The sequence below is a fragment of the Aeromonas bestiarum genome (assembly GCF_028751155.1).
GTDB lineage: Bacteria > Pseudomonadota > Gammaproteobacteria > Enterobacterales > Aeromonadaceae > Aeromonas > Aeromonas bestiarum.
This window is the reverse complement of the sequence record NZ_CP064746.1, coordinates 3,555,580-3,611,596: the sequence shown is the minus strand read 5'-3', so window position 1 is coordinate 3,611,596 and position 56,017 is coordinate 3,555,580. Positions and strand designations below refer to the sequence as shown.

The 56,017-nt window shown below is 61.1% G+C and carries 55 protein-coding genes, 1 tRNA gene and 1 pseudogene (2 of these 57 running past the window's edge); 20 read left to right on the top strand and 37 right to left on the bottom strand.

All coding sequences use genetic code 11. From position 1 onward, the window contains the following. The 11 genes from IU367_RS16655 to IU367_RS16605 all read right to left on the bottom strand — a co-directional run. Window positions 1-90, bottom strand: partial view of a protein-glutamate methylesterase/protein-glutamine glutaminase gene (locus IU367_RS16655; protein ID WP_241279946.1) — the 5' portion only. The gene continues 972 nt to the left of window position 1, outside the view; 90 of the gene's 1,062 nt are visible here — the first part of the coding sequence; the start codon lies at window positions 88-90; its stop codon lies beyond the left edge, outside the window. Window positions 91-102: 12 nt separating this feature from the next. After that, window positions 103-573 (bottom strand): chemoreceptor glutamine deamidase CheD, encoded by a 471-nt coding sequence (gene cheD / locus IU367_RS16650; protein WP_043135062.1) that lies wholly within the window; start codon window positions 571-573, stop codon window positions 103-105. A 10-nt stretch (window positions 574-583) separates the two neighbouring features. Further along, complete coding sequence (locus tag IU367_RS16645) at window positions 584-1,387, bottom strand: CheR family methyltransferase (RefSeq protein WP_098984921.1); 804 nt, start codon at window positions 1,385-1,387, stop codon at window positions 584-586. 61 nt (window positions 1,388-1,448) lie between these two features. Beyond that, a complete protein-coding gene (locus tag IU367_RS16640; RefSeq protein WP_274452491.1) occupies window positions 1,449-3,620 on the bottom strand; it encodes a methyl-accepting chemotaxis protein in 2,172 nt (723 codons plus the stop codon). Window positions 3,621-3,692: 72 nt separating this feature from the next. Then, window positions 3,693-4,265, bottom strand: a complete 573-nt coding sequence (locus IU367_RS16635) for a chemotaxis protein CheW (protein WP_042034988.1) — start codon at window positions 4,263-4,265, stop codon at window positions 3,693-3,695. Between the two features lie 12 nt (window positions 4,266-4,277). Beyond that, window positions 4,278-6,200 carry a methyl-accepting chemotaxis protein gene (locus IU367_RS16630; RefSeq protein WP_274452490.1) on the bottom strand — a complete coding sequence of 641 codons (1,923 nt, stop codon included), beginning with the start codon at window positions 6,198-6,200 and terminating at the stop codon, window positions 4,278-4,280. A gap of 15 nt (window positions 6,201-6,215) precedes the next feature. After that, window positions 6,216-8,429 (bottom strand): chemotaxis protein CheA, encoded by a 2,214-nt coding sequence (locus IU367_RS16625; RefSeq protein ID WP_274452489.1) that lies wholly within the window; start codon window positions 8,427-8,429, stop codon window positions 6,216-6,218. A gap of 26 nt (window positions 8,430-8,455) precedes the next feature. Next, the gene (locus tag IU367_RS16620) at window positions 8,456-8,782 is read right to left on the bottom strand and encodes an STAS domain-containing protein (protein ID WP_098984917.1); all 327 of its coding nucleotides are present in this window, start codon (window positions 8,780-8,782) and stop codon (window positions 8,456-8,458) included. Window positions 8,783-8,796: 14 nt separating this feature from the next. Then, window positions 8,797-9,165 (bottom strand): response regulator, encoded by a 369-nt coding sequence (locus IU367_RS16615; protein WP_274452488.1) that lies wholly within the window; start codon window positions 9,163-9,165, stop codon window positions 8,797-8,799. A 9-nt stretch (window positions 9,166-9,174) separates the two neighbouring features. After that, entirely contained in the window at window positions 9,175-10,392 is a 1,218-nt protein-coding gene (locus IU367_RS16610; protein WP_274452487.1) for a methyl-accepting chemotaxis protein, read from the bottom strand. A 307-nt stretch (window positions 10,393-10,699) separates the two neighbouring features. Continuing rightward, window positions 10,700-11,788 carry a ketoacyl-ACP synthase III gene (locus IU367_RS16605; protein ID WP_043135054.1) on the bottom strand — a complete coding sequence of 363 codons (1,089 nt, stop codon included), beginning with the start codon at window positions 11,786-11,788 and terminating at the stop codon, window positions 10,700-10,702. A gap of 204 nt (window positions 11,789-11,992) precedes the next feature. On the opposite strand from IU367_RS16605, the gene IU367_RS16600 reads away from it, so the two are divergent. From IU367_RS16600 to IU367_RS16580, 5 genes are all read left to right on the top strand, one after another. Continuing rightward, window positions 11,993-12,934 carry a LysR family transcriptional regulator gene (locus IU367_RS16600; RefSeq protein ID WP_043554707.1) on the top strand — a complete coding sequence of 314 codons (942 nt, stop codon included), beginning with the start codon at window positions 11,993-11,995 and terminating at the stop codon, window positions 12,932-12,934. 129 nt (window positions 12,935-13,063) lie between these two features. Beyond that, entirely contained in the window at window positions 13,064-13,672 is a 609-nt protein-coding gene (locus tag IU367_RS16595; protein ID WP_241325421.1) for a LysE family translocator, read from the top strand. 190 nt (window positions 13,673-13,862) lie between these two features. Then, the gene (locus IU367_RS16590; protein ID WP_274452486.1) at window positions 13,863-15,719 is read left to right on the top strand and encodes a peptidase U32 family protein; all 1,857 of its coding nucleotides are present in this window, start codon (window positions 13,863-13,865) and stop codon (window positions 15,717-15,719) included. A gap of 223 nt (window positions 15,720-15,942) precedes the next feature. Beyond that, on the top strand, window positions 15,943-16,383 hold the full coding sequence (locus IU367_RS16585) for an ASCH domain-containing protein (protein ID WP_274452485.1): 441 nt from the start codon (window positions 15,943-15,945) through the stop codon (window positions 16,381-16,383). A gap of 39 nt (window positions 16,384-16,422) precedes the next feature. Next, a complete protein-coding gene (locus tag IU367_RS16580) occupies window positions 16,423-16,668 on the top strand; it encodes a DUF1272 domain-containing protein (protein ID WP_274452484.1) in 246 nt (81 codons plus the stop codon). 249 nt (window positions 16,669-16,917) lie between these two features. Here the strand turns inward: IU367_RS16580 and IU367_RS16575 are convergent, their stop codons facing one another. Next, window positions 16,918-17,292 (bottom strand): cupin domain-containing protein, encoded by a 375-nt coding sequence (locus tag IU367_RS16575; protein ID WP_043554711.1) that lies wholly within the window; start codon window positions 17,290-17,292, stop codon window positions 16,918-16,920. On the opposite strand from IU367_RS16575, the gene IU367_RS16570 reads away from it, so the two are divergent. Continuing rightward, on the top strand, window positions 17,291-17,545 hold the full coding sequence (locus IU367_RS16570; RefSeq protein ID WP_274452483.1) for a hypothetical protein: 255 nt from the start codon (window positions 17,291-17,293) through the stop codon (window positions 17,543-17,545). The two genes, IU367_RS16575 and IU367_RS16570, sit on opposite strands and share 2 nt — an antisense overlap. 127 nt (window positions 17,546-17,672) lie before the next feature. On the opposite strand, the gene IU367_RS16565 is transcribed toward IU367_RS16570, so the two are convergent. Continuing rightward, on the bottom strand, window positions 17,673-18,149 hold the full coding sequence (locus tag IU367_RS16565; RefSeq protein ID WP_274452482.1) for a methylated-DNA--[protein]-cysteine S-methyltransferase: 477 nt from the start codon (window positions 18,147-18,149) through the stop codon (window positions 17,673-17,675). After that, on the bottom strand, window positions 18,136-19,716 hold the full coding sequence (locus tag IU367_RS16560; protein ID WP_274452481.1) for an AlkA N-terminal domain-containing protein: 1,581 nt from the start codon (window positions 19,714-19,716) through the stop codon (window positions 18,136-18,138). The genes IU367_RS16565 and IU367_RS16560 overlap by 14 nt, the downstream gene beginning before the upstream one ends. A gap of 190 nt (window positions 19,717-19,906) precedes the next feature. Between IU367_RS16560 and IU367_RS16555 the strand changes: the two genes are divergently transcribed. Beyond that, window positions 19,907-20,308: a VOC family protein gene (locus tag IU367_RS16555; RefSeq protein ID WP_241279922.1), complete on the top strand. Its 402-nt coding sequence runs from the start codon at window positions 19,907-19,909 to the stop codon at window positions 20,306-20,308. A 76-nt stretch (window positions 20,309-20,384) separates the two neighbouring features. Here the strand turns inward: IU367_RS16555 and IU367_RS16550 are convergent, their stop codons facing one another. The 4 genes from IU367_RS16550 to IU367_RS16535 form a co-directional block, all read right to left on the bottom strand. After that, a complete protein-coding gene (locus tag IU367_RS16550) occupies window positions 20,385-21,863 on the bottom strand; it encodes a carboxypeptidase M32 (protein WP_274452480.1) in 1,479 nt (492 codons plus the stop codon). A 131-nt stretch (window positions 21,864-21,994) separates the two neighbouring features. Further along, window positions 21,995-22,576, bottom strand: coding sequence for a DNA endonuclease SmrA (smrA, locus tag IU367_RS16545; RefSeq protein WP_043554716.1), 582 nt, complete (start codon window positions 22,574-22,576; stop codon window positions 21,995-21,997). A 141-nt stretch (window positions 22,577-22,717) separates the two neighbouring features. Continuing rightward, window positions 22,718-22,903, bottom strand: coding sequence for a DUF3149 domain-containing protein (locus IU367_RS16540; RefSeq protein WP_098984905.1), 186 nt, complete (start codon window positions 22,901-22,903; stop codon window positions 22,718-22,720). A gap of 133 nt (window positions 22,904-23,036) precedes the next feature. After that, a complete protein-coding gene (locus IU367_RS16535) occupies window positions 23,037-23,927 on the bottom strand; it encodes a TraB/GumN family protein (RefSeq protein ID WP_274452479.1) in 891 nt (296 codons plus the stop codon). Window positions 23,928-24,014: 87 nt separating this feature from the next. On the opposite strand from IU367_RS16535, the gene IU367_RS16530 reads away from it, so the two are divergent. Further along, complete coding sequence (locus IU367_RS16530) at window positions 24,015-24,347, top strand: DUF1904 family protein (protein WP_043135038.1); 333 nt, start codon at window positions 24,015-24,017, stop codon at window positions 24,345-24,347. Between the two features lie 90 nt (window positions 24,348-24,437). On the opposite strand, the gene IU367_RS16525 is transcribed toward IU367_RS16530, so the two are convergent. The 7 genes from IU367_RS16525 to IU367_RS16495 form a co-directional block, all read right to left on the bottom strand. Then, a complete protein-coding gene (locus IU367_RS16525) occupies window positions 24,438-25,268 on the bottom strand; it encodes an SDR family oxidoreductase (protein WP_274452478.1) in 831 nt (276 codons plus the stop codon). Between the two features lie 114 nt (window positions 25,269-25,382). Continuing rightward, window positions 25,383-26,828, bottom strand: a complete 1,446-nt coding sequence (locus IU367_RS16520; protein WP_043554719.1) for an OprD family outer membrane porin — start codon at window positions 26,826-26,828, stop codon at window positions 25,383-25,385. A gap of 508 nt (window positions 26,829-27,336) precedes the next feature. Further along, window positions 27,337-29,274, bottom strand: a complete 1,938-nt coding sequence (locus tag IU367_RS16515) for a methyl-accepting chemotaxis protein (protein WP_274452477.1) — start codon at window positions 29,272-29,274, stop codon at window positions 27,337-27,339. Window positions 29,275-29,369: 95 nt separating this feature from the next. Continuing rightward, on the bottom strand, window positions 29,370-30,272 hold the full coding sequence (locus IU367_RS16510; RefSeq protein WP_274452476.1) for a DMT family transporter: 903 nt from the start codon (window positions 30,270-30,272) through the stop codon (window positions 29,370-29,372). 126 nt (window positions 30,273-30,398) lie between these two features. Next, window positions 30,399-31,229, bottom strand: coding sequence for a rhamnulose-1-phosphate aldolase (rhaD, locus tag IU367_RS16505; RefSeq protein WP_205619597.1), 831 nt, complete (start codon window positions 31,227-31,229; stop codon window positions 30,399-30,401). Window positions 31,230-31,446: 217 nt separating this feature from the next. Beyond that, entirely contained in the window at window positions 31,447-32,598 is a 1,152-nt protein-coding gene (locus IU367_RS16500) for an iron-containing alcohol dehydrogenase (protein WP_274452475.1), read from the bottom strand. Window positions 32,599-32,706: 108 nt separating this feature from the next. Continuing rightward, complete coding sequence (locus IU367_RS16495) at window positions 32,707-33,537, bottom strand: helix-turn-helix domain-containing protein (protein ID WP_274452474.1); 831 nt, start codon at window positions 33,535-33,537, stop codon at window positions 32,707-32,709. A 295-nt stretch (window positions 33,538-33,832) separates the two neighbouring features. Here IU367_RS16495 and rhaB point away from each other — a divergent pair, with 295 nt between their 5' ends. The 4 genes from rhaB (at window position 33,833) to rhaM (ending at window position 38,061) form a co-directional block, all read left to right on the top strand. Further along, window positions 33,833-35,317 (top strand): rhamnulokinase, encoded by a 1,485-nt coding sequence (gene rhaB, locus IU367_RS16490; protein WP_274452473.1) that lies wholly within the window; start codon window positions 33,833-33,835, stop codon window positions 35,315-35,317. Continuing rightward, the gene (locus IU367_RS16485) at window positions 35,314-36,573 is read left to right on the top strand and encodes an L-rhamnose isomerase (RefSeq protein WP_274452472.1); all 1,260 of its coding nucleotides are present in this window, start codon (window positions 35,314-35,316) and stop codon (window positions 36,571-36,573) included. The genes rhaB and IU367_RS16485 overlap by 4 nt, the downstream gene beginning before the upstream one ends. A 133-nt stretch (window positions 36,574-36,706) precedes the next feature. Then, window positions 36,707-37,735, top strand: coding sequence for an L-rhamnose/proton symporter RhaT (rhaT, locus tag IU367_RS16480; RefSeq protein ID WP_043135025.1), 1,029 nt, complete (start codon window positions 36,707-36,709; stop codon window positions 37,733-37,735). Between the two features lie 11 nt (window positions 37,736-37,746). Then, window positions 37,747-38,061, top strand: coding sequence for an L-rhamnose mutarotase (rhaM, locus tag IU367_RS16475; RefSeq protein WP_098984891.1), 315 nt, complete (start codon window positions 37,747-37,749; stop codon window positions 38,059-38,061). A gap of 74 nt (window positions 38,062-38,135) precedes the next feature. Here the strand turns inward: rhaM and IU367_RS16470 are convergent. Beyond that, window positions 38,136-38,212, bottom strand: a tRNA-Arg gene (locus IU367_RS16470). Window positions 38,213-38,262: 50 nt separating this feature from the next. Next, the gene (locus IU367_RS16465; RefSeq protein ID WP_274452470.1) at window positions 38,263-39,417 is read right to left on the bottom strand and encodes a flagellar assembly protein FlgT; all 1,155 of its coding nucleotides are present in this window, start codon (window positions 39,415-39,417) and stop codon (window positions 38,263-38,265) included. Between the two features lie 194 nt (window positions 39,418-39,611). Between IU367_RS16465 and IU367_RS16460 the strand changes: the two genes are divergently transcribed. Continuing rightward, window positions 39,612-40,232 (top strand): FlgO family outer membrane protein, encoded by a 621-nt coding sequence (locus IU367_RS16460; protein WP_043139910.1) that lies wholly within the window; start codon window positions 39,612-39,614, stop codon window positions 40,230-40,232. 15 nt (window positions 40,233-40,247) lie between these two features. Next, a complete protein-coding gene (locus IU367_RS16455) occupies window positions 40,248-40,679 on the top strand; it encodes an LPP20 family lipoprotein (RefSeq protein WP_043139908.1) in 432 nt (143 codons plus the stop codon). A 78-nt stretch (window positions 40,680-40,757) separates the two neighbouring features. Here IU367_RS16455 and IU367_RS16450 read toward each other — a convergent pair. Continuing rightward, a pseudogene (locus IU367_RS16450) lies at window positions 40,758-41,864 on the bottom strand (IS3 family transposase). A 120-nt stretch (window positions 41,865-41,984) separates the two neighbouring features. Continuing rightward, entirely contained in the window at window positions 41,985-42,869 is an 885-nt protein-coding gene (locus tag IU367_RS16445; RefSeq protein WP_274452469.1) for a LysR family transcriptional regulator, read from the bottom strand. Between the two features lie 109 nt (window positions 42,870-42,978). On the opposite strand from IU367_RS16445, the gene budA reads away from it, so the two are divergent. Together budA and alsS are read left to right on the top strand one after the other, a co-directional pair. Continuing rightward, entirely contained in the window at window positions 42,979-43,758 is a 780-nt protein-coding gene (gene budA / locus IU367_RS16440) for an acetolactate decarboxylase (RefSeq protein WP_274452467.1), read from the top strand. Window positions 43,759-43,785: 27 nt separating this feature from the next. Next, window positions 43,786-45,456, top strand: a complete 1,671-nt coding sequence (gene alsS / locus IU367_RS16435) for an acetolactate synthase AlsS (RefSeq protein WP_274452465.1) — start codon at window positions 43,786-43,788, stop codon at window positions 45,454-45,456. A gap of 100 nt (window positions 45,457-45,556) precedes the next feature. On the opposite strand, the gene IU367_RS16430 is transcribed toward alsS, so the two are convergent. Together IU367_RS16430 and IU367_RS16425 are read right to left on the bottom strand one after the other, a co-directional pair. Next, on the bottom strand, window positions 45,557-46,132 hold the full coding sequence (locus IU367_RS16430) for a DJ-1 family glyoxalase III (RefSeq protein ID WP_274452464.1): 576 nt from the start codon (window positions 46,130-46,132) through the stop codon (window positions 45,557-45,559). Between the two features lie 35 nt (window positions 46,133-46,167). Continuing rightward, window positions 46,168-47,100 (bottom strand): ketopantoate reductase family protein, encoded by a 933-nt coding sequence (locus tag IU367_RS16425; RefSeq protein WP_274452463.1) that lies wholly within the window; start codon window positions 47,098-47,100, stop codon window positions 46,168-46,170. Window positions 47,101-47,301: 201 nt separating this feature from the next. On the opposite strand from IU367_RS16425, the gene IU367_RS16420 reads away from it, so the two are divergent. After that, window positions 47,302-47,784: a YajQ family cyclic di-GMP-binding protein gene (locus tag IU367_RS16420; protein ID WP_005311958.1), complete on the top strand. Its 483-nt coding sequence runs from the start codon at window positions 47,302-47,304 to the stop codon at window positions 47,782-47,784. A gap of 132 nt (window positions 47,785-47,916) precedes the next feature. Here the strand turns inward: IU367_RS16420 and IU367_RS16415 are convergent, their stop codons facing one another. From IU367_RS16415 to IU367_RS16390, 6 genes are all read right to left on the bottom strand, one after another. After that, on the bottom strand, window positions 47,917-48,759 hold the full coding sequence (locus IU367_RS16415; protein ID WP_043134423.1) for a nucleoside-specific channel-forming Tsx family protein: 843 nt from the start codon (window positions 48,757-48,759) through the stop codon (window positions 47,917-47,919). A gap of 156 nt (window positions 48,760-48,915) precedes the next feature. Then, window positions 48,916-50,295 (bottom strand): AmpG family muropeptide MFS transporter, encoded by a 1,380-nt coding sequence (locus IU367_RS16410; protein ID WP_274452462.1) that lies wholly within the window; start codon window positions 50,293-50,295, stop codon window positions 48,916-48,918. An 85-nt stretch (window positions 50,296-50,380) separates the two neighbouring features. Continuing rightward, a complete protein-coding gene (locus IU367_RS16405; RefSeq protein WP_274452461.1) occupies window positions 50,381-50,710 on the bottom strand; it encodes a hypothetical protein in 330 nt (109 codons plus the stop codon). A 116-nt stretch (window positions 50,711-50,826) separates the two neighbouring features. Beyond that, window positions 50,827-51,378 carry a peptidylprolyl isomerase gene (locus IU367_RS16400; protein WP_042867155.1) on the bottom strand — a complete coding sequence of 184 codons (552 nt, stop codon included), beginning with the start codon at window positions 51,376-51,378 and terminating at the stop codon, window positions 50,827-50,829. Between the two features lie 14 nt (window positions 51,379-51,392). Beyond that, window positions 51,393-51,965, bottom strand: a complete 573-nt coding sequence (locus IU367_RS16395; protein ID WP_043134428.1) for a YajG family lipoprotein — start codon at window positions 51,963-51,965, stop codon at window positions 51,393-51,395. A gap of 24 nt (window positions 51,966-51,989) precedes the next feature. After that, a complete protein-coding gene (locus IU367_RS16390) occupies window positions 51,990-53,132 on the bottom strand; it encodes a methyltransferase (protein ID WP_274452460.1) in 1,143 nt (380 codons plus the stop codon). A 206-nt stretch (window positions 53,133-53,338) separates the two neighbouring features. On the opposite strand from IU367_RS16390, the gene IU367_RS16385 reads away from it, so the two are divergent. From IU367_RS16385 to IU367_RS16375, 3 genes are all read left to right on the top strand, one after another. Continuing rightward, the gene (locus tag IU367_RS16385) at window positions 53,339-53,647 is read left to right on the top strand and encodes a BolA family protein (RefSeq protein WP_042867323.1); all 309 of its coding nucleotides are present in this window, start codon (window positions 53,339-53,341) and stop codon (window positions 53,645-53,647) included. Window positions 53,648-54,087: 440 nt separating this feature from the next. Then, window positions 54,088-55,431: a Na(+)-translocating NADH-quinone reductase subunit A gene (locus IU367_RS16380; protein WP_098984782.1), complete on the top strand. Its 1,344-nt coding sequence runs from the start codon at window positions 54,088-54,090 to the stop codon at window positions 55,429-55,431. Between the two features lie 3 nt (window positions 55,432-55,434). Continuing rightward, window positions 55,435-56,017, top strand: partial view of an NADH:ubiquinone reductase (Na(+)-transporting) subunit B gene (locus IU367_RS16375; protein WP_043554758.1) — the start only. The gene runs 647 nt beyond the window's last position; 583 of the gene's 1,230 nt are visible here — the first part of the coding sequence; its start codon is at window positions 55,435-55,437; its stop codon lies off the right edge, out of view.

Below are 56,017 nucleotides of genomic sequence, written 5' to 3'. Positions count from 1 at the left end.
CTTGATATCAGGCTCCTGTTCCAGAATGGCCTGCAATACCTGCCTGACCACGGCGGAGTCATCCACCAGCATGACCTTGATCTGTTTCATAGCCCAGTTCCCTTAACGATGCGGCAGCCGGTGATGGCGTACCCAGACATTGCCGTTGGCCAGTTCAAAAATCAGGCTTCTGTGTCCTGCGTGTCCGAGATGATGAGCCTTGATCGACAACCCCAGGTGCTGCGTCAGTTGCCAGGCCGCCTTGATATTTTTAATGGCCACATTCATGGTGTTGAGTGTCTGCTGTTCGATAAACATGTTGCCGCCGCCGAACAACTTGACCTCGTATTCGTGAATGGGGGCGGGGTACTTGCTTATTTCATTGATAAACAACTGGATTGCCTCATCCGCATAGCGGCCATCCAGCCCGTCATCGTTGTGGCCACGGCTGGGCAGCATGTAGTGGCACATGCCACCCCGTTTCTGCTCAGGGTGCCACATGGTAATGGCCACGCAGGAGCCCAGATGGGTGCGGATGATGGTATCGTCCTGACCAAAAAAGAACTCTCCTGGTTGCAGCACTATCTCTTTCATCTTGAAACCCTCAGGGTTTCAGGTAGATGGAGGGCGACACCAGTTGCAAACCGTGGGGCAGACCGTTCAGGCTCTCCGCATGGCTGACGATGAGGTAGCCTCCCTTCTTCAAGCGTGGCACCAGGCGCTGCAGCACCTGCCCCTTGGTTTCCCGATTGAAATAGATCATCACATTGCGGATCAGAATGATGTCGAACATGCCGATGTCGGGCAGCTCCTGATTCAGGTTGATGTGATGAAATTGCACCTTGTCCCTGAGTTTGCGATCGATGATGAAGGTCCCCTCCTGAAAGCCGACGCCCTTCAGGCAGTACTTCATCAGGAAGGAGAGTGGAATATTATGGGCCCGCTCGATGGGATATTGCCCCGATCTGGCCTGCTCCAGCACCCGGGTCGAGATATCCGAGGCGATCACCTCCCAATTGCCCTGGCTCAGCGTGTCGGCCAGCGTCATGGCCAGGCTGTAAGGCTCTTCGCCAGACGAGCTGGCCGCGCTCCAGATGCGCACCGCCCGCTCTTTTGGCAGCCGTGCCAGCACCTTCTCGCTGAGAAATTCGAAGTGCTTTGGTTCCCGGAAAAAGTAGGTCTCGTTGGTGGTGAGCAGATCCAGCGCGATCTGCAGCTCTGGCCCCCGGTTGTTCATGATCAGGCTGAAATAGTCGCCATAGCTCTCCAGTTCGTAGTGACAGAGCCGTTTTGACAGCCGGCTGGCAACCAGCGCCTTCTTCGCCGGTGACAGATCTATGCCCGCCGTTTGGTGGATCCAGCGTTGAAACTGCGTAAATTCATCATCATGCAACTGGGTCTGATACACGGACGGACTCCCTGTGGTGATAGGGGCGTACCGGGTGAGCATGACTCACCCGGTACCTTGCTTAGAACCGGACAAAATCAGCGTCGTTGTGGGGGCGAGGGGATCCATTGAAGCCATCTTGTCCATTGCCGTCGGTGATGAAGCGCCCTCGGGTCGCGGTCCGGGGGGCAGTGGTCTTCTGACCCGTGCCGCCCTTGTGTTGCTCCAGGGTAAAGAACTCCATGGCCAGTTGCAGTTGCTCGGCCTGGCTGCTCATCTCCTCTGCCGTGGCCGCCAGCTCCTCGCTGCAGGAGGCATTCTGCTGAGTCACCTGGCTCAGCTGATTCATGGCGATGTTGATCTGGCTGACGCCGGTGGATTGCTCGGCGGAGGCGGCGCTGATCTCCTGCACCAGATCCGAGGTCTTGTTGATGGAAGGCACCATCTGATCGAGCAGGCGACCCGCTTTTTCCGCCATGTCGACGCTGCTGGAGGCCAGCTCGCCTATTTCCTGAGCCGCTACCTGGCTGCGCTCCGCCAGTTTACGAACCTCGGCGGCGACCACAGCGAAGCCCTTGCCGTGATCCCCCGCACGGGCGGCTTCGATGGCGGCGTTGAGGGCCAGCAGATTGGTCTGGTAGGCGATGTCATCTATGATGCCGATCCGTTTGGCAATCTGCTTCATGGCATCGACCGTGAGCTTGACTGCCTCACCCCCTTCCACCGCCTCCTTGGCGGCCTTGCTGGCCATGCCGTCCGTGACCTGGGCGTTGTCTGTGTTCTGGTTGATGCTGGCACTCATCTGTTCGATGGAGGCGCTGGTCTCTTCCATGCTGGATGCCTGCTCACTGCTCGACTGGCTGATGGATTGGGCGGTGGCGCTGACTTGTTCCGAGGCGCTGGAGAGGTTGTCGGACGCGCTCCTTACCTCGGTCACTATGTTGGTCAGCGAGATGATGGTTTGATTGAGGGAGTCCTTGGTGGTGCCAAATACCCCGGGGTAGTCGGCCACGATCGTCTGGGTCAGGTCTCCCCGAGCCAGACATTGCACCACCCGGATCACGTCGTTGAGACTGGTGTCTATCACCTCTGCGATGCGGTTGATGCCTTCTCCCAGAGTCTGGAAGAAGCCACTCTTGCCCACCAGATCCATGCGTCTGTGCAGCTCCCCGTTGATCACCGCCTGCACTATTTCCGACATCTCCCGCTCGATCGCGACCTCCTTGGTGCGATCAGACCACTCGACCACAGAGCCCAGCCGCTCGCCATCGTCGCTGAACACAGGGTTGGCAATGAGCGAGAAGGTGCGTCCACCGAGCAGGATCTGGGTCTTGTAGGTGTTGTTCAGCTTGGCCAGCATGCTGCGCTGATGGCCGGGATTCTTGTGGAAGCTGTCGATGTTGGCCCCCATCAGGGTGGACGAATTGAAGCTGAAGAGTTCCTTCCTGATGTCGGACTCAGCCAGGCTCAGCATCTCTTTGACCGACTCGTTCATATAGATGATGTTCAAATCTGTGTCGGCAATCATCACGTTGGTAGTGGCGCCATCCAGCGCCCTCTTGACTCGCAGGCTCTCGGCGGCGGCGAGCTTGGCCGCGGCGTTGGCCGCTTTCACCTCATTCTCGATGGCGATCTCCTTGGTGCGATCGGCCCACTCCACCACTGAACCGAGCCGCTCCCCGCTGTCGTTGAAGACAGGGTTGGCGATCAGGGAGAAGATGCGGCCACCGACCGAGATCTGCGCGCGGTAGGTCTTGTCCAGCTTGGCCAGCATGCTGCGCTGGTGGGACGGATCCTTGTGAAAGGTATCTATGTTCTTGCCCATCAGATGTCTGGTGTCGAAGTTGGGCAAATCCTTGCGGATGTCGGATTCCGCCTGCCCCAGCATGGCGAGCACGGCTTCATTCATGTAGACGATGTCGAGGTTGGTATCGGCGATCATCACATTGGTCGAGGCGCCATCCAGTGCCTTGCGCACCCGCAGGTTCTCGTCATACAGGGCCTGGTTTGCGCTGATGGCCGCCAGCCCGCTGCTGAGCCGCTGGCCCAGCAGCGTGATGACCTGGTTGAACTCCTGACAGAGTTCCCGCAGCGGGCCGTCCAGTGTGGCCAGTTCCAGCAGGGTCGGCTGTTCACCCTGCGCGATCCCCTGCGAAATGGTGCGAGTGGCGCCGATCAACTGGGTCAGTTGTGCTTGTTGCAAGGTATGAGCGCTACCGTTGCCGAAGAGATTGCCAAAGAATGATTGAGTCATGGGCCTTATCCTTGTGCGACATGTCATTGCTGTGTGGTGTGAGCGACACTCTCGTTGTTGTTGACGCCGGGGTTATGGCGTTGGCTGTTTCTGTTCAAGCAGCCGTTCCTGCTGCTGGGTCAGTTCACTGAGCTGTGTCATCTCGTCGATGGAGAGCACCTTCTCGGTATTGATGAGGATGACGAATTTGCCGTTCACCTTGCCCATGCCGCTGATGAAGTCGGCCCGGATACGGGCGCCAAAACTGGGTGGCGGCTCTATCTCGTTGCAGGGAATGGTCAGCACTTCCGAGACCGAATCCACCACGACCCCTATGTCCTGATTGCCGTGCTCGGGATCATCCGGGTGCATTCCTTCGATGATGACGATGCAACTGCGACGGGTGATGCTGGAGGGGGCATTGCCAAAGCGGGCGTTGAGATCCACCACCGAGACCACGGCACCCCTGAGGTTGATCACGCCGCGGATGAAGCTCGGCATCATGGGGATGGGGGTGATGTTGCCGTATTCGATGATCTCTTTGACCCCGAGAATGTTGATGGCAAACATCTCACCCTTGATCAGGAAGGTCAGGTACTGGGCATCGCCCTGATTGTCATGAGCCAGCGTGACTGGCTGTGGGACCACTTCGGTTGACATGCTCATGAGTCTCTCCGGTTAAAAGCGGACAAAATCGGCTTCGTCAACCTGGGGTTGCGGTGCCGTGTTGCCGTGCAGCGGGTGTTGGGCAGGCATGACAAACTTGCCTCTGGGGGGGGCGCCCCTGTGCGTGCCCTCGCTGAATTTTGAGGGCCTGACCAGGTTCTCCAGCGAGAAGAAGTCCATGGTCTGCTGCAGTTCGTTGGCCTGGGAGCTCATCTCCTCGGCGGTGGCTGCCAGCTCCTCGCTGCTGGCCGCGTTCTGCTGGGTCACCTGATTGAGCTGGTTCATGGCCATGCTGATCTGGTTCGCTGCACTGGCCTGCTCGCCGGACGCCGCGTTGATCTCCTGGACCAGATCGGATGTCTTGCGAATGGAAGGCACTATCTTGTCGAGCAGGCTGCCCGCTTTCTCTGCGGTATCGACGCTGCTGGAGGAGAGTTCCCCTATCTCCTGGGCCGCAATCTGGCTGCGTTCGGCCAGTTTGCGCACCTCTGCGGCCACCACCGCAAAGCCCTTGCCGTGTTCACCGGCGCGGGCCGCCTCTATGGCGGCATTGAGCGCCAGCAGATTGGTCTGGTAGGCAATGTCATCGATGATGCTGACCTTGCGGGCGATCTGCTGCATCGCGGCCACCGTCTGCTGTACCGAGCGGCCCCCTTCGGTCGCTTCGAGGACGGCGCTGCTCGCCATGTTGTCGGTCACCTTGGCGTTGTCCGTGTTCTGGTTGATGCTGGCACTCATCTGCTCGATGGAGGCGCTGGTCTCTTCCACGCTTGCGGCCTGTTCACTGGTGGCCTGACTCAGGGACTGGGCCGTGGTGCTGACCTGGCTGGAGGCATTGGTGAGGTTGTCGGCGGCGTTGCGTACCTCTTCAATGATGGCCGTCAGGGCGTCTATGGTGCTGTTGAGACCATCCTTGGTCTGACCAAAAATCCCCGGGTAGGGTTGGTCTATCTTCTGGGTGAGATCCCCCCGTGACAGGGCGGTGGCGATGCGCATGACATCCTTGAGGCTGGTATCTGTGACGTTGGACAAGCGGTTCAGCAGTTCTGACAGGCGCTTGATATAACCCTGCCGATCGTCCAGCGCTATCTTGTAGCTGAAATCCCCTTGCTCGACGGCTGCCGTGACCAGGGTTTCGATGTCGTTGATGAGGGCCGTCAGCTTGTTGACCATGTTCTGCATGGCCATCAAGAGTTGGCCCGCTTCATCGTTGGCCCCTATGGTGATGGTGACGTCGAGGTTGCCCTCCGCCAGATGGTTGGCCACCTGCAGCGCCTGATTGATGGGGGCTATGATGCTGCGGATGAGCACTATGCCAAACCAGGCCGCGGCCACTATGCCCGCCGTGACCACCACCATCATGGTGAGCAGCATGGCGTCGTACCAGGATTGGGCCTGTTCATATTCGGCTTTGGCCACATCGAGTTGCAGACTGACCAGCTCGGTTATCTTGTTGCCGATGGGATCGATGGAACCGTAAAGCTTGCCGTCAAAATCATTGAGGCTGCCGGCGATGACGCCACGCTGGGCCGCGAGAAACTGCTCCAATCTGGTGATGTCGCGATCCGCCGCGCTGAACAGGGTGCCCGCCTCGGCCGACAGTTTCTGCTCGGCTGCGGTCAGCTTGGTGGACTGATAACGCTGCCACTCCTGCTTGATCTGCTGCTGGGCCCGCTGGATCTGTTGCAACGCCTCTTCGGCGCTGATGAGGCCTGCATTGGCCTTGTTGACATTGTCGATGACGGCGACGGCGTAGTTGTCTGAGATGGTTTTCAGCTGTTTGAGCGGCACCACGCGGTCGTTATAAACCCGTTGCAGGCCCTGGTTGCTGCTCTGCATGTTGTAAAGTCCCAGCCCGCCGACGCCCAGCAGCAGCACGCATAGCAGGCAGAGCAGTATGGTGAGTCGCATTTTAATGGTGGAGTTTCTGAACATGGCGGGCTCCTGGCGTTAATTGACTCTTGGTTGAGTTTGCTGGCGAGGAAGGGCGTACTGGCTCAGCTGGCTCAGTTCCTGATCGATGGCATGTTGAATGAGGGAGGGAATATCCAGGATGAGGGCAACCTCGCCGCCGCCCAGAATGGTGGAGCCGCTGATCCCTTGCAGGCGTTGAAACAGCTTGCCGAGCGGCTTGATGACGGTCTGAAATTCCCCCAGCAATTCATCGACCACCAGCCCGGACTTCTTGCCGCCGTGACTGACGACCACTATGTTTTCCCTGCGTCCTCTCGCCCCTTCGACATCGAAGTAGTGCTGGAGCCGGACGAACGGCAGCACCTCGCCGCGCAGGTTGAGGTAGTTGCGCCCCTGAGTATCGGCCAGGGCACTCTGGGTCAGCTCCACGCACTCGATCACCATGTCGAGGGGGATGACGTAATGGGTGGTGCTGACCCGGACCAGAAAACCGTCGATGATGGCCAGGGTCAATGGCAGCCGGATCTGCACCCGGGTGCCTTGTCCGGGCTTGCTGTCCAGCTCGACGCTGCCGCGCAGGGCCTGGATATTGCGTTTGACCACGTCCATGCCGACGCCTCTACCCGAGAGATTGGTGATGGTCTCTGCGGTGGAGAAACCGGGCTCGAAGATGAGCTGGTAGATCTCCTGATCCGTCAATACCGCATTGGCGGCGACCAGGCCCCGCTCTTGCGCCTTTTGCAGAATTTTTGCCTGGTTGAGGCCGGCGCCATCGTCCTTGATCTCGATGACGATACTGCCGGAGTCATGATAGGCATTGAGGGTCAAGGTACCCCTCGCCGGTTTGCCGGCGGCGAGGCGCTGCCCCGCCGACTCGATGCCGTGATCCATGGAATTGCGAACCAGATGCATCAGGGGATCGCCTATTTTTTCCACCACGGACTTGTCGAGTTCGGTGTCACCGCCTGTGATGACCAGTGCAATGTCCTTGTTCAGCTCGTGGCTAACGTCACGCACGACGCGCTGGAAGCGGTTGAAGGTGTCCCCGATGGGCACCATGCGCAGGCGCAGGGCGCCATCCCGGATCTCCTCGACCAGCATGGCGATGGTGGAGTTTGCCTCCTGCAGCTGGCTGTCCCGTGAGCGCTGGGCCAGCAGGCTGGCACCCGAGCTGGCGACCACCAGCTCGCCGACCAGATTGATCAGATCATCCAGCTTGTCGGCATGCACCCGGACGTAGCGCCCCTCCTTGGTTTTATTCTCCTTGTTCTGGTGTTGTTTCTTGAGCGCCGCATCCACGACCACCTCGTTGACTGCGCCCTGGGCAATCAGGATCTCCCCCAGCTTACTGCTGTCAGTCTGCGGGCTGTCATGCTGGGTTTGCAGGCCTAGCGCCAGCTCGCTGGCGGTCAGTGCCCCGGTTTTGACCAGCAGTTGCCCCAGCATGTCGTTGTCTTCTGGCAGGTCATGGATGAGCGCTATGTACTCGGCCAGCTTGCTGTGAGGGGGCAGTATGGTGATGCGGCAGTCATCGCGAACGAATTCGAATACATCGCTCAGGGCTCCCTTGTCTGCCTGGGTGTCGACATCGAGCTCATAACCGAGGTAGCAGCTCTCGGGATCGAAATGTTCCCAGTCAGGCAGGGCGTCGTGAAGGGTTTCGATGGCGCAGAGGGTGCCCATGGTGCCGAGGTAGCGCAGAAACGAGGCGGGATCCATGCCATTGCGCAGCACATCCGGGCCAAAGCGCAGGGATATGTGCCACAGCGAGGTGGCGCTGACATGACCCTCTTCCTTGCTGACCGGCTCTGAGTCTGCGGATGGGGTACATTCCGGCAACCCGGTCTGGCGTGCCGTCTGATGGCGCGCCAGATTGAGCCGCAACTGGGAGTCCAGTGCCTGTTCGTCATCCCCCAGTGATGCTCCCTGCTCTGCGACCAGACGGACCAGCCGCTCGATGTGATCCCGGCTCTCCAGCAGATCCTTGATAAGCGTCGTGGTGATCGCCAGTTGCTGATTGCGCACCTGATCGAGCAAGTCTTCGACTATGTGGGTGAAGCTGACGATGGGCTGCAAGCCAAACAGGCCGGCGGAGCCCTTGATGGTGTGTGCCGCCCGGAAGATGGCGCCTATCAGCTCGCTGTTGTCCGGGTCGTTTTCCAGCGTCAGCAGGGCGGATTCCATCTCTTCCAGCAGTTCGCGTGCCTCGGCTATGTAGGTTTGCAGGGCCTGATCAAGATTGATGCTCACGAATGACTCCTTGTCACTGGGACTGCCTAGGCGTGATCAGCGTGGGGCATGAGGGTGGGATCGCCAAAGAAGGCCGTCAGCTGGCACAGCTCCAGCGCGTCCAGCACCGCATGGCTGTGCATGATCAGGTGCAGCGGATAGCCGCTCTGTTGCGCCGTTTTCTTGGCAGCCAGCAACAGCTGCAAGCCGGCGCTGTCCATCTCGGACACCTGGGACAGATCCAGCTCCAGCGCTTGCTGGCGGTAGAGCAGGGGGGTGAGTGCCAGCTTGAGTTCGGCGGCTGTGTAGATGGTCATCTCCCCCGATACCTTGACCAGCGTCTTGTGTTCACCCGTCTCTATGTGCAGCGGCATGGGTGGCTCCTGACTCAGGGCATGATGAGCTTGGCGACGGCCGCCAGCATCTGATCGGGCTGAAATGGTTTGACCACCCAGGCTTTGGCCCCTGCCGCCTGTCCCTCCTGTTTCTTGCAGTCCTGGGATTCCGTGGTCAGCATGATGACGGGGGTGAACTTGTAGCTGGCCAGTTTCTTGGCCTCCTTGACGAAGCTGATGCCATCCATGTTCGGCATGTTGACGTCGCTGATGATGAGATTGATCTTCTTGCCGTCGAGCTTCCTGAGGGCATCCTTGCCATCGCAGGCTTCCATCACCTCGTAACCGGCTCCCTTGAGCGTCATGCCGACGACTTGGCGAATGGTTGCCGAGTCATCCACGATCAGGACTGTTTTGGCCATATCTGTCTCCTAGAAAAAAGTAACGTCTGCACTGCTGGAGGAATTCATCATGGGTTGCTGGCGGCGGCCATGATGAATGTTGCGTTGTTCATCAGTGGCATAGGAGAGTTCCATGTCTGCCAGCCAGCTCTCCGCATCTATCTGGATGGGGCCGGACTGGTGTGTTCTGTTGCGTGAGGAAATCAGGTGGTCATTGAGGCTGTCCATGTTCTGGCGTACATGGTTGAGGATTTGACTGACCCTATCCTGGAACTGTAACGAAACGATGACATCGGAGATCTCGCGGTGGATCCCCGAGCTTTCGCTCTGCAGCAGGGCGGCCGACTCAGCCAGGCTGGTGGTGGCCATGCGAAAGCGCTCCAGCACCTGCTCGATGGCGTGCTCCGAGTCACTGACGGCGGCTTGATCCCGTGCGGCTGCACTTTCTGCTATCTGGAAGGCGCGACCAATGCCGGTGTTGATGGTGTCGACCTTGTCCGTCATCTTCTGGGCCGTTTCGCTGGAGAGGCGCGACAGGGTGCGTACCTCATCGGCCACCACGGCGAAGCCTCGCCCTGCCTCACCGGCCCGAGCCGCTTCTATGGCGGCATTGAGCGCCAGCAAGTTGGTCTGGGAGGCAATCTTGGCCACGTCGAGCGCCATGGTATTGAGCTCTATGGTGTAGGCGGTAAGCGTCTTGATCTCCGCCAGCATGGCATCGCGATTGGCTTGTGCGGAGTGCATGATGGCGAGCACCTGGTTGAGCTGGGCCTGGCTCTCGGCCAGTACGGCGGCCATGCCCGCGGATTTTGTTCCTCCCAGATCGCCGGCGGCATCGTGAGAGGCGGCTACCGCCTCTTCCAGCTTGGTGGTGAGCCCGGCGAAGCGCTGGGTCAGATCGATCATGGCTCCTTCGGTCTGCTGACGGGAGTTTTCAATCTGCTGTGACCAGATGGGGACGGCTTTCTCGCACACTTGTTCGAGCCCAATGATGGAGTGGCTGAGCTGGGCGGCAGACCAGGTATGGGCAGTCTCCTCGTCGTGATGGCTCGCCGCCGGCTTGCCGTGATAGTGATGGGAGCACCAGAGGGCTGCGCCCAGTGCCAGCACGCCGTTGGCCAGCAGATAAGGCAGCGGGCTACCTGCGAGAGTCAGCAGCAGGGTGCTGAGCAGGCCTGTGCCCAGACAGCATGCCCAACTCACGGGGTCCCAGAATGCAATGGTCTCTGCCGTTTTGTGATCTGTCATACGCAAACTCATCCCTGCACGTGAGTCGGGGGCGGGAACAAGCTGCTATCCCACTGGTGACAGAGAGGATGATCCACGCCCGAACCCGTTAGTTACAAATGGCTCAGTAAGGTTAGCGCAAAAAAATAACTTGGTTACAAATCGGTCCTGTTCGGGGGGATCTACTGATAAAACTGGAATATGGAGGCAGCAGACGGGGCTCTGGCTAGACGAGAGCGCGGTGAAGTGGCGGATAACGAAGCGTGGGATAGCGTGGAGGCAAATGCAGATAAAAAAGGAGCCTGATGACCCAGGCTCCTGCTGAGGATTAGGCCTCGTTGGCGTGGGCCTTCTGGCACCCTTCGACCGCATGGGCAATCAGCTCAAGCGCGCTCTTGTCGCACGGGGGCAGCTCGGCATCGCACGAGTTGATGGGGGTGACGCGATCGCCCCACTTGATGATGGCGGCGCCCCAGGTCAGACCGGCACCGAAGGCGGCGGTCAGCAGATAGGAGTTCGGCTTGACGCGGCCCTGCTCCAGCGCTTCGCACAGGGCGATGGGCACGGTAGCGGCGGAGGTGTTGCCGTAGTTCTCGATGTTGACCATCACCTTCTCCATGGGCGCGTTCATGCGCTTGGCCAGGGTTTCGATGATACGGATGTTGGCTTGGTGCGGCACTATGAGATCGACCTGCTCCGGGGTGATGCCGGCCTGGCTCAGCACTGTGCCGGTGGCTTCACCCATGCCGCGCACGGCGCGCTTGAAGATCTCCGGGCCTTCGAAGTTGAAGGTGAAGAGCCCATCCACATCGGCAAAACGCACCCGATCGGTACCAAAGTTCGGGACGTGCAGTATCTCCCGCGCTTCGCTGTCACAGCCGAGCTTGTTGGCAATCAGCCCGCACTCCTGCTCGCTCGCCTCTATCACCACGGCCCCGGCGCCATCGCCAAACAGCACTGCGGTATCGCGGCGCGCCCAGTCCAGCAGATAGGTCAGGCGTTCGGCACCTATCACCAGCACCTTCTTCATCATGCCGGTCTGCACCAGGGAGGTGGCGACGGAGAGGGAGTAGACAAATCCGGTACAGGCGGCGTTGAGGTCGAACACGGCGGCGTTGACGGCACCGAGCTTCTTCTGCACCGCAGAGGCGGCATTGGGCAGCAGGTTATCTGGAGTCGCGGTCGCCAGTATGATGCCATCGAGATCGCTCGCTTCCAGGCCTGCACAGGCCAGGGCGCGGCGACCGGCCAGGGTGGCGAGATCCGAGGTGCTGACGTGGGAGATCCGGCGGGCCTTGATACCGGTACGCGGATAGATCCATTCATCCGACGTATCCATGATGGTGCTGAGGTCATCGTTGGTCAGCACTGAGGGGGGCAGACATTTGCCCCAACCGGTGATATTGGCGTATTTCATCTTGTTACCGCTTCTCAAAGTGGATCGCCCGCGGGCGGAAAATCGCGCAATTATGCCGCACGGAGCAACCACTGTCATCTTGTGGTCATGGTTATCTGGCAGGGAAGAGGCGTAAAACCGCCGAAAATAGCGGGAAATTTTGCTTAAAATCGAGGACTCGCCTGCCCTAAGATAGGGCTTTCCACCATCCAACGGGGCCGCCCCTTGCACAAAGCCAACCTCAACTTGCTGCCGACCCTCAAGGTGTTGCTGGAGACCCGCAACATCAGCCGGGCGGCTGAGCTGCTGCACCTGAGCCAGCCCTCCATCAGCAAGCAGCTAAGCCAGCTGCGCAGCGAGTTTGGCGACGACTTGCTGGTGCGGGAGGGGCAGCGCTGGCTGCTGACGCCACGGGCCGAGACGCTGGCGGCGGCCTTGGCGGATTCCCTCGGTGCGCTGGATCGGCTCTACGAGGCACCGGGTTTCGACCCCGGTCGCTGCGAGCGGGTGTTTCGGCTTGCCTCGTCCGATTATGTGGCCCAGCACATCCTGCCCGATATCTGCGCCGCGCTGGCCAAAGAGGCGCCGCTTGCTGCGCTAGAGTACAGCCTGTGGGACAAGCGCCAGCTGCCCCAGCTGTGGCAATCCGAGCTGGATCTGGTCTCCACCATCACGGAGCTGGTGCCGGAGCAGATCCGTGGCCTGCATCAGGGGGAGGACAGGCTGGTGGTGCTGATGGGCCGTCATCACCCCTTGGCGGGCAAGCCACTCAGTCTGGATGACTACCTCGCCTGGCCCCATCTGCAGGTGAGTGGCGGTGGTGACAAGGACAGCCCGGTGGAGCAGGTGCTGGCGCCGCAGGGGCTTAACCGGCGCTGGTTTGCCAGGGTGCCCTTCTTTCAGGCCGCGGTGGAGGTGTTGCTGCGCACCGACTGCCTGATGACCACCCCGGCCCATATCGCCTGGCAGCTCTCCCGCGAGCAGGATCTCGCATTTTGTGATCTGCCGTTTGCCACCCGCACCCAGCAGTATCATCTGCTGTGGCACCAGCGCCATCATCAGGATCCGGCTCACAAATGGTTTCGCGAGCTGGCCTACCCCTTCTTGCGCGAACACCTGCAACGCACGGTCGCAGAGAGCCGCAAGCTGTTGGCTGGCGTCCGCTAGCCGCAGTCGGTTGTGCCAGCCTATAGCCATTGGCTATGGGATCTATTCATAACTTTCACTTCTGGCATAACTGGTCGCCCCTTACCCTGAGATCCGCTGCTGATATTCGGCTTACAGGTAGGGAAAGATATGGAATTGACGAGTTGGCTGGCACTGGCCGCAATCTGCGTGATGGGGGCCATCAGCCCGGGGCCGAGTCTGGCGCTGATCATCCGCAATACGGTGCAGGGGGGGCAGGGTCACGGGGTGGCAACCGCGCTGGGTCACGGCCTTGGCGTTGGCATCTATGCACTGATTACAGCGCTGGGGCTCTCCGTGCTGATCACCAAGACCCCGCTGCTGTTTGATCTGATCCGTTACGGCGGCGCCGCGTTTCTCGCCTGGCTAGGCATCAAGGCGCTGCTTGCCAGGCCCGCCAGCGAGTCGGCCGAGGAGGTGGTCCACCAGTTGCGTGGTCGTCAGGGGGCCTTTGAAGGCTTTATGGTCGCCTTTCTCAACCCCCAGCTTGCCATCTTCTTTATCGCCCTGTTCAGCCAGTTCGTACGGGCCGACACCGGCTGGAACGAAGGGGGTATCATGATGCTCACCGCAGGTGGCATAGATGCGCTCTGGTATGTGCTGGTGGCGCTGGTGCTCTCTCGCGGCCCAGTTCTTGCGTGGCTCAAAGCCAAATCCTTCGTGATCGACAAGGTGAGTGGTCTGGTGCTGCTGGGGCTGGCGCTCAAGGTAGTGCTCTGAGGTTCGTTTGTCAGCGGCTCGCGCCATGAGGGCAGGGTCGCTGAACACATACCCGGCTCCACGGGCGGGACTGCGATCTCCGGACTTTTAATCCTGTATCTTGCGGTGATCTTAAGCGGGATCAAGGCAAGCAAAGGGCGACTGACCTAGAGTGACGGGCATTTTCTGTCTGCCGATAGACTCAGAGACCATGCACCCACAGACCCATAGCCACGCACTGAACCGCCTCGAACTGCTGGCGCCAGCCAAGAACCTCGCCTACGGCATCGAAGCCATCAACCATGGCGCCGATGCCGTCTACATGGGCGGCCCCGCCTTTGGTGCCCGCAGTGCGGCGGGCAACTCCCTCGACGATATCGAAGCACTGGCGCGCCACGCCCACCGCTTCGGCGCCCAGGTCTTCGTTGCCTTCAACACCTTGCTGCACGACAGCGAGCTGGAGCAGGCCCGGCGCCTGACTCACCAGATTTACGAAGCGGGGGCCGATGCGCTCATAGTGCAGGACATGGGGCTGCTGGCACTGGACTTGCCGCCCATAGCGCTGCACGCCAGTACCCAGACCGACAACCGCACGCCAGAGAAGGTGAAGTTTTTGCAGGATGTGGGCTTCTCCCAGGTGGTGCTGGCGCGTGAGCTCTCCTTGGCACAGATCCGCGAAATAAGCGCGGCGACCAAGGTGCAGCTGGAGTTCTTTATCCACGGCGCGCTCTGCGTCTCCTACAGCGGCCAGTGCAACATCAGCCATGCCCGCACCGGCCGCAGCGCCAATCGCGGCGAGTGTGCCCAGCTCTGCCGCTTGCCCTGCTCGCTGCAAAAGCCGGACGGCGAAGTGCTGGTGGAGGGCAGTCACCTGCTCTCCTTGAAAGACATGGATCAGACCGACAACCTGGAGGCGCTGATCGCGGCGGGCATTCGCTCGTTCAAGATCGAGGGACGCCTCAAGGGGCTGGATTACGTCAAGAACGTCACCGCCTGGTATCGCCAGAAGCTCGACGCCATTCTCGAGCGTCGCTCCGATCTGGTGGCCGCCTCGGCGGGGCGTTGCAGCTACAGCTTCGAGCCGGATCCGAAAAAGAGCTTCAACCGTGGCTCAACCGACTACTTCCTCAATGGCCGTCAGCAGGGGATCGACTCCACCCTAAGCCCGAAATACGTTGGCGAGACGCTGGGTCGCGTCACCAGGGTGACCCGCGATGGCATCGAGATCGACGGCAAGCCGGTCACCCTCAACAACGGCGACGGTCTGGGCTTCTTCAAGCCGAACAAGGAGCTGGTGGGGATGCGCCTCAACAAGGTGGAAGGCAAGCAGTTACTCCTGTCGGAGCGCATGCCGGGCTTGACGGTGGGCACAGAAATCTACCGCAACCACGATCAGGCATTCAGCAAGATGCTGGAAAAGGCGAGCGCGGATCGTCGCATCCGGGTCGATATGCAGCTCTGTGAGTGCGATGAGGGATTGCGCCTCACGCTCACCGACGAGCAGGGCATCAGCGCCGCGGTGACGCTCCCTTGCGACAAGCAACCGGCCGACAATCCGGAGCGGGCGCTGCAACAGGCGCGTGACCAGCTTGGCAAACTCGGCAATACCCTGTTTGTGGCCCGCAAGATTGAGTTGGCAGTAACGAGGCCGCTATTCATTGCAGCATCACAGCTCAACGGGCTGCGCCGGGATGGCATAGCCGCGCTGGAGGCCGCGCGTCTGGCCAGCTATCAGCGCCCCGAGCGGCGCATAGCCCTGCGCGATGTCAGCTATCCGCTGCACCGCCTCTCCTACCTTGGCAACGTGCTGAACTCGGCCGCCGAGCAGTTTTTCCGCGAGCACGGGGTGGAGCGCATCGCCCCCGCCTATGAGGCGAACAAGGAGGAGGGGGAAGTGGTGCTGATGACAACGAAACACTGTATCCGCTACAGCCAGAACCTCTGCCCGAAAGAGGTGCCCGGTCTCAAGGCCGAGCCGCTGGAGCTCAAGATGGGCAAGGACATCTTCCGCCTGCGCTTTGATTGCAACCGCTGCGAAATGCAGGTGATGGGCAGTCTCAAGCGCTGACTGCGGCCTTCTGCGGGGCCACTCCTGGGTGCTCCCTTTACACAAGGGGGCGCCCAGAGCCCAGCATCCAGTGCCAGAGTGGGTCATGACTTGGCGGAGGGAATGTGTTCTTATCAGGATTTGTTGCGAAGGCTGGCTGCCATGCCTCTTCGTGAGAGGCCCGACGGCCTCTTCGAACTTATGTGGACGCGTATCACTCTTGGGATGAAGTACAGAAGGATCTATGCTCGCACTTTCGATAGTCAGTCCACACGGGACAAATATTGCATCAGGTAAAAAGACATTGGAAGTTCGCTCCTGGTGTCCCCCATCCCTCCCTGTTCGCGATCTTCTGATCGTTGAAAATACAGTGTTTTTATCTCTTGATATGCCCGTCGACCCTGATGGTAAAGCCGTTGCGATCGTCGATATTGATGAGATTCATGAATGGCAACCCGATGAAGTTGCCGCGGCTTGCTCTAGTGGCTGGGAGCCCGGCTACTGGGCTTGGCACCTTGCCAATGTTCGCCCCATTGTGGATGGCCCCGTTGTGCCCGCCAGACGCAAGCTCTATGAGATTGACCCGCAGAGCCTGACGGCGGGCATGAGCTATCAGGTGGCCGACAACGCCGAGCCCCATAGATCCTTCACCGAGCAGGGCGCCCGGCTCTTTATCGTCGATTGAGCCGTTCACCTTCTTTTGCTGCCACCGAGGCCAACCACCATGCTCGAACTCAGACCCAACTGTGAATGCTGTGACCAGGATCTGCCCGCCGACATGGGTCTTGCCTATATCTGCTCCTTCGAGTGCACCTTCTGCGCCGATTGCAGCGAGCACTATCTGCAACTGATTTGCCCCAATTGCGGCGGCGAACTGGTCAGGCGTCCCCGCCGCCCCACGGCCAAGCTGGCGGCCAATCCCGCCTCCATCAAGCGCATCTTCAATCCGGCCCTGAAAAACCAGCCTTAAGAAAAAGGAGTGGCAGTTCGAGCATCCGGTGCTGATGGGCGCGGCTGCATGCCCGGGCCTTGTGTTTGTCTCTTCTTCCCGCATGGGAGAAGGGGGGAGGGTCAATACGAAGGGAGCGGCTGGAGTGTCTGCAATGTCTCTTTACGAACGCCTGATGAGGCTTGGCTAATCAAGCCTGTCTTGCTGTGCCGGTGGGCGAGTGCCCACCGGTAGATTCGGTTGCAACCATGGTAAGTTGCCAACGACACACTATGGCTTGGCGAATTGATCGGCGCTGAGCACCTCGATGCCCACGAAGGGTTGCTCGCCCTCGACCCAGGCATCGTGCCCCGGCGGTATGGTGTAGGACTCGCCGGCGTTGATGGTCTTGAGGGTGCCGTCCGTCAGGCGGACAGTGAGCGCCCCCGAGACGGCGTAACCCACGTGCGAGAGCTGGCATTGCTCCGTCTTGACGACAGGTTTGATGCAGTCAGACCAACGCCAGCCGGGGGCAAAGTTGAACCGCCCTATGGTGTAGCCATTGAGTTTAACGACCTCGACCCGGGTCTTGTCGGGAGTGCGCACCTCGTCGGGGGCGCCGTGGGACCTCACCTGGAATTGAGTGACTGTGACTGGAGTGGACATGTTTTCTCCTCGTTTCAAACGGATTGCAGCCGATGGCTGCGATCGGATTGCCAGGAAACACGCCGTGATCTCGATAGTCAGCAAGCTGCCAACGCGCAGCGTCATCCCGGTCTTCGAAGTATTCGCCCAAACTCCCGTCGGCGCTCTGGTTTGCTGCCCTTATGGGCAAGTTTTCACCCCCTTCCTGCCCCGCGCTGCACTGGAACGGCCAGCCTTGCCGGGTCTATCGAAAAACATGGTTGTTCTTCAATAGCTTGGCTGATGAGGGCGAGATGAGCTGGCATTGGGTTACGTCTGGCGCCGAGTGCGGCCAGGGCCTTCCTGGCAGGGCCAACGGCAAGGGCCGGGCGGCCCCTGGCGTGGCGGCAGGAATCCTGGGCTCAGAGCGCGATCCCCTCGAGGCGCAGCAGCTCCTGCTTGATGGGCAATCCCCCCGCATAGCCGGTCAGGCTGCCGTTTTGGCCTATCACGCGATGGCACGGCACTATGATCGACAGCGGATTGCGGCCGTTCGCGGCGCCGACCGCACGGCTCGCACTCGGTTTGCCGATGGTGCGGGCAATCTCGCCGTAGCTGCGGGTCTCGCCATAGGGGATATCGCACAGCGCCTGCCAAACCGTTTGCTGAAAAGCCGTGCCATTGGCGGCGAGCGGCAGCGTGAAGCGCTGCAGGCGCCCGGCGAAATAGGCGTCAAACTCGGCAAGATAGGGGGCGAGCGCCTCACCGTCTTGCTGCCAGCCGCTCATGTCGGGCAGCGCCCGCAGGCCTGCCACAAAGTCCACGTGTACCAGGCCGTGCGCGTTGATGGCGACCAGTAGTTCGCCGCAGCTCGTTGGCAGCATGTCATAGCGGATCATGGGTTATCTCCTCGTCATGGCTTTGGGGCGCCTTGCTCCCCGTTGTGGGTGACAGCGGGTTTGCGATGGCACTCGCTGTGGTGGTCAATGGCTGCTTGATCAGCAGGGCCGGTTGTTCGCTCATGGCGTGCCACAGCCAGCTCGCGGCATAGCCGCGCCACGGTTGCCACGCCGCGCTTTGCGCCAGCACCTCTTTCACCGGCAGCTTGTCGCCGCCCCCCAGCGCCTTTTGCAGCACGAGATCGGAGGCGGGGAAGGCGTCGGGATCCTGTCCGCAGCGCAGCCGCCAGTAGGCGACCGTCCAGGGACCTATGCCCGGCAAGGCCAGCAGTTGCTCGTCGCTGGCCGTGGTCAGGGAAAGCGCACCGCTCGCGAGCGCAGCGGCGAGCCCCTGCAGCGTGCGAATACGGCTGCCGGGCATGCCGATGCCGTCGAGATCCAGCGTGCACAGCTGCGCCGGGGTGGGCAGCTGCGCTACCCCGAACTGCGCCTCGGTACGCGCCACCAGTCGCCCCATGATGGTGATGGCGCCCTTGACCGACACCTGCTGGCCGACGATGGCGCGCAGCATCACCTCGTACTCATCCCAGCCGGCGGGCAAGCGCACCCCGGGCCAGCGCGTCTGCAGGCGCGCCAGCAGCGGATCCTGCCCAAGCCGCTCACCGATGCGCTGCATGTCGGCGTCGAGATCCCACATGCGGCGCACGCGATACAAGAGATCAGGCAGCGCCGCGGGCGGCAGATCATGCACTGTGAGCCGGATGCTATGGCCCTTGCCTTGCTCGATGCGGATCCAGCCCGCGTGATCGCCGACGCTATGGCGCCGCTCATATGCATCACCATCGACCCGCTCCAGCCCGGGGATGGCCCGCAGCCGGTAAAACGCCAGCATGGCCGCCACGTCATAAGGCGGGCGATAGGACAGCAGCAGCGTGAGCGCCGCGCCGCTCTCGGTGACGTCGGCCCTTCCTTCACGATGGCGCAGCGCCCGGGGCGCCAGGCCATACGCCTGGCTCCAGGCATCGTTGAAGCGGCGAATACTCGCAAAGCCCGCCGCAAACACTATGTCCGTGATGGGCAGTGCAGTTTCGGTCAGCAGCCGTTTCGCGAGCAGCAGCCGGCGCGTCTGCTCCACCTGTTTCGGTGACGCACCGAGATGCTGCTCGAACTGGCGGCGCAGCGTGCGCTCGCTTATTCCGGCCTCTGCCGCCAGTGCGGCGAGCGAGCCGTCCGCCAGCTCGCCGCGATCGATCCGCGCCAGCAAACGGGCGAGTTCGAGCGGCAGATCGCCGCGTGCGGCGGGGGCCAGCTCGGGGCGACAGCGCAGACACGGGCGCAGGCCATGTTGCTCGGCCGCGGCAGCGCTTTGGAAGTAGCGCACGTTGTGCTCGTGCGGCGGCCGCGCGGGGCAGACGGGGCGGCAGTAGATGCCGGTGGAGAGCACGCCGGTAAAGAAGCGGCCATCGAAACGCGCATCGCGGGCGAGCCGGGCGGCGTGACATTGCTCGCGGCTGAGGCTCGGGATCCCCTCATCCTGATGGTGGTCACTGGCTGGTGGCGAGTTCATGGTCCTGGCGCTCCGTTCTGGGTGCATGGATGAGAGAGTAGGGGGGAGGGAAGGCGGTGACTAGCCAGAAACGGACAGCAATTGAAATAAAAACGTCGCCGGGAGAGCCCCTGTGGCGAGGTTGAAACCGGTCGAACCGGGCGGGCAAGTGTGAGAATCTGGGGTGACAACATCCAAGGAGGATAGCACCATGCCAGGACCCGCCCGCGCCGGCGCCCTGATCTACGCCAGGGATCTCGGCCTGCTGACCCACTTCTACCGCACCCTGCTGCAGATGGACATTCGCAGTCAGGATGACGCTTTTGTCGTGATGGAGAACGACGATATCCAGCTGCTGATCCATGCCATCCCCGAGTCGATTGCCTGCGATATTGATATCCAGGTGCCACCGCAGCTGCGCGAACAGGGGGCGATAAAATTGTTCTTTACCGTACCAAGCCTCGCCTGGGCCGAGGCCAGGGCGGCCGATCTCGGTGGCGGCCTGTTGCCGCAGCAGTGGCCGGGGCCTGGCTTCGTGCTGCGCAATGCGTTTGATCCGGAAGGCAATATCCTGCAATTGCGCGAGTTTTTGAGTGCCCCGGATCCCCTCTGAATCCGGTTGTTTGCCAATGAAAAACGGGGCAGTCAAGCTGCCCCGTTCCCCTCTTCACTCGCTGGCGCAGCAGCTGTTATTTCAGGTAGCGCTGCTCCAGATGCTGGCGCAGCCAGCGCGGGTTCAGCGCCTCGCCGGTCGCGCGGCGAATGAGCTCGTCCGTGCTGTGCTGGCTGCCCTGTGACCAGATGTGGCGACCAAGCCACGCGAGTATCTCCGGCAGGCGGCCCGCCTCGATCACGCTGCTCATGTTGCCCAGTTCCCGCTCCAGCGCGAAGCGCAACTGCGCCGCATACATGGCGCCGAGCGTGTAGCTCGGGAAGTAGCCGAACGAGCCATCCGTCCAGTGAATGTCCTGCATGCAGCCGTTCTGGTAGTTGCCCTTGGTGGAGAGGCCGAGCCACTGCTGCATCTTGGCATCCCACAGTTCGGGCAGATCGGCCACCTCGATGTGCCCTTCGATGAGGTCGCGCTCCAGCTCGTAGCGCAGGATCACGTGCGCCGGGTATGTCACCTCGTCCGCCTCTACGCGGATAAAGCCGGGCTCGACCCGGTTGTAGAGCTTCGCCAGGTTCGCCGGCGCAAACGCCGCCTGCTCGCCAAAGTGTGCGCGGATGCGCGGCACCAGCAGCGCCAGGAAGGCGGGATCGTGGCCGAGCTGCATTTCGCAGAACAGGCTCTGGCTCTCGTGAATGCCCATGGAGCGCGCCTCGCCCACCGGCTGGCTCATCAGCTGGCGCGGCAGCCCTTGTTCGTAGCGCGCGTGACCCGTCTCGTGCACGATTCCCATCAGGCTGGAGACGAACTCCCGCTCGTTGTAGCGCGTGGTGATGCGCACGTCGGTCGGCACGCCGCCGCAGAACGGATGGCTGCTCACATCGAGCCGGCCGTGGGCGAAATCAAAGCCGAGCACGCCCATCACCTCCTGGCCGAGCGCCTGCTGGCTCGCGATGGGGAAGGGCCCCTGCGGGATCAAGATGGCGTCATGCTTCTGCTGTTTACTCACCTGCTGTATGAGGGACGGCAGCCAGCCGGTGAGATCGCCGAAGATCTGATCGAGCCGCGCACTCGTCATGCCGGGTTCGTACAGCGCCAGCATGGCGTCGTAGGGGCGTACACCGAGGGCCTCGGCGCGAAGGCGCGCCACTTCCCGCGACAGCGTCACCACGTCCTTGAGATTCGGGGCGAAGCCTGCCCAGTCGTTGTTTTTGCGCTGGCCGCGCCAGGCGTGCTCGCACTTGCTGCCGGCCAGCGACAGCGCCTCGACCAGATCGCTTGGCAGCAGGCTCGCATCCTGCCAGTGGCGCTTTATCTCGGCGAGGTTCGCGTGCTGGATCTCATCCAGTGGTTCGCTCTCGGCCTTGGCGATCCAGTCGCCGAGCTCGGGGGCGGTACGCTTTTGATGGATCAGCACGCCGAGTTCGGCCATGGCCTCGGCACGTGCCTCGTTGCCGCCCTCCGGCATCATGGCTGCCCGATCCCAGCCGCAGATGGCGCTGAGGTGGGAGAGCCGGTGCAGCTGTTGCTGATGTTGTTCAAGTTTTTGATATGACATGGGATTGTCCTTGTTATCGTCCCTGATGGTATGCCCCGTACCTGGCATGATCGGGGCCGATCGATGCTAACACTGCCCTCGTGCGTTTTACCACCCTGGCCTGGGATGACTGACCAGATGACAGGCGCTGGCTAGCCGAGCCGCTTCTGGTGTCGCTCGCGGTTCTCCGCCTTCTTGCGTTCGCTTTTTCGCAGCAACACATAGAGGGCGCCACTGCCGCCGTGGCGGCGCTCGGCGCTGTGCATGGCCATCACGGCCGGCAGTTGCGGCAACCAGGTGCTGACATGGCTTTTCAGCTGGGCGCGCGGTGTGCTGCGCTCCCCCTTGCCGTGCAGGATCAGCAGGCAGCGGATGTCCCGCACCTCGCAATCTGCAATGAACTGCACCAGGCTCTGGCGCGCCTCGTTGAGCGTCTTCTGGTGCAAGTCCAGGCTCGCCTGCAGCTCGTATTTGCCGAGCCGCAGCTTCTTGTAGACCCCCTCCTGCACACCGTCGCGCTTGAAGCCGACGATGGCGTGGGGATCGAGCAGCTCGACCGCCTCCATGCTGAGGTGATCCAGGGTCAGTTGCTCGGCGGTCGCGGCCTGGCGACGGGCCAGTTGCGCCTCGGTCGGGGCGGATGTGCCCGTGAGGGAGAGGGTGTTGTCGCTGCGAATGGGCCGCACGTCGGCCACTTCCTGCAGAAACAGTGAGAGTTCGTCGTCATGAGACACGGCAGGCTCCCCGCATTGGAATGAGCGGGCATTATAGCGGGGGAGTCGGGGTCAGAAAATGGGGGTAGCCAGTCAGACGGCCCTGTCAGTCGGGCCGGGCAGGCGACAACAGGCGATCGGGGGATCGCCTGACGAGATGTGTTACTGCTCCTCTTTCGGCGGCTTGGCGTTCATCACCTTGTAGATGAAATAGGCCGCGTAGGAACTGATCAGCAGGAAGGTACCGATAATCACCAACATGGACATGAGCCCCACGCTGTTGCCGAACATCAGGTTCATCCAAAATTCCATCTCATGCACTCCTGTCATCCCATTGATGACAGGCATGATAGATACCTCTTTGGGAGTGACGAGATGATCTCGATCAAGTCCCGCGGTGGTTATTTAACCGGCAGCCGGATCTGTGAGCGGCCTCGCACTCGGCCAAGCCGCTGGGCAGATCAGGCGCACGGATGGGGCATCACTTGGCGGCCGTGCCTGGGCCAGGCGTTGTGAGCGGTGTGATGCGCCACCCCTGCTGCTCCAGCAGGGCGATCAACCCCTGGTCGCCATAAAGGTGCAGAGCGCCTACCACGATAAAGCTCTCGTTCGGCAGGGTCGGCCACTTCTTCAGCCAGTTGCGGTTGCGCTCCGCCAGCAGGGTCTGCTCCAGCCAGGCTTGCAGCTTGGGCGGCGCCATCTCGGCTTTGAGCAGGTTGACCAGGGCGGCCTGATCCCCCTCCTGCCACGCCTTCATCACGTCGCGAAAGCCGGTTTCAAGCTGGGGCAGCTCATCCAGGGTGCTCTCCATCATCAGGGTCTGGTTGTCACCGACGCTGGCGAGGTAGCCGAGCTGTTCGAGCAGGGTCTCGAAGCCGATGATGGGCTTGCCGCTCTCGGTGGCGCGCTTGGCGAAGTGTTGATCCACCCCGAGCGCGCTGCTGAAACCGGTACGTTCCAGCGCCGCCTGGGTCAGGGTGATGGCCGCAAACCAGGGGCGCAGCGGGGAGAGCATGTTTTCGGTCAGGCCATTCTGGCCGGCGGCTATGATAGTGCGCCGATACAGATCGAGCGGCACGTGATCCTTGAGGGTCTTGCCATCCACCAGCCGGGTGATGGCGCCCATCTCCTGCCACTGCGTCTGGCTGATGTGGGTCAGGTCGGCCTCCATCACCAGGGCGCGGCTCTGTTGCCAGGCGCGCTCGACGGGATCGGGCAGCGGATAGAGCGAGGGTTTGCCCGCATGAATGGAGCCCAGCAGCCAGTGCTGCTGGTCACCCTTGCTCACCCGATAGAAGGCGGGGTCGGCAAAGGCGGTCAGCGGCAGCAGCAGGCAGAGCAGGAAGGAAATCAGCGTGCGATGAAATCTCATGAGGCACCTTATGTTGGCGGGATGGCTTCTCTTCATAACAATAAGCCCTATGATAAGTCCTCATTCGTCACAGCCAAGAGGTTTCCCATGCCCCATCTTCGTTTTCGGGCCGTCTCCGTCGATACCCTGCAGCAGATAAGTACGCCCCTGCTGGCGGATCTGTGCGCCCTGACCGGCGGCAAACCGGAGTTCGTCACCATGGAGTGCATAGACAGCCACTGGGTACGCGGCGGGGTGATCGAAGCCGGTTTTCCGTTCGTGGAGCTGGTCTGGTTCGAACGACCGCAGGAGCTGCAAGACGCCGCCGCGGCGCTCATTACCCGCCATCTGAAGGCGGCGCTGGGGGAGCAGACCTATGTGGTGGTGCAAGTGCTGCCCATCGTCAAAAGCCACTACTACAGCGACGGTCAGCACTATTGAGGCGAGGGTACACAGGGTTGATGCGTCGGGTTACGCCGTTACGCGGCCAACCCGACCCGGGTTGCTGGATGCCCATAGCCTCCAACGGGATCAGGCCGACTTGGCCAGGATCCTGTCGAGCCAGCGGCTTGGCAGCAGGCGGCGCAATACCGCAAACAGCCGGGTCGGAAAGGTGACAGGGTAGCGATGCTTTGGCCGCTTGCTCTGCAGCGCATGCAGCAGCGGCGGTATGCAGGCTTCGCTTGGCAGCGTGAAACCGCTGGTGGCCCCCTCTTTTTCCAGCCGGGTCAGGGTCTGGCGATAGGCGCCCTGATGGCGGCTCTGGGCCGGATCTATATGGCGCACGAAGGCGGCGCGGGCATTGGCGCGAAAGCGGGTATCGATGGGGCCCGGCTCGATCAGGCTGATGTGCACGCCGCTGCCGTCGAGTTCCAGGCGCAGTGTGTCTGTATAGCCTTCCAGCGCAAACTTGCTGGCGTTGTAGGCGCCGCGATACTTCATGGCCACCAGCCCCAGCACAGAGCTGTTCTGCACTATCCGTCCCTCTCCAGCCGCCAGCATGGCCGGCAGTATCTGGCGGATCAGGTGGTGCCAGCCAAACAGGTTGGTGTCGAACTGGGCACGCAGTGCCTCCGTGGGCAAGTCCTCCAGCGCGCCGGGCTGGCCATAGGCACCGTTGTTGAACAGGCCATAGAGACGGCCCCCCGCCAGGGCCAGCGCCTCTGCCGCCCCCCGCTCTATGCTGGCGGTGTCAGCGAGATCCAGTTGAACCGCCAGCAGACCCTGCTGTTGCAACTGTGCCACATCGTCGGCCTTGCGGGCGGAGGCGATCACGCTGAAGCCGTGAACCCCGAGCGCCTTGGCGGCGGCGAGGCCGATGCCGCTGGAGCAGCCGGTGATGAGCACGAAGGGGTAGGGCATAAAGGTCATCCTTGTTGGCGACCAGAGCCTGGCCGAAGCGGGCATGGTAGCCCGAGCGCGACAAAAAAGAAAACCGGGCCATGTGGCCCGGTTTGCTGAGGTTCTACCACCTGCTTACAGTATGGTGAACGGCATTATGATGTGGAACTTGACGTCATGCTCGGAGGCGAAGATGTTCGGGTATTCGGTCCAACCGCCGCCCTGGCTGATGTCGTTGTTGTAATCCGTGTAGTGCAGTTTGAACAGGGTGCCTTTCAGCTTGCCATCCTGCACCGTGTACATGACGTCGAAGTTGGCTGCCCATTCGGTATCTTCACCGTTGGTGGCCTTGGTGCCGTCGCCTTTCTGGATATCCCAGCCGTAGGCGCCGGAGACACCGACGGACCAGCCTGGTGCACCCACCAGATCATCCAGGGAACGGGTCACGCCGAAGAACAGCGCTTTCTCGTTGTTCGCGTTCCAGTCGGAGCGGGAATCCCACCAGATTTCGTTCGCGCCCTGAGAGTTGCCGTAGCCACGGGTCAGACGGGGCAGGTAGTTGCCTTCATTACCCTCGGCCTTGGTCCACAGACCTTCCAGACGGAAGCCGTACGGGCCTGTGCCCCAGGCGGCGGTCAGCGCTTGTTGCCATGCCATGCCGTCATAAGTCTCGATGTCGGCACCACCCTTCTGATAGGTGTCGGTTTCGGAACCGTAGAACTGATAGCTGGTGGAGAGGCCGTTCAGCACGTCGAATTTATGGGCCAGCTTGAAGTGGTAGCTGTCCATGTATTTTTCGGAGTTACCGTAGGAGCCGGTGATGGCGGTGCCATTTTCGAAGGTATAACGTGCGGCTACACCCTGGATGTAGTCGATGACGTTTTCATCGGCGAACGGATCCATCCATGCCTTGGCGCGGGAGAACTTCTGGGTTTCCTTGTACCAGGGGGACTTGTACTCGTCGGCGATGGCGTAGGTCAGGTAGAGGCCACCGAAGTTACCCTCGATCTGGCCACCACGGTAGGTACCCGGCTGATAGGACCAGTTCACACCGATCACGCCCGGTACGTAAAGCTGGGTCAGACCGCCCTTGGCGGTGATGGCACCGTCCAGTGCTTTCAGTTTCAGTGAGGCGTTGGCCAGGCTGAAGCCACCTTCGGGGGAGCCATCCTTGTAGTTTTCGCCCCACTTGTTGCCGGCGAAGGAGAATTCGTTCTCCTGGTTGACCGCATGGTTCTCGGTCACGGCCAGGTCATAGGCACCGAAGCCACCCACGTCGATACCGACGATGTCCCAGGCATAACCCGAGTTGAAGTTAAGGGAGGCCTGGGTAGTGGCATGGCTCAGGTTGGACTGGTATTTGCCTTCTTTCTTGGCGGCAGTCGGGTCGCCATCGATACGCTGACGATCACGCTGGAAGTAGAAGAGGCCACCGTTGAGTTTGCCTTCTTCATAGAATTTGCTGGCGGCGGCAGCATAGGCAGGACCGGCTTCGTCGGCAGCGAATGCCATACCGGGGGCGACCAAGGCGGCAACAACGGCTGCGCTCAATGCGGCACGCTTGAAGATCACTTTTTCCATTTTGTATTGCTCCTGATTTTATGGACTTAGCTTTTTTGTCCGGCAGTCAGGCGATGGCCCGCCGCTCGGTATTGGCATTGCAATCAAAACCCCGTAGGGCAAAAAATTTCTGGTAGCTCGTCTGCGGCCGCGACGTCTTGGCACATCTGCGGTGGGCAGTTCTGTTCATCACATCATTTTATTTTTTGTGTTCCGATTCTTGGCTATCGGACAATTCCAAGAGTACGTTCGCGGTGCGAAATATCAATGAAAAGTTCCCACCAAGTTTCAAAAATATGACCGAGTGCAAATAATCATGGATCTTGTTGTGGACACTCCCAGCCCGCTCATATCGGCGCTGATAGCGTTTTCAGGTGAAATTGACCAGCGACGCGGGCGGATCTCTCACAAGGGGCATAACTTTTTTCGTTAACCTGTATGCAACAGATAATTTTGTGGCACAAAAAAAGATATGCCCCCGCGTTGGGGGCGGGGGCAGGGGACTCGGAAGGGGAGCTGGACGGGAGATTCAGGCCTGATGGCCGAGGATGCGCGGGATCTGGCTGGCCTGGTGATGGATGTGCTCCGACACCTGCACCGAGAGGCGGCTGCCCTGGTGGGCGTGCTGGCTGATGCGCGCGATGAGATCGGCGAAGCTGGCCAGCTTGTGTTCCTGGCTCTTGGCGTTGTCGGCCCCCTGCAGCGCTATGACGGCTGTGCTGCGCGCCATCTCCCGCACCGCCTGGGTGGTCTGGCGCAACTGCTCCGCCTGCTGGCGCTGGGCGGCAGCCTCCGAGGTGATCCGCGCCAGCACGGTGCCGAGCAGATCTCCTGCCTGGGTGAGCCGCATCAGGATCTCGGTGATCTGGCCAAGGGATCGCTGGGTGTCGGCGGAGAGGTGGCGCACCTCGTCGGCCACCACCGCAAACCCGCGCCCCTGCTCCCCCGCCCGGGCCGCTTCTATGGCCGCATTGAGCGCCAGCAGGTTGGTCTGTTGGGCTATGTGACCTATCACGTCGACGATGGCGGTGACATCGTCCACCGAACGCTTGAGCTGGGTCAGGGCGCCACTGCTCTCGTCGATGGCAAGCCCGGTCTGGGCCGTGGCCTGCAACATGCCCCCCACCAGCTGCTCGCTCTGGCTCATGGAGTGCTCGTTGTGCTGGGCGTGCTGTGCTATCTCGGCGGCCACCTGATGCACCTCGCCGGCCAGCTGGTTCAGCTCGTTCATCATCAGATCCCCCTCGTCCACCGCCTGTTCCGTGGTGCGCGTGCTGTGGTGGATCTCTTCGACCTGATTGACCATGCCCTGCAGGCTCAGTGAGACCGCCGACAGCTGCCCCTCCTTCTGCTGTTGATCCTGTTGCAGGCGCATGATGAGGCGGTTGTAACTGGCGACTATGTCGCCGAGCTCGTTGCGCTCGCGCCCCTGGGGCAGGGTCTCGGCCTGACCCGTTTCGTCGAGTTGCAGGAAGGCGGCGCGCAGGCGCAGCAGCGGCGTGACCAGCCAGCGGCGCTGCACCAGGGCAAACAGCAGCGCGACCAGCACCAGACAGAGCGCCAGGCTGCCGAGTATGGCAGCCAGCCGCTGGTTGACCGCCTGCCGCCCGGCGGCAAGCTCGGCCCCCATCTGGCCGGTGGCCTGCAGCATCTGGCTGATGTCCTGCTGCACCGCCTGGCGGGCAGTCTGCTGCTGTTGCAGCGCCTTGCGGCTGTTTTCCAGCTCTTGCGGGTAGCGCGTGAGCAGGGAGAGCAGTTCGGCTTTGGGCAGATCGCCCAGCTCCTTGCGCTCTGGCTCACCCAGGGTGAACTCGTCGGCAGGCGGCGCAGCAAACAGGCCGAGCAGCGGCAGGGCGGCCAGTTGCTGCGCCTGCTTTTGCATGGCAGCCAGCTCGAACGTCAGTCCCTCCAGCAGCTTGGGGCTGGCCTGTTCCATGTAGTTCTGGCGCAGGTGGCCGAGTCCGGGCAGGGCCGCCAGTATGTCGGCGGCGCCCTGGCGGTATCGATCCGCGCTGGCCGGATCTGCGCCCGTCGCCCCCTGCTGGCCATAACGCAGCAGCGCCCTGGCCTGGGCGGTCAGCTCGTTTTCGGCGTTTTGCAGCAGCCACTGGCTGTTGCCGGAGAGCTTGCCCGCCGCCAGATAGTCGCCGTCGATGCGAGTACCCATCCGTTCGAGCAGGGCGCGCAGCGGGGCGGTCAGCGCAGCATCCTGCTGCGCCAGCTGGGCGAGCGCCTGCTTGCGTAGCGCCTGGGCCTCAGTCAGGCGCAGGGGATCGCCGCTGGCGAGGTAGTCGCGCAGGGTGCCCTGCAGTGTGCCGGTCAGCCGCTGCTGCAGCCGTTCATGTTGATGCTGGGCCTGTTCGGCCCGGTTCAACTGCTGCCAGCCATGAAACAGGGCGCCGGCTTGCACGGCGGCGACCAGCAGCAGTACCAGGGAGGAGAGGGAGGCGTAATGGGCTATTTTCACGTCAGGATTCCTGCTTGAGCCACGGGAATGGAAGTCGGCGTGAGCTTAAGCAGGAGAGATGGCGTTTTTATGACAGCCGCTGCATGACGGTGAGGTCATGACAACGAAGGCGCGGCGGGCTCCTTCTGCTTGCCGGCGGCAGGCGACTTGCCCAGCATGCCGAGCAGAGCGCCTCCCATGATGAAGGCCCCGGCCAGCAGGTGACGGGGCGTCAGCTGTTCGCCATTGAGCAGCACCAGCAACAGGGTGCTCAGCAGCGGGGTCAGGTAGGCCAGCGCCCCGATGCGACGGGGATCTCCGTCTCGCAGCGCCAGATACCAGGTGACGAAGGCCGCCCCCATGGGCCCGAGCGCCAGCCCCAGGATCAGCCACCAGTCGCCGGCGGGGATCTGTTCGAGGGGCCGCGGCCCTTCCAGCCAGAGTGCCAGCAGCAGTGCCAGCAATCCGGCGGGCAGGCAGGCCGCCGCCGTCACCACTGCCGGGGCGGGGGGAAGCCGGCGGGAGAGCACAGAGTAGGCGCCCCAGATGATGGCGGCGCCGAGCGCCAGCAGGTAGCCGGGCAGATAGGCCTGTTGCAACTGCAACTCGCCGTTGACCATCACCAGCACGGAACCCGCCAGCCCGAGCGCGCCGGCCAGCAGGTGGCGGGCATGGAGCGGATGACCCGGCAGCAGCAGGGGGGTGAACAGTATGATGCACAGGGGCCAGAGGTAATTGATGAGGTTCGCCTCCAGCACGGGGGCGTGGCGAAAGCTCATGAACAGCAGCAGATGGTAGAACAGCAGCGCCGCCACAGTGACCAGCCAGGTGATGGGGCGAGCCCGCCACTGGCGCCAGAACGGCAGGGCACCGGCGCCGCAGAAGAAGAGCACCAGCCCTACCAGCACCAGAGGTGACACGCTGGTGATCCGGGAGGTGAGCGCCGCCAGCGAGGCCCACAGCAAGATGGTCAGCAGCGCAAAACCGGTGGACCTGTCCCACCAGGAAGAAGCAGACATCCAACACTCCTTTGTAAGATGAATAAAAAGAGGGCCAGTCTAGCAGACCGGCCCTCCCTGAGGTGCAGTGGTTTTTAGCGCGGCATCGCCATAAGCCCCGCTGGCAGGGCCTATACCGGCCGCTTGCTACAGACCGAAGGTTTCCTGCAGCGCCTGCATGTCCTGTGGGCTGACCCCTTCCGGCTCGAAACCGCTGGCGAGACACATCAGGTGCAGCTTGGCCCCCTTGTTCGCCACATCGACGAAGTCAAAGGCCATCAGTGCATCCGTCCCTGTGGCCACGGCACCATGTTTTTCCCAGATGGCCACATCGTGCTGGCGCAGGGCTGCCGTGGTGCCATCCGCCATGGTCTGGCTGCCGGGCATGCAGTAGGGCACCACACCTATGCCGCGTGGCACGAAGGCCCGCACCTCGGGCAACATCTTCCAGCAGGCGTGGGTGTAAGCGGCGCTGTCGCGGGCATAACGGGGATGGTGAGAGAGCGCAATCAGCTCGAGCGGATGTGTGTGTACCACGCAGCGATCGGCTGCGCCCCGGCGCTGCTTGTCCATGACGATTTCTACGTGGGAGATGAATTCGCTGGTGGGCTGGTAGTCGTGCAAGCCACGGCCTCCCCACAGGATATGGTAACCCCGGGCCTCGTCATCGATCCGCAGGACGCAGCCCGCGAGCTCCGGGCTGCGCAGCTCGCGTATGCGTTCCCCCGTGCCCTTGACGAAGAAGACATGACCGGCGCTGTCGGCCGGGAAGGCGCCTTCCCCCCCTACCATGGACAGGGGGCAGTGGGGATATTGGCTCAGGTCGGCGGGTGCCTGCCCAAAGATGTCGGTGAGATCGACGGAAATGTTGCCGCCGTTGCGCTCGGCCCACTCTCGTTGCCACAAATAGGCGGATACCTCGACGACCTTCTCGATTTCAGCCCGCACGGCTGCGTTGAATTCAATCTGCTGCATCATTCCCTCTACCTTGCGTTGAAGAGCCATTGTGAGTGGGGCCACTGTAACCAGTGGCGCGGCGTTGAGCCTCAACGGGGGCGCCAAGCCAGGAGTGGAGTTGGCCGGATTTTCAAGAAGTGCACAAAGGGGCGGAGGGCTGGATGCCAATGGGTGTATGCAGGCTGTTGAAAACAGAGAGGCCGCCCGGGGGCGGCCGCTTGTCGTGCTGGGTTCGGGGTCAGAACGCGGCTTGATAGAGGGCCAGCAGCTCTGCCTTGCTGGCCACCCGGGGGGCACAGCCGGAACAGGGATCGGCGGCGGCGGCATCGACCCAGCCGGCGAGATCCCCAGGCTGTATACCGAGTTCATGCAGGCCCCCGGGAATACCCACCCGGGCGGAGAGTGCGCGAATGGCCTGGATGGCGGCAGCGGCGGCACCAGCCTTGCTCATGGCACTGGTATCCACCCCCATGGCGGCGGCTATGTCGGCGAAGCGATCCTCCCTGACGGCCAGATTGAACTCGCAGACCACCGGCAGCAGGATGGCGTTGCACACGCCGTGCGGCAGGTTGTGGGTGGCGCCGGGCTGATGAGCGAGAGAGTGCACATAGCCAAGCCCTGCGCTGTTGAACGCCATGCCGGCCAGGAACTGGCCGTGGGCCATCATCTCGCGAGCGATCAGATCCTGACCGTTCGCCACCGCTTGCGGCAGATATTCGGCAATTACCCGGATGGCGGCGAGGGCCGAGTGATCGGTCAGCACATGGGCACCGATGGAGACATAAGCCTCGATGGCATGGGTCAGGGCATCCATGCCGGTGGCGGCGGTAACGGCCGGGGGCAGTCCCACCATCAGGGTGGGATCGTTGACTGCCACTGTCGGTATCAGTGCCGGGTCTATGATGACCATTTTGACCTTGCGCCGGGTGTCGGTGATCACCGCATTGCTGGTCACTTCGGCGGCCGTGCCCGAGGTGGTGCTGATGCAGGCCATGAAGGGGCCCGTGTGAACGACCTTGCCGATGCCTTCGAAGTCATGGATCTGTTTGCCCGGGTTGGCAACCAGGGCGCGCACCGCCTTGGCGGTATCCATGGCGCTGCCACCGCCAAAGCCGATGAGAGCATCGCATTGCCCGGCCTGCCAGTTTGCCAGCGCCGCACTGACCACCCGATCGGTCGGGTTGGGCTCTACGCCGTCATAAACCTGGGGGGTGAAGCCATGATCACGCAGTGCGCCGAGCAGGCCGTCCAGCAGACCAAGCGAAATCAGGGCTCGCTCGGTCACGATCAGCGGACGACGGGCGGGCTGGTTGCACATCAATTGCACCAGATCGTGGATGGCTCCACTGCCGGACAGGCTGATCTGGGGTAGACACAATGCAAAGGCCATCAGATATCCCTCTTCGTTGGATGAAATTAAGGGGATATTAAGCTTGTTGTGGCGGACGGCCTTTAACCTTTGGCCAGCGAGGGAAATATAGTGGCCAAGAATTGAAGTTTATTTATAACGTTTTCTGTATTGCAGTGGCGTCAGCTCAAAGGCATGGTGAAATTTGCTCGAGAAATAATTGCCATCATTGAATCCACTCTCAAAGGCAATATCGGTAACCGATTTATTGGTATGGCTGAGCAACCAGGATGCATGGCAAAGTCGCACTCGTCCGAGATAATTGTTGGGGGTCAAGCCAGTATGTTCCTGTATTTTTCGGTTCAGGGTGCGTAGCGGAATGGAAAAACGTTCAGACAGTTCGCTCCAGTCGATCTCTTCCTGATAGTTTTCATCGAGATAATTAATGAGGGCCAACAGCCTTTCCTGATCTCCTTCCCCCTTGCCGCCCGCTTCCCCTCCTTGCTGACGGGTACGCCAGAGCAGCACGGCCAACTGGGAAAACAGTGCTTCGATCATCACCGGAGAACAGGCATCTCGCCGGCTGTTTTCTGCCGCTATCTGGTTCAGCAGCAGCTCGCTCTGCGGTTGCAGGGAAGGGGGCAGTCGCAGTCCGCCACTGGCCGGATGGCAGCTGGTTTGCAGCAGGGTTTGCAACTCGTCTGCGAAGTGGAATCCCTCCGGCCTGAACAGCACGTTGGTCAGGCAGAGATCCTTCATCTGATCGAACATGTGGGCATCGTCTTCGCGCAGGTAGAAGACACTGCCGCGGCGGATATGCACGGCGCTGCCGTCCGTGATGTGGATGGCACAGCCAGATTTGATCAGCACGAGTTCATGAAACGAATGACAGTGCTCCGGAAAGGGTTCCTGCGGAGCGCGTGGCAATACGCTGATGACCTTGTTGTGGTCAAAAAAATCGGTCTGCTGCAGGCGAAACATGGTCGATCTCTTCATGAGGTGATGAGCAGTGAATATGCGCAGGCGCCGGCTCCGGTCAATCAAATAGCACGGGTTTCGTGAGGGTTTTCACAGTTACCTCGCATTTATTTATCAACAAGTCTCGATTGCTTCCTTTTGCGCGGTGGCGTTATTTGACCTCACTCACACAATTGTCATTCAGTTTCTATTTCTCGATTTTTATGCCAGCTGAGCATATTTATTTGGCCACAACAGAAAGGTTGCCAACCATCAGGGAACCTAGAGTGACGACATCGAAATTTATGGAGTCGGTTCGATGTCAGTCAATATTGCGGCAGTGGATTTAGGCGCCTCCAGCGGGCGGGTAATATGGGCCAGTTATGATCCGGTCAATGACAATATCACCATGCAGGAGATGCATCGCTTTACCAATGGCATGGTGCATAGCAATGGGCATGATTGCTGGGAACCGGAACGGCTCTTTTCCAATATCTTGCTCGGGCTGGAAAAAATTGATGCCGCGGGCATTGCGCTCGATGCGGTGGGTATCGACTCCTGGGGGGTCGATTTTGTACTGCTGGATGCGGCGGGCCAGATGCTCGGTGACGCTGTGGCTTATCGCGATGCCCGTACCGACGGCGTGCCGGAGCGGGTCTGGCAGCAGTTGTCCCGCGATGAGATCTATCGTCGCAGCGGTATCCAGTTCCTCAAGTTCAACAGCCTCTATCAGATCCGGGCCCTGCTCGATGAAAAACCGGCCTGGTTGGACAAGGTCACCCGTCTGCTGCTGATCCCCGATTACCTGCACTATCGGCTGACCGGCCAGTTCAGCTGTGAATTTACCAATGCCTCCACCAGTCAGCTGGTGAATGCCCGCAGCAGGGATTGGGATCCCGAACTGGTCGGGTTGATCGGCGAAGGGGGCAAGTGGCTGCAGCCGATCGCCGCCCCCGGCACCCGGCTGGGTCACTGGATCAGCCCCTCCGGCCGTCAGGTCAGCGTCATCCTGCCTGCCACCCACGATACCGGCTCGGCCATAGTCGCCACCCCGTTGAGCGGACGCGGCGCTGCCTATATCAGCTCGGGCACCTGGTCGCTGGTCGGGGTCGAGCGCAAGGCTCCGCTGACCGATGCTGCCGCCCTGGCTGCCAACCTCACCAATGAAGGGGGAGTGGAGGGAACCTGGCGTCTGCTCAAGAACGTCATGGGGTTGTGGCTGGTGCAGGGGCTGCAGGCGCAGTGGCCGCAGCTGGGCTTCGCAGAGTTGGTGGCGCAGGCGGAACAGGCCGAGCCCTTTGCTTACCTCATTCACCCCAACGACGAACGTTTTCTCAATCCCGCCTGCATGCGCAGCGCCATCCAGCATTTCTGTCAGGAGACGGGACAGGGCACGCCGCAGAACTCGGGCGAGCTGGTGCGCTGCGTGCTGGACAGCCTGGCGCTGTGCTACGACCAGGTGCTCAGGGAGCTGGAGAGCGTCACCGACGAGCCCATCACCAGGTTGCATATCGTAGGCGGCGGCTCCCAGAACCGGTTGCTCAACCAGCTTTGCGCCGACATCTGCCAATGCACAGTGCTCACCGGGCCTGTGGAGGCCTCGGCGCTCGGTAACATCGGCTGGCAGCTCAAGGGGCTGGGCCTTTTACAGGATCTGGCGGACGTGCGCCGCCTGATCCGCCACAACACCCGCATCGACACCCTGCATCCGCATGAGGTCCCGCAGCTGGACCATTACCGGACGCGCTTTGCCGCGCTCTGCGCGCACACCCATTCAGACACGTTAATCGAGGAAGTTGTATGAACCCGAATATTGAAACCGCCTTTGCCCTGGCCAAACAGCAATATGCCGCCCTCGGCGTCGATGTGGATCAGGCGTTGACTACCCTGGCCACCATTCCCGTCTCCATGCACTGCTGGCAAGGGGACGATGTCGGTGGCTTCGAAGCGGATGCTGGCGCCCTGACCGGCGGCATTCAGGCGACCGGCAACTATCCGGGCAAGGCGCGCGATGCCATCGAGCTGCGTCGCGACCTGGATCTGGCGATGTCACTGATCCCGGGGGCCAAGCGGCTCAACCTGCACGCCATCTATCTGGAGGCGGAGGGCCCGGTTGCGCGGGACAAGATTGAACCCAAGCACTTCGCCAACTGGGTGAGCTGGGCCAAGGAGAGAGGCGTGGGTCTGGACTTCAACCCCAGCTGTTTCTCCCATCCGCTGAGCGCCGATGGCATGACGCTGTCACATCCGGATCCCGAAATCCGCCGCTTCTGGATCGATCACTGCAAGGCGAGCCGTCGTATCTCGGCCTCCTTTGGTCAGGCGCTGGGTACGCCGTCCGTGATGAATATCTGGATCCCGGACGGCATGAAGGATCTGCCCGCCGACCGGCTCGGGCCGCGTCAACGGCTGATGGCGGCACTGGATGAGGTGCTGGCCGAGCGGATCGACGAGGCGCACCACATAGATGCCGTGGAGAGCAAGTTGTTCGGCATAGGCGCCGAGTCCTACACGGTCGGGTCGAACGAGTTCTACCTGGGTTATGCCAGCTCCCGTGACATAGCCCTGTGTCTGGATGCCGGCCATTTTCACCCCACCGAGGTCATCAGCGACAAGATCAGCGCGGCCTCCCTGTTTGTCCGGCACCTGCTGCTGCACGTCAGCCGCCCGGTGCGCTGGGACAGCGACCACGTGGTGCTGCTGGATGACGAAACCCAGGCCATCGCCAATGAAATCATCCGCAATGAGTTGCTGGCGCGGGTGCATATCGGCCTCGACTTCTTCGATGCCTCCATCAACCGCATCGCGGCCTGGGTTATCGGTACCCGCAACATGAAGAAGGCGCTGTTGCGTGCTCTGCTCGAGCCCATTGAGATGCTGCGTCAGGCCGAATGCAAGGGGGATTATTCGACCCGGCTGGCCCTGATGGAGGAGACCCGCAGCCTGCCGTGGCAAGCCGTCTGGGACTACGCCTGCGCCCGTGAAGGGGTAGCGGTGGGCGTCGACTGGCTCGATGCCGTCAAGGAGTACGAGGTGCAGGAGCTGCTCACTCGTCGCTGAGTTCACCCTCTGCTGACGCCCGCCATGTGTGGCGGGCGTCAGAAAAACAACAAAAACAGCGCGGTTGTCATCAAGGACGCTTCCCTCCATCGGGAAGCAAAAACACAATCAAACCTCAAGCAAGGAACATCTCATGTCTGCAATCGTATCGGGAATCGGTTGGCATCTGGTTGGCGCCGCCTCGGCGGCCTCCTTCTATGCGCCCCTCAGCAAGGTCCGGCGCTGGTCGTGGGAAACCACCTGGGCCTTCGCCGGCCTGTTTTCATGGATCCTGTTGCCCTGGCTGGTCACCTCCACGCTGATCGATGACTTCGGCGCCTTCTACAGCGTGGTGGACAGCAAGGCATTCTGGGGCATGTTTCTGTTTGGTGCCATGTGGGGGATAGGCAATGTCAACTATGGCTTGACCATGCGCTATCTGGGCATGTCTCTGGGCATAGGGATCGCCATCGGCGTGACCCTGGTGGTGGGCACCCTGATGCCACCCATATTGCGTGGAGAATTTGGTCAGCTGCTCACCACGGCCAGTGGCCAAATCACCCTGCTTGGTGTCTTTGTCGCATTGATCGGCATAGGCATAGTCACCTGGGCTGGGCATCAGAAAGAGATTGCTCTGGGCACGACTACCCGGGAGTTCAACCTGAAGAAGGGGCTGCTGCTGGCGGTGATGTGCGGCATCTTCTCCTCGGGATTTGCCTTCGGTCTGGAAGCCGCTGCCCCCATCCGGCAGGCATCGCTGGCGCTTGGCATCAACCCGCTCTACGCCGTGTTGCCGAGCTACGGCATCATCATGGGCGGTGGGGCCATCGTCAACATGGCCTACTGCTTCATCCGGCTGGCAACGCGCCCCGAACTGTCACTGCGCAATGATCTGGCCCAGCCAGCGCGGAGTTTGCTGCTCAATGGCTTGCTGGCCGCGGCCGGTGGCATCATGTGGTATCTGCAGTTCTTCTTTTATGCCTGGGGCGAAGCCAGCATCCCCGAACACCTCTCCTTCGTGAACTGGATGCTGCACATGAGCGGTTATGTGTTGTGTGGCGGTATCGTGGGGCTGTTGATGGCGGAATGGAAAGGGGTCGGCACTCGTCCGGTACGGATCCTCTGCATCGGCATGCTGGTGATAGTTGGTGCCGCCAATCTGGTCGGCATGGGCATGGCATAAGGAGCGACAAGATGATCCGCAAGGCGTTCCTGATGTCGGTGCACCCGGGCTGCGAGGTGGAATACCGTCGCCGTCACGATGAACTCTGGCCCGAGCTGGCCGCAACCCTGAAGGCGCACGGGGCCAGCAACTACAGCATCTTTCTCCACCCGGAGAGCTGTCAGCTGTTTGGTTACGTCGAGATTGAAGATGAGGGGCGCTGGCGCGAGGTGGCCAGCACGGCCATCTGCCAGCAGTGGTGGGCTTATATGCAAGAGATAATGCCATCGCACCCCGACAACAGCCCGATCAGCATGGAGCTCTCCTCTCTCTTCCATCTGGCCTGATAGCGGAATGTGTCATCCGGCCCAAAAACGACCAAGGGGCTGGCACCATTATGATGCCAACCCCTTGTTTTATATGGTGCTCCCGACTGGAGTCGAACCAGTGGCCTGTCCCTTAGGAGGGGACCGCTCTATCCTACTGAGCTACGGGAGCCTTGTGGCGGGCATTATACAAGAAGCCGCTCCCTTTTAAACCCTTGATTCTTATTCCAATACTGCCAAATCCCCGATCTGGATGTTAAACGGCGAATATTTGTTCTGAGTGCTGATGATGGCGCCGTCCTCGAATACCTGTACCACTTCGAACAGGCCGTCGGCCGGGTTGCGCATCATGCGTGACTTGCCATAGGGGTCGATGAAGTCGGCGCTGTGCTGGATGCGGAACTGATCCCCCAGCCTGACGCCGTTGCGCCGGCCCAGATTGATGTGGGGGCCGCGTTCGTTCTGGCCTATCACCCGGGCGGTGACCGGGGCACAGTTGAGCTGGGCCACCAGATCCTGCACCGCCTCCTGCAACTGATAGTTCACCTCCTGGCCATAGCTGGACTGCCAGAACTGGCCGCTGCTGCTGCCTATCTGATCCCGCTTGCCGAAGGTCCAGTTGGCGCGGCCCTGATACTCCTTGCGGCTGAGCAGGCTGCCGTTGATGCCGTCGAACAGGTAGAGCTGCATGCGAAAGTTGCGGATGGGGTCTTCGTACCAGCTGGTCAGCTGGTTGCCCTGCGGCTCGATGGAGAGGTCATCTATGCTGCCGAGCACCAGATACTGGCTGTCGGTGCGCAGGCTGAGGGCCTTGATCTCCTCGAGGGCGCTGCGATCCCCCTGTTGCAGGTGGAGCGGGTCTATGCGCAGGTTTTCGTCCAGCCACTGGCGCACGGCCACCCCTTGCGGCGCGTTGGCCAGGGTCTCGAACATGCGACGGGACAGGTTGGCGGGCATGTCGTCGAGGGCGCCGTAGCTCGCCTGATCCGGGTAGCGCAGCCGCAGCCTGACCAGCGTCAAATCCTTGGCGTAATGCTGGGTCTGGCAGATCTGGCGTTCGGCCTGGATATCGGCCTGTACCGTGATGTACATGCGGCCGTTGCGCACCTCTTCCCGCTTGAGCCGGTACTGGCGGATGTCGCCGCCGGAGCGGATCTGGATCTGCTCGGAGCGCAGGCTGCCGTTCTCCAGACGCTGGATGCTGGAGACGGCGGCGCCGCTCGCCAGCAGGGCCTGGCGCAGGGCGTCGCGGGTCGCCTGTTCACGGGCATAGACCTCGTCGCCCCCCAGGATGGCGGCACTGCCCTGGGCTTCGATAAGCTCTGCCTGGACCGACAGGCTGGCCAGCAGCAGGGTTAACAGCAGCGGTAATTTCATGACAAACACCTTGAATATGCGGGTCGGCACTTTCACCCCTGTCGAAGTGATGGCACCGGCCGATACAGACCACAGAAATGTGCCGGTTGCACAGCACACCGCAAATAATTAGCAAGATCCATGCCTCATTCCCGACTCAAGCTTTGGCCAGCCGAACCGATAACGAATCAGGTGCAGATACAGGAAAGGTATCCATGAACAAACTCTTTACGGCGTTGGCCCTCGCGCTGGCTCTGACCAGCTGTGGTTCCGACCCCATCAACCGGGAACAGGGTGATCCTCGCCAGGCCGCTGCTGGCATGGAGCTCAACTGGTTGGTGGCGCGCATGACCGATCAGCTGATGGAGCGCAAGTCGCTCACCACCCTGACCGAGCCCATCGCCGTCTCCTCCTTCGTCGATCTCGATACCCTGCAGGACACCAACTGGATGGGGCAGCAGATCGAGGAGAGCTTTATCTACGAGCTGAACCGGCGCGGGGAAGTGGTGGTGGATTTCAAGATGACCGGCAGCATCAAGGTGACCCCGCAGGGTGACTTCGTGATGAGCCGCAACTACCGGGATCTCTCCCCCCGGTTGCCCATCTCCCGCATCCTGACCGGCACCTTCAGCCGCAATGGCAAGGGGATCCTGGTCAATGCCCGCATCATAGATCTGCGGACCAAGATGGTGGAGACCACAGCCCAGAGCCTGATCCCGCAACAATACCTGTTCGGCGCCAACAACTCGTTTGGCCGGGCATCCATCAATCGCGGTTACCTGATGCGCGACAGCCAGGCTCGTCCCGGCGGCCATCTGGTCAATCTGACCCCCTGACAAGGAGTGAGCGCAATGAAGATCCTGTTCGGATGCCTGCTGGTCTTGCTGCTGACCGCGTGCAGCGGTGGCAATCGGGTGGTCAACTACGGCGGCGGCAACAACAAGCCCGATGACTTTCCGGTGCTCAAGGCCGTGGGTTACGCGGTGATCGACATACAGCCGGGCCCGTCCCAGTCCGAGAAGATGTTGCAGGCCATTCGCGCCTCCAAGATGGATGCCTACCGCGAACTGGCGGAGCAGCTCAATGGCCAGCAGGTGCGGGGCCAGAGCAGCTACAAGGACTTGACCCAGACCTCCAACTCGCTGGACGTGTCCGTGGCCGGCATGGTGCGTGGCGCTCGGGTGGTGGCCTCCTATCCCCGTGGCAATACCTATGCCACCGAGATGGAGCTCGATACCCGCGCCCTCTACAACATCAACCAGTTGATGGCCGGTCAGTTCTGACGGCGAGGCAGAAAACAAAAGGCGAACTGAATCGCCCCAGGTTTTCTAGACACTCTGTTGTTGAACATTGAACTGCTTTTAGAACTCTACCGGCGACAGCCCATCATTGGAACCATGGCGCCTGATTGGGTTGTAAAACAACTCGATATAATCAAATACATCGCTGCGGGCTTCATCTCTTGTCAGGTAAATCCTGCGCTTGATCCGCTCCCGTTTGAGCAACTGAAAGACGCTCTCGGCGACAGCGTTGTCGTGACAGGTGCCACGTCGGCTCATGCTGCAACTCAGGTTGTGGGCCTTCAGAAAGTCCTGCCATTCACCACCGGTAAACTGGCTGCCCTGATCCGAATGCACCAGTACCGGCTGCTTTGGCTTGCGCCGCCAGACGGCCATCAATAACGCATCAACCGTCAAGTTTGCCGTCATGCGTAGCTTCATTGCCCAGCCGATGATCTGGCGAGAAAACAGATCTAGCACTACAGCCAGATACAGCCACCCTTCTTGAGTACGGATGTAAGTAATGTCGGTCACCCAAGAGATGTTAGGGGCGGGGGTCTTAAACGGACAAGCCAGCATGTTCCGGGCTCTTACCCCCATAATGCCCCTTACGGCGCTGATAGCCAGTTTGCGAACGCAGTCTTTCTCGCCTCATTAATTTGGCCACACGGTGCTTGCCGCAGACTTCCCCCAAGTCACGAATGTCACGATGGATCTTGCGATAACCGTAGACTGCACCACTTTCCAGCCAAGATTGCTTGACCAACTCCGTTAGTCGTTTGTCCTCCTGCTGGCGTGGCGATGTAGGCTGTTTCAACCACGCGTAGAAGCCACTTCGGTGAACCCCCAGGGTCTGGCACAGGGTAACGACACTGTACCGGTCGAGTCGGGAGGTTATGAATGCGTACCTTTCCTTGACTCGCTGGTAAAGTACGCGGTGCCCTCCTTTAAAATGTTGCGCTCATCGGTGACTTGGCGCAGTTCGGCTTTCAGACGGCGGATCTCGGCTTGCAAGGCTGACTCTTCATGCTGCTGGTCAGCGGGCTTACCGTACTGCTTGAGCCATGCATACAGGCTGTGGCTGGATACCCCGATGGCTCGTGCAACGTCAGCCACCGGTCGCCCGCGCTCGGTGACTTGTTTAACAGCTTCGATCTTGAATGTTTCTGGATAACGCTGACGGGTCATAACACCTCCAATAGTTGCCTCATTTTAAGGCTGCGAGGTGTCTAGGGAACTGGGGGCGATTCAACTTCAAGATTAGCCTTCCAACACGTAATTGGGACAGCACCCATTTTTATGGACTATTCAATGGCGGCCAAGGATCAACCCTATCAGATGTTGCAGGCTTTTCTGGCGGGGATGGCGACGGGTGGCGAGGCTGATGCGGGTGGTGAGCGGTTCATCGGCGATGGGGTGATAGCTGACGCCATGGGGGTGCAGCTCGCTCACCGATCGCGGGATGATGGCAACCCCGAAACCGGCCTGCACCATGCCGACGGTGGAGATCACCTGCGGGCTCTGGCTGCCGAGACGGGGGCTGAAGCCGGCCCGCTGGCAGCGCTGGGTGATGGCATCGTACAGGCCGGGCCCGAGCTCGCGCGGGAACAGGATGAAGGGGTCCGCCGCCAGGGCCTCGATGGCGATGGCGTCGCTGCCTGCCAGCGCATGTTGCGGGGGGAGGGCGATCAGCATCTCCTCCTCGTCGATGAGGTGGTGGGTCAGTGCCGAGCTGCTGCTGCAGGGCAGGCGCAGGATGGCGGCATCCAGCTCCTCGCTCACAAGATCGCGCACCAGGTTGGGCATGCTGTTCTCGATGGGGTGCAGGCTCACCTCGGGCCAGGCCTGGCGAAAGTCGTGGATGAGCCGCAGCACGCTCGGGTGCAGCACTGTGGAGCCGGCAAAGCCGAGGCGCAGGGAGCCGAGCTGGCCGCGAGCGATACGCCTGGCCTTCTGCATGGCCTGCTCGGTTTGTGACAGTATCCCCTTGGCATCCTGATAGAGGCTCAGTCCCGCCTCGGTCAGCTCCACGCTGCGGGTCAGCCGGTGAAACAGCGGCGTGCCCACCTCCTGTTCAAATTTGCGGATCTGCTGGCTGAGGGGTGGCTGGGCCATACCCAGCGCCTCGGCCGCCTTGGTAAAGCTCTGCTTCTCTGCCACGGCTACCAGGTAGCGCAGGTAACGAAATTCCATATCTGGTACGTCTCGAAGCTGATGGGTTTGGATATTGGTATCAAACTGTGATCTTGATCACTATTGAATCCTGATTTGCCAACCTAACAGGATTGGAGGTTAAATCCAAATGGAAACCTATACACAGTGTGACTGTGCCATCGAGATCAGCCAGCAGTTTGCCCGCTGGCAGGCCCGTCAGGGGGGCGGCGAGGTCTATCAGAGCTCCTTGATGAGCGCCCTGCTGGCCGGCGTCTATGAGGGCGAGACCACCATGGCCGATCTGCTGCGCCACGGTGACTTCGGTCTTGGCACCTTCAACCGGCTCGATGGCGAGCTGATTGCGTTCGAGCGCCAGATCCACCAGCTCAAGGCTGACGGCTCGGCCCGTCCGGCCCAGGCAGGCCAGAAAACCCCGTTTGCGGTGATGACGCATTTTCGCCCCTGCCTGGAGCGCCGCTTCGATCACCCCTTGAGCCGCGACGAGATCCATCAATGGATCGATCAACTGGTGGGTACCGACAACGTCTTCGTCGCCTTTCGGCTCGACGGTCTGTTTGAGCAGGCGCAGGTGCGTACCGTGCCCTGCCAGACCCCGCCCTACAAACCCATGCTGGAAGCCATAGAGGCCCAGCCGCTGTTTTCGTTCAGCCAGCGGCGCGGCACCCTGGTGGGCTTTCGTTGCCCGCCCTTCGTGCAGGGGATCAATGTGGCCGGCTATCACGAACACTTCATCACCCAGGATCGCCAGGGCGGTGGTCACATCCTCAACTACGCCATGGGTCACGGCCTGCTGCAGCTGTCTGTGGTCCAGCACCTCAACATAGAACTGCCACGCAATCCGGCCTTTCAGCAGGCCGACCTCAATCCCGCCGATCTGGACCGCGCCATCCGCGCCGCCGAAGGCTAATCCCTTCGCTTACAAGGAGTCATTATCATGGAAAATCAACACTGGGGCTGTGGGGCCGAACTGGTGGTGCGCCACCTGGAGGCACAGGGCGTCAAGCAGGTATTCGGTATTCCGGGGGCCAAGATAGACAGGGTGTTCGATGCGTTGGAAGACTCCCCCATCGATACCATAGTGGTGCGCCACGAGGCGAACGCCGCCTTCATGGCCGCCGCCGTCGGCCGGCTGACCGGCAAGGCCGGGGTGGCGCTGGTGACCTCGGGCCCGGGTTGCGCCAACCTGATCACAGGCCTCGCGACCGCCACCTCGGAAGGGGATGCCATGGTGGCGCTGGGGGGCGCGGTGCGACGGGCCGACGGCCTCAAGCTCACTCACCAGAGCCTGGACACCGTCAGCCTGTGCCGCCCCGTCACCAAGTTCAGCGCCCAAGTGGGCACAGGATCCGCCCTTTCAGAGGTGATGGCCAACGCCTTTCGGTCCGCCGAGCTGGGTCGCCCTGGTGCCGCCTTCGTCAGCCTGCCGATGGACATCATCAACGAGCCGACCGATGGCGCCATCTTGGTGCCCAGAGCCATTCCCGAACCCGGTGCCGCCGATGAGGCGGGCATCGACAGGGCGCTGAGCCTGCTGGCGCAAGCCCGCAAGCCGGTGGTGCTGCTCGGCCTGCTGGCCAGCCGGCCGGAAAACTCCCTCGCGGTGCGCGCCTTTTTGGACAAGAGCCGGTTGCCGGTGACGGGCACCTATCAGGCGGCCGGCGTGGTGGATACCCACCATTTCGATGACTTTGCTGGTAGGGTGGGGCTGTTCAACAACCAGCCGGGGGACAGGTTGCTGCAGGGGGCTGATCTGGTGATCTGCATCGGTTACAGCCCCATCGAATATGACCCTGTGCTGTGGAACGGCACGGGGGAGCGGCAACTGCTGCACATAGATGCCCTGCCGGCGGAGATCGACAGCAGCTACTGCCCGGCGGTGGAGCTGGTGGGCTCCATCAGCGCCAATCTCTATTGCTTGACCAAGATGTTGAACCAGCCGCTGGCACGGGATCCCGCCATCGCCGCCCTGCTCGGGGAGATCCGGGCCCAGCGCCATCAGCTGACCCAGCATGCCCAGCATCTGGGGGGCATGCCCATCCATCCGCTGCGGATCGTCAAGGAGCTGCAGGACATCATAGGGCAGGACATGACCCTGTGCGTGGACATGGGCAGCTTCCACATCTGGATTGCCCGCTACCTCTACAGCTTCCGGGCGCGCCAGGTGCTCATCTCCAACGGTCAGCAGACCATGGGGGTGGCGCTGCCCTGGGCCATAGGTGCGGCCATGGTACGGCCGGGGGAGAAGATCATCTCGGTGTCCGGCGATGGCAGCTTCATGCAGTCGAGCATGGAGCTGGAGACCGCGGTGCGGCTCAAGTCCAACATAGTGCACATCATCTGGGTCGATAACGGCTACAACATGGTGGCGATGCAGGAGGAGAAAAAATACCGCCGCAGCTCGGGGGTGAGCTTTGGGCCCATCAACTTCAAGGCCTATGCTGAGTCCTTCGGGGCGGCCGGGTTTGCGGTCACCAGCGCCGAGGATCTACGGTCGACCCTGCGCGCCGCCATGGCGGTCGTGGGACCTGCCGTGGTGGCCATACCGGTGGATTACAGTGACAACCACCTGCTGATGGAGCAGCTCAGGCCCGAAATGCTCAGTTGAGCCGGAGTTGAACCGGCTGACAGCTTGCAGTCCGCCTCAAAGCAGAGCGCCCCTTGCCAATCGGCAAGGGGCGCTCTGTCATTGCAAGAGGACAATTTACTCAGGGCATGAGCGAGGGGGGCAACACCATGGGGCCGGCCACCGCACGGGCAGCCTCGTCCCCGCGCAGCACCCGCACCAGCTCGAGGGCGAACTCGATGGCGGTGCCCGGCCCCTGGCTGGTGATCAGGTGATGGGCCTGATCGGTCACCACCCGCGCCGTGCTGAGCTGCTCCGCGGGCAGGCGGGCCTGAAAACCGGGATGGCAGGTGGTGCGGGCTTCCCCCAGCAGATCGTGGTGTTGCAGCACCACGGCGGGGGCGGCGCAAATGGCCGCCCGCCAGCGGCCGAGCGTCGCCTGCTCCCTGAGCAGGTCGATGGCGAGCGGCGTATCGCGAATCGCTTCGCTGCCGGGCAAACCGCCCGGCACGACTATGGCCTCGAAGTCACGGCTGGTCAGCTCGTCGATATGATAGTCAGCGACTAGCTGCACCCCGCGGGAGGCGCGGATCTGGCGCAGACCGGCCGGACAGCAGGAGGTGAGCAGCACCTCGATGCGGGCGCGCACCAATGTGTCGACGATGGCGACCGTTTCTATCTCTTCCGAGCCGGGGGCTACCAATACCAGTACTGTCATGCTGCACTCCTTAGTTGCCCGCGATCTCGCCGGGCTCAGCTCTTCTCTTTGATGGCCTGATAGAGGCCCTGATTGACCGGCACCGCGATGCCGTGCCGGGCGGCCCTGGCCAGCAGGAAGCCGGTGATGGCCTCGATCTCGGTCTCCCGGCCCAGCTCCATGTCCTGATACATGGAAGAGTAATTGTCGGCAGTGAGCTCCACCACAGTCATGGCGCGGCGCAGCAGCTCATCGCTGCTGGTGGGCTGGCCTTCGGCCTGCATCACGTCCGCCACTTCCACGCAGATCTGTTGCAGGACATCGGCGAAGCGGGGGCCGGCCAGCTCACCATTCTTGAGTTTATAGAGCGCGGTCAGCGGATTGATGGCGCAGTTGATGGCGAGTTTTTGCCACTGGCGAGCCAGGATCTGCTCATCCCAACCGGCCTGACCGAGGGCGGCACCGAGATCGTCCGCCAGGGCGGCATGGGCCTTGGCTGCCTCATTGACCGGGCCGAGCCAGGTTTCACCCTTGCCGGTATGGCGGAACACGAAGTGGCCGCTTTGCATGGCGCCGTGGCTGGTGACACCCGCGATGACAGGGTTATGGGGGAACAGCTGGACCACCTGCTCGGCTATGCCCATGCCGTTGTGCAGCAGCACTATGGGCACGCCTGCCGCCAGCTTGCCCACCAGCGGCGTCAGGGCCGACACCACCTGACCAGCCTTGGTCATCACCAGCAGACGCTTGATCTGGCCGGGCTGGCTGATGAAACCGCGTTCGATGGCGATCAGCTGGGTATGGCCCTCCAGCGAGGTGAAGTCGATCCCGGGATGCAGGGTCGAACGGTGACGATCGCGCAGCAAGACGCGGGTCGACTGGCCGCTTTGAGTCAGCAGGGAGGCGAAGACGCCACCCAGGGCGCCGCAGCCCAGCAGTGACCATTGGGGGGAGGAGGGCAGTCGGGAACTCTGTAATCCGCTTGGCATGGAGAGACTCAATCAAGGTAGGGGTTGCATTCCAGTCAACCGCCCGCCGGGGATAAGTGAAGATGTCGCGTGGCGGACACTAACGGGTCTCGCCATTCCTGTGCGCAGGGGATTCTAGCAGAGCAACCCCATCGAAATCAGCAAATTTGCCGGTTTTCTGGTAGATTTGCCCCCTTATAGCGCAACATGAGGAGCCCTGACATGCCGTCATTCGATATTGTCTCTGAAGTCAAAATGAACGAGGTGTTGAACGCCGTCGATAACGCCAATCGTGAACTGGCGACCCGTTTCGATTTTCGCGGTGTTGAAGCCAGCTTCGAGCTGAACAAGGAAGAAGTGAAGCTGGAGGCCGATGCCGACTTCCAGCTCAAGCAGATGGTCGAGATCCTGCGCGCAGCCCTGCTCAAGCGCAACATCGAGAACAGCTCAATGGACGTGGGTGACAGCGTTCACTCCGGCAAGCGTTTCCACCTGAACGTCAAGTTCAAGCAGGGGATCGAGAAAGAGATCGCCAAGAAGCTGGTGAAGCTGATCAAGGATTCCAAGATCAAGGTGCAGGTCGCCATTCAGGGTGATGAAGTGCGCGTCACCGGCAAGAAGCGTGACGATCTGCAGGAGGCCATGGCGCTGGTACGTGGTGCCGAGCTGGGTCAGCCGATGCAGTTCCAGAATTTCCGCGATTGATGACGGGCGGGAGGGTTCGGCCCTCCCCCTTGTGCGACCGCCACGCGGTGCAACAGTAAAAGGTTCGATGACAGAGCCATAAAAAAACCGGAGCAGCTGCTCCGGTTTTTTGTATCTGCATTACCCGTTCTATCAGAACTTGTAGGTAACGGAGAAGTAGTGGCTGAAGCCAGAGCTCTTCCAGGGGGTACCGTCGTAGGCGGTAGAGCCATCTTTGGTGCCGTAGGCATCCATGAAGTACTTCAGGCCGTAACCGACAGCGTAGCGGTCAGAGTGCCAGTAGATACCGTGGAAGGTCGCCAGGTTGTCGCTGGTACGGTCGGCACGGTCGTGGGTGTCCAGATCGAAGGCGTAATCCAGGTAGCCCTGGTAGGAGACGAAGCTGCCGTTGCTGAAGGTGTAGAAAGGCTTGAACCAGTTCATGGCGAACCAGTAACCGTTCCACTCACCTTCTTCTTCGGTGAAGAACTGGTTTTCGGTGGCGTGGCGGGCATACAGGTTCATACCCACTTTACCGAACCAAGGCACCTGTACGTCAGCACCCAGACCGATCATGTTTTCCATCTGGTTGTCGCCGATGTTGTTCAGGGAGGCGATGTACACCTCTTGCACCGGGCCGAAGGAGAGATCTTTACCAGTCAGCGCATCCAGAGACATACGCGGCGCAAACTTCATGAAGAGGTTCTGACCCTTGTGCTTGTCGCTGTGACGGGAATCGAAGATGTCGAACACATCGACGTAACCGTACAGGTCAAACAGACCGGAACGACCGCCAAATTCCATTTCGAAGTAGGTGTCGTTGTAATCTTCTGCACCAGTGGTGAAAGGACGTTGGTCGATGGTATGCATGACGTTGAACTGCATCCACTTGTAATCGTTCTTGTGGATGTCACCGCTGTAGTCAGCAGCGAAGGCCGGGGTGGCGGCAGCAGCCAGCAGACCGGCAGCGATCAGAGTCTTGGTAAATTTGGCCATTTTATTGGTCTCTTGTGCGTTAGTTGAGGTTTTCCGTAGCCTGCCCACAAGGAGCGGAAGGGATTCTAGCCAAATAAATTCATCGGAGAAACAAGAGCCGGGGAACTTTATTCGGAAGTGTGAATCTAATCACCCCCAATTTCACGCAAACGCTTGCTATTTATCCTGTTGCGAGAGCAAGTCTCTTCCTCGTTTGGCAACCAGCAAGATCAGGATCAACACAGGAATGCCGAGCAGGCTGGTGCCGATAAAGAAGCTGCTGTAGCCGAACTGTTCGACGAAACGCCCGGAGAAACCCGCCAGCAGCTTGGGCATCAGCAGCATGACGGAGCTGAACAGGGCGTACTGGGTGGCGGAGAAGGCCACGTTGGTCAGGCTCGACAGATAGGTCACGAAGGCGGCCGTCGCTATGCCGGCGCTGAGGTTGTCGACCGAGATGATCAGGGTCAGCAGCTCCAGGTTGTGGCCCACTTCGTTGAGCAGGGCGAACAGCAGATTGGTGCTGGCGGTGAGCAGGGCGCCGAGGAACAGGATGCGCAGGGTGCCAAAGCGCATCACCAGCACGCCCCCCAAGGCGGCCCCCACCAGCGTCATGATGACGCCATACACCTTGGTGATGGTGGCCACTTCCGTCTTGCTGAACTGCAGGTCCACGTAGAAGCTGTTGGACATCACCCCCATCACCACATCCGAGATGCGATAACAGGCGATGAGCCCCAGGATCAGCATGGCCGAGCCGCCGTAACGGCGGAAGAAATCGGCAAACGGACACCAGATGGCCTCGTAGATCCAGGCGCCGATGCCGGCCAGCGAGGTGGGCCAGCCACGGGAGAGCAGCAGCGCCTTGCGCGCCTCCTGCTGATCGTTCTGACCGGCGAGATCTATGTCCGGTTCGTGGCAGATCAGGGTAGTGATGACGCCGAGGGACATGAGCCCCGCCATCAGCAGATAGGTGAGTTGCCAGCCACGGTAGTCATAGCCGCTGTTGCTGCCGAGCCAGGCCGCCAGTGCCAGTGCCCCCGCGCCGGCCATGATCATCGCCAGCCGGTAACCCGTCATGTAGGAGGCCGCCATGGCCGCCTGCAACCGCTCCGGCGCCGACTCGATGCGATAGGCGTCGATGACTATGTCCTGCGTCGCGGAGCAAAACGCCACCAGCAGGGCAAACAGGGCGAGCTGGGCGAGCTGGGTCTTGGGATCGCAATAGGCCATGCCCACCAGCGAGAGGGCAATCAGCAGCTGGGAGAGCAGCATCCAGCTGCGGCGCCGCCCCAGCCAGCGGGAGAGCAGCGGCAGCGGCATCCGGTCAACCAGCGGCGACCACAGCCATTTGAAGCCATAGGCCAGCGCCACCCAGCTCATGTAGCCGATGTCGGTCAGGCTGACATCGGCCTCGCGCAGCCAGAACGAGAGGGTGCCAAACACCAGCAGCAGAGGCAGGCCGGACGAGAAACCCATGGCAAACAGTATGAGGACCCGAGTCTCAAGGTAGACGGCGAGCGAGTCTCGCCAGCTCGGTGTGCGGACAGTGTTCAAATACCTGACTCCTCTGGGAAAATTGCGCCATTTTGTCAGGTTCGGGGGGGATAGCCAAGGCAAGCCGAGCGTGGCGGGTCTGGATTCAGGGGCGCGAACCCATGCAGTGGCGCGGGCAGGGGCCTTCTGTAGTCAGATAGTTGGCGCATTCCATCAGCTGCAGGCGCAGCCAGACGTCGGCGATGATCTGCTGCTCATCCCACTGATGCAGGCTGTGCAGCAGGTGCCAGAACACCCCTTCCCGATCGGTGGCCGGTTGTTTGTCTGCGGGTATATGGGGCAAGTCTTGCCAGTGGGAGAGGAGCTGCCAGCTCAAGTCTTCCAACTGCTGATAGGAAATTTCTCGTGCCAGAAAATGACGAACCGCCAGGGCCAGCGGGATTGTGTGTTGGGCTAGGTACTCGTTGCAGGTCACCGGAACCTCCTTCTCCTCATGTGGGCCATACCCCGGGAACATGGGGCAAGGCTAGAGTATAGAAAGGGACGCCGGTGACCCGGGCAAAGACGCGGCGGAATGTGATCCGGCCCGCGTTATTTCTCCGCCAGCAACACCACCTTCTTCAGGATGATGGGGCTGGTGGGCACGTCGTTGGCGCGCAGGATGGAGCTGTAACCCGTCTGCACCTGGGCCAGCTTGTCCAGCACCTCCATGCCCTGCACCACCTGGCCGAACACGGTATAACCGGCGCCGGCATTGGCGTTGAGGTTGTTGTTGTCGGTCAGGTTGAAGTAGAACTGGCGGGTGGCGCTGTCCACGGCCTGGGTGCGGGCCATGGCGATGCTGCCACGCTTGTTGGGCAGACCGCCCTTGGACTCGTTGACCACGGGATCCAGGGTCGGCAGTTGCTGGAACTGCTGGTTATAGCCGCCCCCCTGCACCACGAAGTCCTGGATCACCCGGTGGAACAGGCTGCCGTCATAGCTGCCGTCAGCCACGTAGCGCAGGAAGTTTTTCACCGTCTGCGGCGCCTGCTTGGAGGCCAGCTCCACCACTATGTTGCCGTGGTTGGTCTCCATCCTGACCTTGGGGCCGGCGAACGCCAGCGGGGCGATCAGCATGGCCAGTAACCAGAGTTTTTTCATTTGACTCTCCTCGCTCAGCTCGGCTGACCCTTGAGATAACCACGCAGGGCATTGTCCGCCATGATCTGTTGCAGCAGGCTGCCCAGCTGCTGGTTCAGGATGGATTCCAGCTCGGCCATGGTCGGTTCACCCGGGCCTTCCTTGCTGGAGGACATGTTGAACTGCTTGGTCAGCTTGCTGCCCTGGAAGTCGGCCATCACCTGCAGGCTGACGCGGGACTTGGTGACATAGGTGAAGGTTTTCTCTTCCACCGTGACCGCGGCGCTGGAGATGGCCAGGGTCAGGTTGGTGGTACCGCTGTTGCCCACTTCCAGCCCCTGGCTGCGCAGGCCTTCGGCCAGTTTCTCGGCCAGCAGGTTGTTGAGCGGCTGCTCGCTGTTGACCAGCACGGCGGCCTTCTCTTTCTTCTTGATGGAGAAGACGTAGGCGGCTTCACGCTTGTCGACCCCTTCCAGGGTGATGCGGTTGCCCGAGTAGTACTGCTGATTGGAAGGAATAACCTGCGGGTTGAGCAGGGCGGTTTCCGGCCAGTGAGTCGCACAACCACCCAGCGTCAGGGCGGCCAGCAGCAAGAGTGACTTTTTCATCATGGGTTTCCTTTAGCTTTCTGTTTAGCGTTTGATGGCTTTCAAAATAACGAATTTGCTGTTTGACGCAACGACTTGTGCATTGGCAAACAGGCGCTTGAGTTTGTTGTGATAATCCAGGTGACGGTTGCCTACTATCCAGAGTTCGCCCCCCTGGGGCAACACCCGGTGGGCATCGCTGAACATCTGCCAGGCGATATGATCGGTGATCGCCTGCAACTGATGGAAGGGCGGGTTGCAGAGGATCCGATCCGCCGAGCCGACTTCCACCCCATCGAGACAGTTGTTGACCATGAAGCGGGCGCGGGGCAGGGCATCCGGCAGATTGTGTTCGACGTTGAGCCGCGCCGAGGCGACCGCCATGTGGGATTCGTCGATGAAGGTCACCTCCACCTCGGCATCCCGCGCCAGCAGCGCCAGCCCCAGCACACCGTTGCCGCAACCCAGATCGATCACGCGTCGTGCGCTATGGATCGGAAGGTTGTCCAGCATAAAGCGGGCGCCTATATCCAGGCTGGTGCGCGAAAACACATTGGCATGGTTATGGATGAGCATGTCGGTGCCCTCCAGCGGCCAGACCGAGGGAAAGGGATTGGCCAGCACGGGGCGTTCGGCGGGCATACCGGCCGGGGTGCAGTGAATGAGGCGTGCCTTCTTCCAGGCCAGCGAGGTGCGGGTCGGTCCCAGGTATTTTTCAAACAGCGCCAGAGTGGAGCTGTGAATGTCCTTGGCCTTGCCGGCGGCCAGGATGCGGGTGGCCGGGGTTGCCACCTGGCGCAGGGCCAGCAGTTGCTGCTCCAGCAGCGCCTGATACTTGGAGACCTTGATCACCACCAGTGCGGGGGCTGCAGGCAATGGCGCCAGCGCATCCTGCAGCGTGATGGCATGGGGATCCAGCCCGTTCTCCGCGAGGTTGGCCAGGGTGGCCCGCTCGCTGATATGGGAGTCGCTCACACAGACGGGGGCATGGCCGTGCAGGTAGGCGGCCAGGGCCCCGAAGCCGTCATTCATGATGATGACAGGGCCGGTCTGCTCGAGTGGCGCCTCTGCCAGGGTATTGATCAGGTACTCGTCTGCTGCATCCCAGGCCTGCAACGGATCCTGGCTCTGGCGTGGATAGCGATACAGGGTCAGACGACAATGAGCCGTGTCGAGAAGGGTTTGCATAAGCGAAGCGTCCAGATGATTCATAAAACAGGCGCCGGCGGGGCGCAAAGTGGCGCTATTCTAGCGGGGGCGGAGAATTTCACCAGCCCGGCGGCACCGGGTGAGGGGCAAAACCGCGCCCCTTTTCCCGTGCCGGACGATTTCGTCATACCGCCAACCCTGGCTACAATGGCCGGATATCCATTTTGGGAGTTTTGCTCGTGACCATGCAACAACAGATCGAGGCCAAGCTGGCCGCTGCCTTGTCCCCCAGCCACCTGGAGGTGATCAACGAAAGCTACATGCACAGGGTTGCGCCGGGCTCAGAGAGCCATTTCAAGGTGGTGGTGGTGAGCCAGGCCTTCGAGGGTCAGCGACTGCTGGCCCGCCATCGCCAGGTCAATGGGGTGCTGGCCGACGAGCTGGCGGGTGCCATTCATGCACTGGCGTTGCATACCTATACGGAGCAGGAGTGGCAGCAACGGGAACAGGCGCCGACGACCCCGAGTTGTGTCAGCAAGAATGGCCCGGCCTAAGGCTATTGACGAGTTGATTACTCAATCCTCGATTAGTTAACAATTAATAAACGTTTTTTGGCGACGCCCCGAGTCCTGGCTCGTGGCGTCGCTCTCCCGCCCAGACATCAAAATTTCTAATCTATTTTTGAACATAAACGCCATTACCTATTTTGAGGTATTAATGGCTAACTCGAGGCAAATCCTGAGGTTTAGTGAAGAAATCGGCGTGATTAAATTTCGATGATTTTGTGATAGAGCGGGGATTTTCCCCATTTTGCATGGCAGTAAACTTGCCATAAGTGCTAAACTCAGGCGCTTTTGAATGACCCTGTATGTTGCTGATTTGTTTGTTTCTTCGACATTTTTTCGCAACATGAACGGGCTCATTCAACAACTCGTCGTGATGTATTTCTCGGCGCTAACCAACCTGTCTTCCCTTAACGGTAGTGCAAGTGAGTATGATTACAATTAAAAGAGGACTGGACATCCCCGTGCTGGGTGCTCCGGAGCAAGTAATCTACGATGGCCCGGCCATCACCCGTGTTGCTACACTCGGCGAAGAGTTCGTGGGGATGCGACCTACTATGTTCGTCAAAGTAGGTGATCGCGTCATTAAAGGTCAGGAGCTCTTCGAAGATAAGAAGAATCCCGGCGTTAAATTCACGGCCCCCGCCACCGGTGTGGTTTCTGAGATCAACCGGGGTGCCAAGCGCATTCTGCAATCTGTCGTCATCGAACTCGATGGGTCCGACGAGCAGGTGACCTTTGAACACTTTGCGTCTGCCGAGCTCGCACAGCTCGCGCGCAGCAAGGTGCAAGAGATCCTGGTCGCGTCAGGCCAATGGACTGCGTTGCGTACCCGCCCATTCAGCAAGGTGCCGGCCGTGGGCTCAACCCCGCGCGCCATCTTCGTCACCGCGATGGACTCCAACCCGCTGGCCGCCAATAGCGACCTCATCATCAAGGAACAGGCTCAGGCTTTCCTCGATGGTCTGGCGGTATTGACTCGTCTGACCGATGGCGCCGTCCATGTCTGCAAGGGCGAGGCCAGCCTGCCGCACGCTTCCCTGGCGCAAGTCAAAGAGGAAGTGTTCGTCGGCCCGCACCCTGCCGGCCTGCCTGGTACTCATATCCACTTCCTGGATCCGGTCAGTGCCAAGAAGGTGCAGTGGTACATCAACTATCAGGATGTCATCGCTTACGGCAAGCTGTTCACCACAGGCCAGATCTTCACCGACAAGGTGATCTCCTTGGCCGGTCCGAACGTGGTCAAGCCACGCCTGCTGCGCACCCGCATGGGCGCCTGCATCAGCCAGCTGACCAACAACGAGCTGCGTGCGGATGAAAACCGCGTCATTTCCGGTTCCATCCTGAGTGGTGCCAAGGCCGAAGGGGTGCATGACTACCTGGGTCGTTACCACAATCAGGTGAGCGTGCTGGGCGAGGGACGTGAGAAAGAGTTCCTGGGTTGGGTCAATCCCAGCGCCAGCAAGTTCTCCATCACCCGTACCACCCTCTCTCATCTGATGAAGGGCAAACTCATCAACTTCACTACCACCACCAACGGTAGTGATCGCTCCATGGTGCCTATCGGCAACTATGAGCGCGTGATGCCGCTCGACATCCTGCCGACCCTGCTGCTGCGGGATCTGGTCTCCGGTGACATCGACAGCGCCCAGGCGCTCGGTTGTCTGGAGCTGGATGAGGAAGATTTGGCGCTCTGTACCTTCGTCTGCCCCGGCAAGACAGAATACGGCCCAGTCTTGCGTGAGTGCCTGACCAAGATAGAACTGGAAGGTTAAGCGATGAGTTTCAAGCAACTTCTTGAAAATATGGAACATCACTTCGAGCCGGGCGGCAAGTACTCCAAGTACTATGCCCTGTTCGAGGCGGCGTACACCCTGTTTTATACCCCCGGGTCCGTGACCCGCAATGCTGCCCACGTCCGTGATGCGATCGATCTGAAACGCATGATGATCATGGTGTGGCTGGCCGTGTTCCCGGCCATGTTCTGGGGCATGTTCAACGTCGGCAATCAGGCGATTGCCGCCATTGCCCATCTGGGCACGGCTGCCGGTGCCGACACCTGGCAATATGCGCTGGCGCAACTGCTGGGAGCCTCGCTGGATCCGGCCGTGGCCGGTATCGGCAGCAAGATGCTGATCGGTGCCACTCACTTCCTGCCCATCTACCTGACCGTGTTCCTGGTCGGCGGTTTCTGGGAAGTGCTGTTCGCCATGGTGCGCAAGCACGAGATCAACGAAGGCTTCTTCGTGACCTCCATCCTGTTCGCCCTGATAGTGCCGCCCGAGCTGCCCCTGTGGCAGGCCGCGCTGGGTATCACCTTTGGTGTGGTGCTGGCCAAGGAAGTGTTCGGTGGTACCGGCA

Coding starts and splice junctions, on each gene's coding strand:
- cheD (WP_043135062.1), bottom strand. CDS start 573: ATGAAAGAGATAGTGCTGCAACCAGGAGAGTTCTTTTTTGGTCAGGAC.
- IU367_RS16640 (WP_274452491.1), bottom strand. CDS start 3,620: ATGACTCAATCATTCTTTGGCAATCTCTTCGGCAACGGTAGCGCTCAT.
- IU367_RS16635 (WP_042034988.1), bottom strand. CDS start 4,265: ATGAGCATGTCAACCGAAGTGGTCCCACAGCCAGTCACGCTGGCTCAT.
- IU367_RS16630 (WP_274452490.1), bottom strand. CDS start 6,200: ATGTTCAGAAACTCCACCATTAAAATGCGACTCACCATACTGCTCTGC.
- IU367_RS16620 (WP_098984917.1), bottom strand. CDS start 8,782: ATGCCGCTGCACATAGAGACGGGTGAACACAAGACGCTGGTCAAGGTA.
- IU367_RS16615 (WP_274452488.1), bottom strand. CDS start 9,165: ATGGCCAAAACAGTCCTGATCGTGGATGACTCGGCAACCATTCGCCAA.
- IU367_RS16610 (WP_274452487.1), bottom strand. CDS start 10,392: ATGACAGATCACAAAACGGCAGAGACCATTGCATTCTGGGACCCCGTG.
- IU367_RS16605 (WP_043135054.1), bottom strand. CDS start 11,788: ATGAAATACGCCAATATCACCGGTTGGGGCAAATGTCTGCCCCCCTCA.
- IU367_RS16595 (WP_241325421.1), top strand. CDS start 13,064: ATGGAATTGACGAGTTGGCTGGCACTGGCCGCAATCTGCGTGATGGGG.
- IU367_RS16590 (WP_274452486.1), top strand. CDS start 13,863: ATGCACCCACAGACCCATAGCCACGCACTGAACCGCCTCGAACTGCTG.
- IU367_RS16585 (WP_274452485.1), top strand. CDS start 15,943: ATGCTCGCACTTTCGATAGTCAGTCCACACGGGACAAATATTGCATCA.
- IU367_RS16580 (WP_274452484.1), top strand. CDS start 16,423: ATGCTCGAACTCAGACCCAACTGTGAATGCTGTGACCAGGATCTGCCC.
- IU367_RS16570 (WP_274452483.1), top strand. CDS start 17,291: ATGTTTTCTCCTCGTTTCAAACGGATTGCAGCCGATGGCTGCGATCGG.
- IU367_RS16575 (WP_043554711.1), bottom strand. CDS start 17,292: ATGTCCACTCCAGTCACAGTCACTCAATTCCAGGTGAGGTCCCACGGC.
- IU367_RS16565 (WP_274452482.1), bottom strand. CDS start 18,149: ATGATCCGCTATGACATGCTGCCAACGAGCTGCGGCGAACTACTGGTC.
- IU367_RS16560 (WP_274452481.1), bottom strand. CDS start 19,716: ATGAACTCGCCACCAGCCAGTGACCACCATCAGGATGAGGGGATCCCG.
- IU367_RS16555 (WP_241279922.1), top strand. CDS start 19,907: ATGCCAGGACCCGCCCGCGCCGGCGCCCTGATCTACGCCAGGGATCTC.
- IU367_RS16550 (WP_274452480.1), bottom strand. CDS start 21,863: ATGTCATATCAAAAACTTGAACAACATCAGCAACAGCTGCACCGGCTC.
- IU367_RS16540 (WP_098984905.1), bottom strand. CDS start 22,903: ATGCCTGTCATCAATGGGATGACAGGAGTGCATGAGATGGAATTTTGG.
- IU367_RS16535 (WP_274452479.1), bottom strand. CDS start 23,927: ATGAGATTTCATCGCACGCTGATTTCCTTCCTGCTCTGCCTGCTGCTG.
- IU367_RS16530 (WP_043135038.1), top strand. CDS start 24,015: ATGCCCCATCTTCGTTTTCGGGCCGTCTCCGTCGATACCCTGCAGCAG.
- IU367_RS16525 (WP_274452478.1), bottom strand. CDS start 25,268: ATGCCCTACCCCTTCGTGCTCATCACCGGCTGCTCCAGCGGCATCGGC.
- IU367_RS16520 (WP_043554719.1), bottom strand. CDS start 26,828: ATGGAAAAAGTGATCTTCAAGCGTGCCGCATTGAGCGCAGCCGTTGTT.
- IU367_RS16510 (WP_274452476.1), bottom strand. CDS start 30,272: ATGTCTGCTTCTTCCTGGTGGGACAGGTCCACCGGTTTTGCGCTGCTG.
- rhaD (WP_205619597.1), bottom strand. CDS start 31,229: ATGATGCAGCAGATTGAATTCAACGCAGCCGTGCGGGCTGAAATCGAG.
- IU367_RS16500 (WP_274452475.1), bottom strand. CDS start 32,598: ATGGCCTTTGCATTGTGTCTACCCCAGATCAGCCTGTCCGGCAGTGGA.
- IU367_RS16495 (WP_274452474.1), bottom strand. CDS start 33,537: ATGTTTCGCCTGCAGCAGACCGATTTTTTTGACCACAACAAGGTCATC.
- rhaB (WP_274452473.1), top strand. CDS start 33,833: ATGTCAGTCAATATTGCGGCAGTGGATTTAGGCGCCTCCAGCGGGCGG.
- IU367_RS16485 (WP_274452472.1), top strand. CDS start 35,314: ATGAACCCGAATATTGAAACCGCCTTTGCCCTGGCCAAACAGCAATAT.
- rhaT (WP_043135025.1), top strand. CDS start 36,707: ATGTCTGCAATCGTATCGGGAATCGGTTGGCATCTGGTTGGCGCCGCC.
- rhaM (WP_098984891.1), top strand. CDS start 37,747: ATGATCCGCAAGGCGTTCCTGATGTCGGTGCACCCGGGCTGCGAGGTG.
- IU367_RS16465 (WP_274452470.1), bottom strand. CDS start 39,417: ATGAAATTACCGCTGCTGTTAACCCTGCTGCTGGCCAGCCTGTCGGTC.
- IU367_RS16460 (WP_043139910.1), top strand. CDS start 39,612: ATGAACAAACTCTTTACGGCGTTGGCCCTCGCGCTGGCTCTGACCAGC.
- IU367_RS16455 (WP_043139908.1), top strand. CDS start 40,248: ATGAAGATCCTGTTCGGATGCCTGCTGGTCTTGCTGCTGACCGCGTGC.
- IU367_RS16445 (WP_274452469.1), bottom strand. CDS start 42,869: ATGGAATTTCGTTACCTGCGCTACCTGGTAGCCGTGGCAGAGAAGCAG.
- budA (WP_274452467.1), top strand. CDS start 42,979: ATGGAAACCTATACACAGTGTGACTGTGCCATCGAGATCAGCCAGCAG.
- alsS (WP_274452465.1), top strand. CDS start 43,786: ATGGAAAATCAACACTGGGGCTGTGGGGCCGAACTGGTGGTGCGCCAC.
- IU367_RS16430 (WP_274452464.1), bottom strand. CDS start 46,132: ATGACAGTACTGGTATTGGTAGCCCCCGGCTCGGAAGAGATAGAAACG.
- IU367_RS16425 (WP_274452463.1), bottom strand. CDS start 47,100: ATGCCAAGCGGATTACAGAGTTCCCGACTGCCCTCCTCCCCCCAATGG.
- IU367_RS16420 (WP_005311958.1), top strand. CDS start 47,302: ATGCCGTCATTCGATATTGTCTCTGAAGTCAAAATGAACGAGGTGTTG.
- IU367_RS16415 (WP_043134423.1), bottom strand. CDS start 48,759: ATGGCCAAATTTACCAAGACTCTGATCGCTGCCGGTCTGCTGGCTGCT.
- IU367_RS16400 (WP_042867155.1), bottom strand. CDS start 51,378: ATGAAAAAACTCTGGTTACTGGCCATGCTGATCGCCCCGCTGGCGTTC.
- IU367_RS16395 (WP_043134428.1), bottom strand. CDS start 51,965: ATGAAAAAGTCACTCTTGCTGCTGGCCGCCCTGACGCTGGGTGGTTGT.
- IU367_RS16390 (WP_274452460.1), bottom strand. CDS start 53,132: ATGCAAACCCTTCTCGACACGGCTCATTGTCGTCTGACCCTGTATCGC.
- IU367_RS16385 (WP_042867323.1), top strand. CDS start 53,339: ATGCAACAACAGATCGAGGCCAAGCTGGCCGCTGCCTTGTCCCCCAGC.
- IU367_RS16380 (WP_098984782.1), top strand. CDS start 54,088: ATGATTACAATTAAAAGAGGACTGGACATCCCCGTGCTGGGTGCTCCG.